35 protein-coding genes (1 of these 35 cut by a window edge) are annotated in these 57,671 nt (G+C 71.4%); 7 read left to right on the top strand and 28 right to left on the bottom strand.

The window, feature by feature from the left end; all coding sequences use genetic code 11:
- Both ACH5AO_RS04965 and ACH5AO_RS04960 read left to right on the top strand, forming a co-directional pair.
- Positions 1-798: the 3' portion of a polysaccharide pyruvyl transferase family protein gene (locus tag ACH5AO_RS04965; RefSeq protein WP_398921826.1), read on the top strand. It extends 642 nt beyond the left edge of the window; 798 of the gene's 1,440 nt are visible here — the last part of the coding sequence; the start codon falls outside the window, past its left edge; its stop codon occupies positions 796-798.
- 102 nt (positions 799-900) lie between these two features.
- Entirely contained in the window at positions 901-2,973 is a 2,073-nt protein-coding gene (locus tag ACH5AO_RS04960) for a hypothetical protein (RefSeq protein ID WP_398921824.1), read from the top strand.
- Positions 2,974-3,096: 123 nt separating this feature from the next.
- On the opposite strand, the gene ACH5AO_RS04955 is transcribed toward ACH5AO_RS04960, so the two are convergent.
- The 9 genes from ACH5AO_RS04955 to rplU all read right to left on the bottom strand — a co-directional run bounded on the left by ACH5AO_RS04955 (position 3,097) and on the right by rplU (position 15,404).
- Positions 3,097-4,293 carry a glycosyltransferase family 2 protein gene (locus ACH5AO_RS04955; protein ID WP_398921822.1) on the bottom strand — a complete coding sequence of 399 codons (1,197 nt, stop codon included), beginning with the start codon at positions 4,291-4,293 and terminating at the stop codon, positions 3,097-3,099.
- A 205-nt stretch (positions 4,294-4,498) separates the two neighbouring features.
- Positions 4,499-6,574 (bottom strand): hypothetical protein, encoded by a 2,076-nt coding sequence (locus tag ACH5AO_RS04950; RefSeq protein WP_398922011.1) that lies wholly within the window; start codon positions 6,572-6,574, stop codon positions 4,499-4,501.
- A gap of 180 nt (positions 6,575-6,754) precedes the next feature.
- Complete coding sequence (locus ACH5AO_RS04945; RefSeq protein ID WP_398921821.1) at positions 6,755-8,251, bottom strand: D-ribitol-5-phosphate cytidylyltransferase; 1,497 nt, start codon at positions 8,249-8,251, stop codon at positions 6,755-6,757.
- 227 nt (positions 8,252-8,478) lie between these two features.
- Complete coding sequence (locus ACH5AO_RS04940) at positions 8,479-9,669, bottom strand: hypothetical protein (protein WP_398921819.1); 1,191 nt, start codon at positions 9,667-9,669, stop codon at positions 8,479-8,481.
- A gap of 183 nt (positions 9,670-9,852) precedes the next feature.
- Positions 9,853-11,403: an alkaline phosphatase D family protein gene (locus ACH5AO_RS04935; RefSeq protein ID WP_398921817.1), complete on the bottom strand. Its 1,551-nt coding sequence runs from the start codon at positions 11,401-11,403 to the stop codon at positions 9,853-9,855.
- 229 nt (positions 11,404-11,632) lie between these two features.
- Positions 11,633-13,147 (bottom strand): FG-GAP-like repeat-containing protein, encoded by a 1,515-nt coding sequence (locus ACH5AO_RS04930; protein WP_398921815.1) that lies wholly within the window; start codon positions 13,145-13,147, stop codon positions 11,633-11,635.
- Positions 13,148-13,258: 111 nt separating this feature from the next.
- On the bottom strand, positions 13,259-14,704 hold the full coding sequence (obgE, locus tag ACH5AO_RS04925) for a GTPase ObgE (RefSeq protein ID WP_398921813.1): 1,446 nt from the start codon (positions 14,702-14,704) through the stop codon (positions 13,259-13,261).
- A gap of 110 nt (positions 14,705-14,814) precedes the next feature.
- A complete protein-coding gene (rpmA, locus tag ACH5AO_RS04920) occupies positions 14,815-15,069 on the bottom strand; it encodes a 50S ribosomal protein L27 (RefSeq protein WP_003976205.1) in 255 nt (84 codons plus the stop codon).
- Positions 15,070-15,083: 14 nt separating this feature from the next.
- Complete coding sequence (rplU, locus tag ACH5AO_RS04915; protein ID WP_004931419.1) at positions 15,084-15,404, bottom strand: 50S ribosomal protein L21; 321 nt, start codon at positions 15,402-15,404, stop codon at positions 15,084-15,086.
- Positions 15,405-15,617: 213 nt separating this feature from the next.
- Between rplU and ACH5AO_RS04910 the strand changes: the two genes are divergently transcribed.
- Positions 15,618-15,869, top strand: a complete 252-nt coding sequence (locus tag ACH5AO_RS04910) for a hypothetical protein (protein WP_398921811.1) — start codon at positions 15,618-15,620, stop codon at positions 15,867-15,869.
- Positions 15,870-16,030: 161 nt separating this feature from the next.
- Here the strand turns inward: ACH5AO_RS04910 and ACH5AO_RS04905 are convergent, their stop codons facing one another.
- The 4 genes from ACH5AO_RS04905 to ACH5AO_RS04890 form a co-directional block, all read right to left on the bottom strand.
- Positions 16,031-22,942: an RHS repeat-associated core domain-containing protein gene (locus ACH5AO_RS04905; protein WP_398921810.1), complete on the bottom strand. Its 6,912-nt coding sequence runs from the start codon at positions 22,940-22,942 to the stop codon at positions 16,031-16,033.
- 142 nt (positions 22,943-23,084) lie between these two features.
- The gene (locus ACH5AO_RS04900; RefSeq protein ID WP_398921808.1) at positions 23,085-26,723 is read right to left on the bottom strand and encodes a LamG domain-containing protein; all 3,639 of its coding nucleotides are present in this window, start codon (positions 26,721-26,723) and stop codon (positions 23,085-23,087) included.
- Positions 26,724-26,797: 74 nt separating this feature from the next.
- Positions 26,798-28,393: an FG-GAP repeat protein gene (locus tag ACH5AO_RS04895; RefSeq protein WP_398921806.1), complete on the bottom strand. Its 1,596-nt coding sequence runs from the start codon at positions 28,391-28,393 to the stop codon at positions 26,798-26,800.
- A 79-nt stretch (positions 28,394-28,472) separates the two neighbouring features.
- Positions 28,473-29,960 (bottom strand): FG-GAP repeat domain-containing protein, encoded by a 1,488-nt coding sequence (locus ACH5AO_RS04890; protein ID WP_398921804.1) that lies wholly within the window; start codon positions 29,958-29,960, stop codon positions 28,473-28,475.
- A gap of 760 nt (positions 29,961-30,720) precedes the next feature.
- Between ACH5AO_RS04890 and ACH5AO_RS04885 the strand changes: the two genes are divergently transcribed.
- From ACH5AO_RS04885 to wecB, 3 genes are read left to right on the top strand one after another with little or no spacing between them, the layout of a single operon-like run.
- Complete coding sequence (locus tag ACH5AO_RS04885) at positions 30,721-31,323, top strand: acyltransferase (RefSeq protein ID WP_398921802.1); 603 nt, start codon at positions 30,721-30,723, stop codon at positions 31,321-31,323.
- A 42-nt stretch (positions 31,324-31,365) separates the two neighbouring features.
- The gene (locus tag ACH5AO_RS04880) at positions 31,366-32,508 is read left to right on the top strand and encodes an acyltransferase family protein (protein ID WP_398921800.1); all 1,143 of its coding nucleotides are present in this window, start codon (positions 31,366-31,368) and stop codon (positions 32,506-32,508) included.
- Positions 32,509-32,567: 59 nt separating this feature from the next.
- Entirely contained in the window at positions 32,568-33,668 is a 1,101-nt protein-coding gene (gene wecB, locus ACH5AO_RS04875) for a non-hydrolyzing UDP-N-acetylglucosamine 2-epimerase (protein WP_398921798.1), read from the top strand.
- Between the two features lie 87 nt (positions 33,669-33,755).
- On the opposite strand, the gene ACH5AO_RS04870 is transcribed toward wecB, so the two are convergent.
- The 13 genes from ACH5AO_RS04870 to ACH5AO_RS04810 form a co-directional block, all read right to left on the bottom strand.
- A complete protein-coding gene (locus tag ACH5AO_RS04870) occupies positions 33,756-35,303 on the bottom strand; it encodes a glycosyltransferase (RefSeq protein ID WP_398921796.1) in 1,548 nt (515 codons plus the stop codon).
- Positions 35,304-35,332: 29 nt separating this feature from the next.
- A complete protein-coding gene (locus ACH5AO_RS04865) occupies positions 35,333-36,616 on the bottom strand; it encodes a nucleotide sugar dehydrogenase (protein ID WP_398921794.1) in 1,284 nt (427 codons plus the stop codon).
- Positions 36,617-36,625: 9 nt separating this feature from the next.
- A complete protein-coding gene (locus ACH5AO_RS04860) occupies positions 36,626-38,254 on the bottom strand; it encodes a glycosyltransferase family 2 protein (protein ID WP_398921791.1) in 1,629 nt (542 codons plus the stop codon).
- The gene (locus ACH5AO_RS04855; protein ID WP_398921789.1) at positions 38,251-39,822 is read right to left on the bottom strand and encodes a glycosyltransferase family 4 protein; all 1,572 of its coding nucleotides are present in this window, start codon (positions 39,820-39,822) and stop codon (positions 38,251-38,253) included. Before ACH5AO_RS04855 ends, ACH5AO_RS04860 begins: the two co-directional genes overlap by 4 nt.
- Positions 39,812-40,837, bottom strand: a complete 1,026-nt coding sequence (locus ACH5AO_RS04850; protein WP_398921787.1) for a Gfo/Idh/MocA family protein — start codon at positions 40,835-40,837, stop codon at positions 39,812-39,814. Before ACH5AO_RS04850 ends, ACH5AO_RS04855 begins: the two co-directional genes overlap by 11 nt.
- On the bottom strand, positions 40,834-41,949 hold the full coding sequence (locus ACH5AO_RS04845) for a DegT/DnrJ/EryC1/StrS family aminotransferase (RefSeq protein ID WP_398921785.1): 1,116 nt from the start codon (positions 41,947-41,949) through the stop codon (positions 40,834-40,836). The genes ACH5AO_RS04850 and ACH5AO_RS04845 overlap by 4 nt, the downstream gene beginning before the upstream one ends.
- A 510-nt stretch (positions 41,950-42,459) precedes the next feature.
- Positions 42,460-43,047, bottom strand: a complete 588-nt coding sequence (gene rfbC / locus ACH5AO_RS04840) for a dTDP-4-dehydrorhamnose 3,5-epimerase (RefSeq protein WP_398921784.1) — start codon at positions 43,045-43,047, stop codon at positions 42,460-42,462.
- Positions 43,048-43,186: 139 nt separating this feature from the next.
- On the bottom strand, positions 43,187-44,086 hold the full coding sequence (gene rfbD / locus ACH5AO_RS04835) for a dTDP-4-dehydrorhamnose reductase (RefSeq protein ID WP_398921782.1): 900 nt from the start codon (positions 44,084-44,086) through the stop codon (positions 43,187-43,189).
- Positions 44,083-45,069 carry a dTDP-glucose 4,6-dehydratase gene (rfbB, locus tag ACH5AO_RS04830; RefSeq protein WP_398921780.1) on the bottom strand — a complete coding sequence of 329 codons (987 nt, stop codon included), beginning with the start codon at positions 45,067-45,069 and terminating at the stop codon, positions 44,083-44,085. Before rfbB ends, rfbD begins: the two co-directional genes overlap by 4 nt.
- Positions 45,066-46,133: a glucose-1-phosphate thymidylyltransferase gene (locus ACH5AO_RS04825; RefSeq protein WP_398921778.1), complete on the bottom strand. Its 1,068-nt coding sequence runs from the start codon at positions 46,131-46,133 to the stop codon at positions 45,066-45,068. The genes rfbB and ACH5AO_RS04825 overlap by 4 nt, the downstream gene beginning before the upstream one ends.
- 218 nt (positions 46,134-46,351) lie before the next feature.
- Positions 46,352-50,539, bottom strand: coding sequence for an Rne/Rng family ribonuclease (locus ACH5AO_RS04820; RefSeq protein ID WP_398921777.1), 4,188 nt, complete (start codon positions 50,537-50,539; stop codon positions 46,352-46,354).
- Positions 50,540-50,800: 261 nt separating this feature from the next.
- Positions 50,801-51,577 (bottom strand): TIGR03936 family radical SAM-associated protein, encoded by a 777-nt coding sequence (locus tag ACH5AO_RS04815; RefSeq protein WP_398921775.1) that lies wholly within the window; start codon positions 51,575-51,577, stop codon positions 50,801-50,803.
- 48 nt (positions 51,578-51,625) lie between these two features.
- Positions 51,626-52,693 (bottom strand): hypothetical protein, encoded by a 1,068-nt coding sequence (locus ACH5AO_RS04810; RefSeq protein ID WP_398921774.1) that lies wholly within the window; start codon positions 52,691-52,693, stop codon positions 51,626-51,628.
- A gap of 272 nt (positions 52,694-52,965) precedes the next feature.
- Here ACH5AO_RS04810 and ACH5AO_RS04805 point away from each other — a divergent pair, with 272 nt between their 5' ends.
- Positions 52,966-53,793, top strand: a complete 828-nt coding sequence (locus ACH5AO_RS04805) for a DUF2637 domain-containing protein (RefSeq protein ID WP_398921773.1) — start codon at positions 52,966-52,968, stop codon at positions 53,791-53,793.
- Positions 53,794-53,901: 108 nt separating this feature from the next.
- Here ACH5AO_RS04805 and ACH5AO_RS04800 read toward each other — a convergent pair whose 3' ends face one another.
- Positions 53,902-55,866 (bottom strand): TIGR03960 family B12-binding radical SAM protein, encoded by a 1,965-nt coding sequence (locus tag ACH5AO_RS04800; protein ID WP_398921770.1) that lies wholly within the window; start codon positions 55,864-55,866, stop codon positions 53,902-53,904.
- A gap of 64 nt (positions 55,867-55,930) precedes the next feature.
- A complete protein-coding gene (locus ACH5AO_RS04795) occupies positions 55,931-57,502 on the bottom strand; it encodes a CHAD domain-containing protein (protein ID WP_398921768.1) in 1,572 nt (523 codons plus the stop codon).
- Positions 57,503-57,671: the final 169 nt, after the last annotated feature.

Below are 57,671 nucleotides of genomic sequence, written 5' to 3'. Positions count from 1 at the left end.
CGCTACCCGAACCTGCGCTACATCGGCCAGAACCTCACCGACGCCAAGCAGCTGCACTGGCGGGACGTGAACTCCCCGGCCGGCCGGATCACCCTGATGCCGACCCACCCGGACCACCCGATGTACCAGGAGGACAAGGTCCGCGTGTACATCGACCCGCAGACCTGGTTCGACGACCTGCGGGACTTCGACTACTCCTTCGGCTCGCGCATCCACGGCAACATCGCCGCGCTGCTGGCGGGCACGCCCGCGACGGTGCTGGCCTTCGACTCGCGCACGCTGGAGCTGTGCCGCTACTTCGAGATACCGCACCAGCAGCTCGACCGGACAGCCCCCGACACCGACCCCGCCGAGCTGTACGAGAAGGCCGACTTCAGCGCGTTGACCGGCAACCACCGCGAGCGGTTCGACCGGTTCACCGCGTTCCTCGACAAGAACGGCCTGCAGAACACCTTCACGCACGGCGACGGCGGAGCGGCGTTCGACGAGAAGCTCCGGTCCCTGTCCTTCCCCGCGGGCATCCGCCCCTGGCTCGACAACGACCCCGCCTCGCTCACCGCGCGGTTCAGCTGGATGTACGGCCGGGTCGCCGAGCTCACCGCGGACAACGCCAAGCTGAAGCGTGACCTGGCGAAGGCCAAGTCCGGGGCGAAGAACACGGCCAAGGCGGCCAAGCCCGCCGCGGCCACCGTGAAGCCCTCGGTCTACCGCCGCGCGCGGCGCGTGGTGGTCCGCCCCCTGCGGCGCGCGCTGCAGCCGGGGCGGCAGATCGCGCCGAAGGGCAGCGGGACCGCGTAGCACGGTCAGGTCACTCCAGGGTTCCGGACACCCGCGTGTCGTCCGGAGGTCGACGGGCGTTAACCCGGGCGCCCGTTCTGCGTCGACCCTGGAGTGACCGCAGTGCCCGAACCCTCGTCCCCCCGGCGGCGGACCGCCGCCCAGCTGCTCGTCCTCGCCGCCGTGTCGGCCGCCTTCGTCGCGCAGGCCGTCGCCGCGCTGCGCCCCCATGTGCCGCTGCTGCTCGTCTCGACCGCCGTGTCCCTGGCGGTCGAGGGCGTGCTGTACCGGTGGCAGCCCGGCATGGTGGCGCTGTTCGCCAAGTCGCACGCGGACGTCACCGTCCGCCATGTGCTGCGCGATCTGCTGCTGGTGGCGGCTCTGCTGCGGCTCGGCGAGCAGCACCGGGAGACGCAGTACGCCCCGCTGGTCGCCGGGCTGCTCGCCTTCTACGCGCTGCACTGCACGGTCCAGGTGGTGTCCGTGCTGGTCCGCCGCACCCGCACGCTGCCGGTGCTGACCCGCAACATCGACGCCTCGGCGCTGCGCCTGTCCCCCGCCCCGCACGTGCTGCTGCGCCGCCCCGGCCACCGGCTGCTGGTGTTCGGCCTGCCCGCCACGGCCGGGCTGACGGCGACGGCGGTCACCGACGACACCCGGTACGCGGCGGCCGGTGTCGCGCTGGCGCTGCTGCTCACGTCCGCCGGCCTGGGCGCGCTGCTGCTGCGGCTGCTGCCGGGGCGGCGTCCGGCGGGCGAGCAGGAGGTGCTCGACTGGTTCGACGCGTGGCTGGCCGAGTACCGGCCGACGGTCGGCCTGTACTTCTCCGGCGGCCCGTCCTCCGCCTACCAGGCCAACATGTGGCTGGAGCCGCTGGCCGGGCTCGGCGGGCGGCCGGTGATCGTGCTGCGGGAGCGGTTCATGGTGCCGAGGATCGCGGCGACCGACATCCCGGTCGTGTGCCTGCCGAAGGTGTCCACGCTGATGCGTCTGGAGCAGTCCACGCTCCAGGTGCTCATCCACCCGTCGAACTCCGGCAAGACCTCCCAGGTGCTGCGGATCCCCACGATCCTGCACACCTTCGTCAACCACGGCGAGAGCGACAAGCTGTCGTCCTGCAACCCGTACGCGAAGGCGTACGACGAGGTGTGGGTGGCCGGTCCGGCGGCGCGCGAGCGGTACGCGCTGGCCGACGTGGGGGTCGAGGACAAGGACGTGGTGGAGATCGGCCGCCCGCAGCTGGACGCCGTACGCCCGTACGCGGGGCCGCCCGCCGGTTCCCACGTGACGGTGCTGTACGCGCCGACCTGGGAGGGCTGGGACGGCAACCCGGGCAACACGTCGGTGGTCGCGGCCGGCGAGAACCTGGTGCGGGCGCTGCTCGCCGATCCGGGGGTGCGGCTGCTGTACAAGCCGCACCCGCTGACCGGCTCGGTGGACCCGCGGGCGGGCGCCGCCGACCGGCGGGTGCGGGAGCTGATCCGGGCGGCGAACCGGGAGCGGTCCGGGGCGCGCCCCGCGCCGTCGGAGGAGCTGGCCCGGCGCGCCGCGGAGCTGGACCGGCTCACCGCGGCCGCCTTCCGGGCGGGCGCCGATCAGGTCGAGCGGATGCTGGCGCAGTCCGCGCCGGAGCCGGGGCGGGCGCAGGCGGTGGCGCGGGCGACGGCGGCCTGGGAGGAGGCGTACTGGGCGTCGCTGCCGGAGTGGGAGCACCAGGTCGTCACGGACGTCCGGCCCGGGCTGTACGCCTGCTTCAACGTCGCCGACCTGCTGATCAGTGATGTGTCGAGCGTGATCAGCGACTTCCTGGCGAGCGGGAAGCCGTACGCGGTGGCGAACACCGGCGGGCTGACCGAGGAGGCGTTCCGCGCGGCGTTCCCGACGGTGGCGGCGGCGACGGTGCTGACGCCGGACGCCTCCGGGGTGCCGGCCCTGCTGGAGTCGGTGCGTGACCCGGGGAAGGACGAACTGGCTTCGGCGCGGGCGGAGTTGAAGCTCCGTCTGCTGGGGCCGGCCGACCCGCCGTCCCAGCGGCGCTTCGCCGCGGCCGTGCGGGCCCTGTGCGCGGAGTCCCAGGCCCGCCGGAACCGCACCACGCACCGCCTCTCCGCGGAGCTCCCCGGTCAGCGTCACCAGACCGCCGGCACGCCGGCATCCGTCACGCTCGTTTCGCAACGGCCGTCCCGCCCCGCGTGACGGCCCGGCCGGGCGGGCGCGCCGCACGGGAGTGTTGCTCGCCCCCGCCGCCCCTTCCCGTTCCCGTCCCCCGGGGGCTCCGCCCCCCGGACCCCCGCTCCTCGAACGCCGGAGGGGCTGGATTCAGGCCGCCGAGGGGGTCAGCAGGCGGCGGGCCCTGCGGGCGGTGCGGCGCAGCAGGGAGTCCGTGCCGTCCGCGCGGTGGCCGGGTATCGCGCGGGCCTCGCGCGGGGAGGCCAGGTACACGGAGTCGGGGATGCCGGCCGCGCGGTCACGGAAGTGCGGGTAGGCGAGGTAGGCGCGGCGGCCCCGCCGCTCCAGCAGGACCTGCGGCTTCTCCTTCTTGCGGAGGAACCGCAGGACGTCCGTGAGGAGTTCCGGCCGCTGCTCGGCCACCAGGTGCAGCCGCAGCCGCTCCTCGGTCTTCAGCAGCCGGGCGACGCCCTCGGTCCAGTGGGCGTCCATCAGCGGCCGCGCCAGCTCCAGTTTGTGCCGCCGGACGTCGTCGGTGTCCTTGAGGAACCGGGGGCCGAACTGGGGCAGCAGGGTGACGGTGAAGGGCCGCACCATGAGCAGGTCGCGGCGGGGTCCCTCGGGGACGAGGCGGGCGATCAGGTCCATCAGGGCGCGGGCGGAGTCGAACCGCAGGGCGTAGCCGCCGCTCTTGGTGACGTGCTTGCCGTCGTCGCGGCCCACCAGGTAGTAGCAGGTGTGGTCGGCGATCACGGAGACGCCGTCGGCCCGCAGATAGGCCTCCATGGTGAACAGCGCGTCCTCGCCGGTGAACAGGGACTCGTCGAACCGTATGCCGTGCCGGTCGAGCAGGGCGCGACGGAACAGCTTCTGCGCGCTGAGCGTGAACTTGATGTTGGACGAGTAGACGTCGGTCCGCTCCAGTGTCTTCTTCCACATGGACTTCGGCGCGCCCCGGTTGACGCCCTCGATCCGGCCCAGGACGACATCGGTGCCGGCCCGGTCGGCCATGTCGACCATCCGCTCCAGGGCCTCGGGGCCCAGCCGGTCGTCGGCGTCCAGGAAGAAGACGTAGCGTCCGGCGGCCTTGTCCAGGCCCACGTTGCGCGGTCCGCTGGGGCCGCCGGAGTTCTCCTGCCGGAGCACGGTGACCGGCATGGGGGCGCGGGCCGCGAACTCCTCCAGGTACTCCCCCGTGCCGTCGGTCGAGCCGTCGTCGACCGCGATGACCTCGACGCGCTCCGGGGCGATGGTCTGCGCCTCCACGGAGGCGAGGCACTCGACCAGATACGGCATCGCCTCGTACGCCCCGATGACCACGGTGACATCAGGCTGCGCCACGGTCACTTCTCCCCCTCGTCACGGGATGTTTCCCCCGTATCGCCTCATTCTTTATTTGTTAGACGGGTGTTCGAGGAAGAGGGTTGCGTCGAGCACCCGTTTCAGTGGTCCACATCACAGATTTGCCGACGGCCTCTCGGGGACGGGAAAGGGCTCGGCCCCCGAGGAATCGATCCTCGGGGGCCGAGCCCCGTCGAGCCCACCGGACCGGTCAGCCGGCGTCGACACCGCCCGTCTCACCGGCCGCCGACGTCCGCGGTACGGGCACCGCGTCCGCCAGCTCCACGTCGGGGCCGCCGGTGGTGATCCGGGACTCCTGGCCGAGGTTGCGCGTCTCGGCCTTCAGCGCGAGCTGCCGGACCGCGGTGTTGAACTGGTCGATGGACTTCGGCTCGTCCGGGCCGAGCAGATAGCGCTTGAGCTCCCCCCGGTCCCCGGCCAGCGGGTCGGCGGACGGGTCGCGGACCGCGTCGAGCAGCCCGTCGAGTTCCTTCGCGCTGTTGGACAGGATCACCGCGGCCCGCACCGCCGTGTTCTGCCGCTTGAACTCCTCCACACCCAGTTCGGCGGAGTCCGTGACGGCGTACGGCTTGCCGCTGGCGATGAAGTCGGAGACGACGCTGGAGATGTCGGAGACCATCGCGTCGGAGACGTTGAAGCAGTCGTACAGCCGCGGCTCGGCGCCCGTGATGACGCGGTGCTCCCAGTCGGGGAAGGAGCGCCAGTACGCGGCGTTCCACTCGGCGCGCAGCCGGGCGGCCTCCTCGTGCCGGACCACATCGACGAGCCCGTCGCGGGTGGCCTCGGCCTCGTCGCCGTTGTCGGTGCCGACGGCCAGCTCGGCCAGCCGGGCCTCGATGCGCGCCAGCTCGGCCGCGGCCTTGCCCTGGGCGGCGGTGTCGGCGGTGAACCGCGGGTCGGCGGCGCGCGCGGCGGCGGCCTTCTCGACCAGCGCGATGATCCGCTGGTGGGCGGCCTTGGCCTGGGCGCTGCGGGTGCCGGTGAAGGGGTGCGGCTTGTACAGGACCCGCACCGCCGGGTCGGCCTCGACCAGCTTCTTCACGATGTTCTCGCCGGCCAGCAGGATCGAGGTGTTGCCGGGGTTGTCGTCCCAGCCCTCCCAGGTGGGCGCGTACAGGACCGTCGGCATGCGGTCGCCGGGGACGCCCCGCCAGGTCTGGATCGGGGCCAGCTGCGGGCGCCCGACCTCGACGATGTCGGCGTCGCGGACACCGACGTCGGCGATGGCGTAGCGGTCCCGGCCCGCGCGGCCGGCCGTCCACACCTCGTCGTAGACCTTGCTGTACGGGTTGACGCTGGCGAGCTTGTCGCTGTCGCCGTGGCCGATGAAGACGTGCTTCATGGTGGGCACGCGCAGCATGTGGATGTTCTTGCCGACGTTCGCCGCGTACAGCGCGACCCGCACCGTGGACAGGTCCATGTTCATCAGGTGCACCCCTCCGGGCACGCAGACGACGGGGACCGTGGTGGGCGCCAGGTTCTGCAGGATGACCCGCTCGCGCAGGATGACCAGCGGACGGGTGTCCAGCTGCTCCATGGTCTCCAGCCACATGTTGACCTGGTAGGCGGAGTCCTTGGAGCCGGAGAAGTACAGCACGGTCTCCGGGCGGTACTCGCGCAGCCAGCCGTCGACCGCCTCCAGCACCTTCTCCGGGTTCGGCGGGATCTTCCGGCCGCGCACGTAGGGCAGCAGGGCGAGGACGTACAGGGCGCCCGCGGCGACCGTGACGCCGATGCCGGCGTAGCCGACGGCGGCCGACTCCAGGGAGGCGCCGACGAGTATGCCGACGACCGCCGCGAGGTCGAGGTGGAGCATCTTCTCCGCGGCGCGGTTCAGCAGCGCGTGCGGCGGCGCGTCCGGGATGCGGATGCGGGAGGCCAGGTCGACGTTGCGGGTGGCGACCGGCATCCGGCGGCGGTTGCGGATCAGCGTGGTGAGCGCGCCGTGCGGGGCCTGCAGGCCGTAGAAGAGGATGAAGCAGGCGATCGCCCCGTAGTAGATCAGGTCGTCCGCGAGGGACATGCGGGCCAGCAGCAGGATCAGCAGCAGCTCCCGGATCAGGAAGCGGATCGACAGGCCGGCCCGCACCTTGCTGAGGCGGTTGACCAGATAGCTGCCCTTGCGGTGCAGATAGTGGTCCGCCAGGTACGTCACGGCAGCCGCTGCCGCGAAGGCGGGGACGCTCGGGACGAGCGCGGCCAGCATGAGGCAGGGGTAGCCCAGCATCATGAGGACCGCCGCGGCCAGCTCGGCCGCGCTGCCCACCCGGGCGACGCGAATAGCGGTGGATATCACGAATAACCTGCTCTTGGAGGGGGAGTGCCGGTTTGTGCCTGTGCGCAATGAGGAGGTAAGGATTCAGGCCCCCGCGAACTCCCGTCGACTGACTACGTGAACAGGAGGCCGTGGAGGCCTGAATTACGGAAGACTATTTGGCGGCAATTATTACACGCCGTCCTGACGGTCCAGCACCGCGGCCAGCGCCTGCTCGAACCCGGTGGCCCGTGCCGCGCCCGCCGTCGGGTCCTGCTGCCGTACGTCGATGACATGGCCGGTGAGCTCGGACAACAGCACGTCCAGCGAGGTCCGGGCCACCGCCTCGGAGGACAGCAGGCTGCCCGCCGGCTCCTGCCCGAAGGCCTTGGTGCGCATCGGCGTGGCGGTGCGCTCCGGGTTGATGCAGTTCACCCGGACGCCGTCACCGGCCCACTCGTCGGACAGGGCCTGGGTGAGGTTCACCATGGCGGCCTTGGTCGAGGAGTACAGGCTGTACTCGGCGCGTCCGCGGGTGTAGCTGCTGGAGGTGTACAGCAGCAGCTGTCCCTTGGTCTCCGCCAGGTACTTGTAGGCGGAGCGGGCGATCTGCACCGGGGCCAGGTAGTTGACCTTCAGCGCCTCCTCGATGGTGGCGTTGTCGGTCTCGGCGAGCTTGCCGATGCGCAGCACGCCCGCGGTGTTGACGACGTAGTCGATGCGGCCGGTCTCGCCGTACGCCTTGGACAGCGCGTCGTCGACCTCCTCCGGGTTCTCCACGTGGGTGCCGGTGGTGGAGCGGCCCAGCGCGTAGACGGTGGCGCCGTAGGACTCGGCGAGCTCGGCGATGTCCTTGCCGATGCCGTACGAACCGCCGAAGACCACCATCGTCCTGCCGGTGAGCAGCTCGCGGTAGGCCTCCTCGGAGACCTGCTCGGGCGCGGCGGTGGAGGCGAGCTGGAAGAGCTTGTCGGCGATGAAGACGTCGACCGGCTGGGTGACCTTCATGTTGTACTCGTCACCCGCCACGACGTGGATCGGCACGTCCGGCAGGTACTTGAGCACGACCGAGCAGTCGTCCGTGGCCTGGAAGTTGGGGTCGCCGGCGGCGACCTCGTAGGCGCGGCGGATGGTGGACAGCTTGAAGGCCTGCGGGGTCTGGCCGCGGCGCAGCCGGGAGCGGTCCGGGATCTCCGTGATGAACTCGCCGTCCTCGCCGTGCGTGCGCGTGACGATGATGGTGTCGGCGGACGGGATGGCCACGTCGACGGCCTGGTAGCGCTCCAGCGCGCTCACGCAGTCGTCGATGACGCGCCGCGACAGCAGGGGGCGCACGGCGTCGTGGAAGAGGACGTTGCGGTCCTCGCCCTCGGCCAGGCCCTCGCCGAGCGCGGCGATGGCCCGCTCGGTGGTCTCGTTCCGGGTCGCGCCGCCCTCGATGACCTTGGTGACCTTCGTCAGCCCGGCCTTGGCGACGATCTTCTCGATGTCGGGCACGTATCCCGGCGCCATCAGCACGATGATGTCGTCGATGGAGTCGGCCTTCTCGAAGGTGGTCAGGGTGTGCTCGATGACTGCCTTGCCGGCGATCTTCAGCAACTGCTTGGGGATCGACAGACCCACCCGCTGACCGGTACCGCCGGCCAGGATCACTGCGGTGGTACGGGGCTTGGCTATGTGCTGGGACACAGGTGACCTACCTTGGGGCGACAGGGAACTTCGAAATGGTCCCACTTGGGGTTACCGCAGTGCAAGGTGAGCGACCTCCGCCGCATATGTGCGCGCAACCTGTCATTCACCTAGGACTCCTGGCGCCCCCGCGGGAGTTCCCGGGGGCGCCTCACGAATTGTTGTGAGTAACCGCACAGGAGTTATGTCATTGCCGTGCGTGACAGGCGTGACACCACCCGGTCGGCTCAGCGCAGACGCAGCCGTTTCAGGCAGCGGTGACCGAGGACCTTCACGAGTTCCTTCGACGGTGTCCGGTGAACGGTACGCCCTTTGCCGCCTCCGTTCGCCGCGGCGACCGCGGTGAGCATCCCGAACAGGGCCTGCGCGGCCGCCTCGGGAGCGAGCCGCGGCTCCCCCGCGGGCTCCCCGGACGCCGGCACGCGGGACAGCGACTCCGGGTCGCCGAGGACCCGCACGCCCATGGAGCCGATCCGCGCGGCCGCCTCGGCTCCGATCCCGGCGGCGGCCTCCAGGGCCCATCGCGGGGTACGGATCTTCACGTCCTGCGGGGTGGGACTGCACGCGTTCTTCATATGCGCGACCGCGCCGTGCCGCACCAGCCTCGAATACAGCTCTTCCGGAATGCCATTGCCGCGGAATTCCTTGTTGAGGTTCCGCAGCATTTCGGTCTCGGCGAGGGTGAGGGAACGGTTCGCCGTCTCCGGGGCCGGCCTCAGCAGTCCCTCGGGCAGCCCCAGCAGCGCCTCGAAGGTGCGCATCAGCGCGCCCCGGTCGCGGTCGTCGACCACGACGACGGTCACCCGGTCGGGCCCGGTCACCGCGGCCCACCGCTCGACCAGCCGGTCGTGCCGGTGCCGGCGCCAGAAGCTGGGGGTGGGCCTGTCGTACGGGGGCCGGCGGAGCATGTGCTCCAGCCACGGCTCGTAGCCCAGCCGCAGCCCGTTCTGCACGTACTGCTGCCATTGCGAGGGCATGATCCGCGCCAAGGGCCGCAGGGTGACCAGGACGTGCACCCGGTCACCACCGAGCTGCTCGACGATCCGGGTGATCGTCGCGTCGCCCTCGGCGTCGTCCTCGGCGTCGGCGAAGAACTCGCTGCTGATCACGGAGGTGCGCTCCCCGGTGGCCCGCACCTGGTCCAGCAGCCGCCGCCAGTGCCTCTCGGTGGGGACGGGGTCCCCCATCATCGCGGGCCGGGCGCAGGCGGCGAGGACGGCCTCGATCGGGTGCCTGCTGTGCGCCGGGAAGTCGACGCCGTGCCGCGCCATCTCCTCCTTCGCGGCGAACAGCGCGCCCTGGAGGGCGGTGGTGCCGGTTTTGTGCGGACCGATGTGCAGCAGGCGGGTGCCGGCGGGCAGCGGGGGGATCGCGGTGCCGGCGGCCGAGAGTTCTTCTCTCGTACAGTCGGTGTCCATGCCGAGGCACGGTAGGGCGGCTCACTGAGGATGCCGTGAGAGCAGCCTGGGACCCGCCTGAGTGCCCGCCCCGCCCGACCGCGCCCACCCGCAAGCGCCGGGCCGCGCGACCCGCCCCGGCCCGCACCGGCACCGGGGCACCCCGCGGACGCGCCGGGCCGCGCGACCCGCCCTCCTGTCCGCTCAGGCCAGGTGCACGCCCGGCCGTCCGGCCTCGACCCGCAGACTGGCCAGCGTGCTCGGCACGGCCTTCGGCTTCACCACGGTGTCCACCACCCGTACGCGCGCGTCGATGCCGTCCCGGCCGATGTCGAACAGGTGGTACCCCCGGTGGGCGTCGAGCAGCTTCCAGTGCGGGTTGTCCGCGCGCCGCGGGTCCCACTGCGCGCGGAACGCGGCCTGGTCCTGGTCGCCGTTGCTGGAGATGGACGTGCCGACGAACTCGGCGCCCACGACCGCCGACTTCGGGTCGGCGAAGTCCGCCTTGAGGTCGCTGATCATCGTCAGATGGCGGTCGCCGGTGAGCACGACGGGGTTGTCGACCCGCCGGAACTCCTGGAGCAGCGCGTTGCGTTCGGCCTGGTAGCCGTCCCAGGCGTCGTAGTACCAGAGCTTGCCCTCGCCGACCTGGAGGTCGGTCTCGGCCATCATGATCTGGGAGGCGATCAGGTTCCAGCGGGCGGGCGAGTCGCGCAGCCCGTCGACCAGCCAGCGCTTCTGCGCGGCCCCGAGCATGGTCAGCGACGGGTCCTGGGCGCCTTCCTGGCTGGTGGCCTGGTCGCTGCGGTACTGGCGGGTGTCCAGCACGTTGAGCCGGGCGAGGCGGCCGAACTCCAGCCGGCGGTACATGCGGATGTGCGGGCCGTTCGGGACGGCGGTGGCGCGGACCGGCATGTGCTCGTAGTACGCCTGGTAGGCGGCCGTCAGCCGGGCGACGAACGGGTCGTGCGCCTGCTTGTCGGGGTCCTGCGGGATCTCGCCGGCGAAGTCGTTGTCGACCTCGTGGTCGTCGAAGGTGACCACGAAGGGCGCGTTGGCGTGCATCTCCGCGAGGTCCGGGTCGGAGCGGTACTGGGCGTACCGGTTGCGGTACTGGGTGAGGCCGTACGGCTCACCGGTGCCCTCGTGGCGGCGCACGCCGGTCGCCGAGGGGGCGGACTCGTAGATGTAGTCGCCGACGAACACCACGACGTCCGGGTCCTGGTCCAGCATGTCGGCGTACGGGGTGAAGTAGCCGTGCTGCCAGTTCTGGCAGGAGGCGAGGGCGACCTTCAGGTTTCCGCCGGAGCTGTCCGCGGCGGGCGCGGTCCGGGTGCGGCCGACGCGCGAGAGCTGCCCGCCGGCGCGGAAGCGGAACCAGTACGTGGTGTCCGGGCGCAGCCCGCGTACGTCCACGTGGACGCTGTGCCCGTACGCGCTCCGGGCCGGGGCGACGCCCCGGCGGACGACCTTCTTGAAGCGGGCGTCCTGGGCGACCTGCCACTCCACGGCCACGGTGCGCTTGGGCATGCCGCCGCCGTTCAGCGGGTCGGGGGCGAGCCGGGTCCACAGGACGACCCCGTCCGGGAGCGGGTCGCCGGAGGCCACCCCCAGGCTGAACACCCCGTCGGGCAGCTTCACTCCGGCCGCGTGCGCGGTGGCCGGCAGCCACAGCTGGGCGGAGGCGGCGGCGCCGAGCACGGCGGCACCGGCGGTCAGAACACGGCGGCGGTCGGGCTGAACTGCTCCGGTCATCGGCGGACTCCCCTGCCTCGTGTGACGCTTGGACACGGGGAAGCTCGCGGTCCGGTCGGTCCGTCCGCTGAACACCATGGTTCGCGTGCATGACAAGCAGGGGGACATCGGAAAACCCGTCGCGGCACGGGAACGTCCCGTGGCCGTGACGGGTCCGTCGGGTGAGCGGCGGGCGAAGGCGGGCGCCGCCCGTTCCGTCAGTCGGTGAAGGCGGGCGCCGCTCCTTCCGTCAGTCGGTGAAGGCGGTGCCCAGTCCCGCTCCGGTCGCCACCGTGCCGAGGGTGCCCGCGCCGAAGGTCCCGGCGCCGCCCGCGACGGCCGTCGGGGAGGAGCGGAAGTACCACACCGACCCGGCGCCGGAGTTCTCCCCCGGCGCGCCGACGGCGAGGTCGGCGCGCCCGTCGCCGTCGGTGTCACCGAGGTGGGTGGCACCGCCGAACCTGTCGTTCCTCTCGGCGGTGCCCGGCACGCCCGCGGTGTCCTGGGTGACCGTCAGGCCACCGGCGCCGGTGAGCCCGTTCGCGGTGCCGCGCAGCACGACGACGGCGCCGGCCGCGGACACGCCGCCGAGGTCCTCGCCGGGCACTCCGGTGACGACGTCCTGGTAGCCGTCGCCGTCGACGTCGCCGATGTGGACGTCGGTGCCGAAGGCGTCGTCGTCCTCGGCGGTGCCGGGCACGCCGGGGCGGTCCTGGTTGAGGAAGACGGCCTTCACCCCGTCGGGGCCCTCAGGGGTGCCGGGGATCCAGGTGACCCGGCCGCCCTTGACGTACGGGTTGTCGAGGTCGCTGTCGTAGCCGTCCACGGCCCGGCCGACCACGATGTCGTCGTACCCGTCGGCGTTCACGTCCCCGACGTCGAGGTTCTCGCCGCCCTGGAGGCCCGCGCCGTCGATGTCGTAGACGAGGGTGAAGGGGTTGAGCGCGGTGCGGTCGCCCAGCCAGTACACGACCCGGCGGGCGTCGTACTCGTCGCCGTCGTTCTCGGTGGCGACGACGTCGGTGAGGCCGTCGCCGTTGACGTCGCCGGCGGCGAGGTCGAGGACCCGGCTGTCGTACACGTCCCTCACCACCTGCTCGCCGCCCGCACCGGCACCGTCCCGGCCGAAGGGGCCCCTGAGGATCCGCAGGTCGTGCAGGTTCTCGACGGTCACCACGTCCGGGCTGCCGTCGCCGTTGACGTCCCCGCTGGTCAGGTGGCCGAAGGCGCCGAGCGCGTCATGGGCGTCGTGCCCCGAGGCGAGCGCGGTGCCGCCGGACAGTCCCTGGGGCCCGCCCCACAGCACCTCGACCAGTCCGGCGTCGGTTCCCCCGTCCTCGGTGTCCTCGCGGGCGACGCCGACGACGAGGTCGGCGTAGCCGTCCTGGTCGACGTCGGCGGTGGTGAGCGCGCTGCCGAACTCGTCGTCCGTCTCCGCGCTGCCGGGGACACCGGCGGTGTTCTGGTGGAACACCTGCCTGGTCGCGGGACGCGGCCCGGTCGCCGACCCGTACACCACGGCGACGTAGCCGGCGCCTTTCCTGCCGGCGACGGTCGCGGCGGGCGCGGCGACGGCGAGGTCGGCGTAGCCGTCGCCGTTGAAGTCGTCGCGCGGCTGGGCGGCGTCGGCCGCCGGCCCCCGGGCGGGCGCGGCGTGGGCGCCGGGCACCGCGAGGGCCCCGGCGACGACGAGGGCCGCACCGGTCGCGAGCGCGATCCGTGCGGGGCGGGTGAGGTTCCTGCGGCGTGGGGAAGGCACGGCCATGGCGGGCGTCCTGTCGTAGAACCGGTCGGGTTGCCGCTCAGTACGACCGGCCGGAACACCCGTTGGTTGCCCGGGTGTTCACCACGACCTCACCCGCCGTCACCCCACCGGTCAGAACGGCTCGAAGTCGTCGTACTCCCGCTCGACGTCGTCCCGCTCGGCCTCCCGGTCGCGTCGCCGCTGGGCGGCCGGGCGGGGTGCCTCGAAGCGGTGGTCCTCGCCGCGCCGGCCGAGCATCTCCGCGCCGGCCGTGACGGTCGGCTCCCAGTCGAAGACGACCGCGTTCTCCTCGGGACCGATGGCGACGCCGTCGCCGGAGCGGGCACCGGCCTTCATCAACTCCGCCTCGACACCGAGGCGGTTGAGCCGGTCGGCGAGGTAGCCGACGGCCTCGTCGTTGTTGAAGTCGGTCTGGCGGACCCAGCGTTCGGGCTTCTCGCCGCGCACGCGGAACAGCAGCTCCCCGTCGACCTCCTCGCGGGTGACGGTGAAGCCGGCGTCGTCCACGGCCTTGGGCCGGATGACGATGCGGGTCGCCTCCTCCTTGGGCTTGGCGGCCCGCGCCCCGGCCACCAGCTCGGCGAGCGCGAACGACAGCTCCTTCAGCCCCATGTGGGCGACGGCCGACACCTCGAAGACGCGGTAGCCGCGCGCCTCCAGGTCGGGGCGCACCATCTCGGCGAGGTCCTTGCCGTCGGGGACGTCGATCTTGTTGAGGACGACGACGCGGGGACGGTCGCCGAGACCGCCGTACTGCCGCAGCTCCTCCTCGATGATGTCGAGGTCGGAGACGGGGTCGCGCTCGGACTCCAGCGTGGCGGTGTCCAGCACGTGCACGAGCACGCTGCACCGCTCGACGTGCCGCAGGAACTCCAGGCCGAGCCCCTTGCCCTGGCTGGCGCCGGGGATGAGGCCGGGCACGTCGGCGATGGTGTAGACGGTCGACCCGGCGGTGACGACACCGAGGTTCGGGACGAGGGTGGTGAAGGGGTAGTCGGCGATCTTCGGCTTGGCGGCGCTGAGCACGGAGATGAGGGAGGACTTGCCGGCACTGGGGTACCCCACCAGGGCCACGTCGGCGACGGTCTTGAGCTCCAGGACGATGTCCCCCAGGTCCCCCGGCTCGCCGAGCAGCGCGAACCCGGGCGCCTTGCGCCGCGCGGAGGCGAGGGCGGCGTTGCCGAGCCCGCCGCGTCCGCCCTGGGCGGCGACGTACGACGTCCCGTGCCCGACCAGGTCCGCGAGCACGTTGCCCGCCTTGTCCAGGACGACGGTCCCGTCCGGCACGGGGAGGACCAGGTCCTGCCCGTCCTTCCCGGACCGGTTGCCGCCCTCACCGGGCTTGCCGTTGGTGGCCTTGCGGTGCGGGGAGTGGTGGTAGTCGAGGAGGGTCGTCACGGACTGGTCGACGGTGAGGATCACGTCGCCGCCGCGTCCGCCGTTGCCGCCGTCGGGTCCACCGAGCGGCTTGAACTTCTCACGGTGGACGGAGGCACAGCCGTGACCTCCGCTACCCGCGGCGACGTGCAGTTCGACGCGGTCCACGAAGGTGGTCATGGGATGTGCCTCCAGTTACTACTTACTGCGGGGATGTCTCTTGGCCAACACGCGAAAGGCGGACCCGCTTCCCGTGGGGGAAGTGAGGTCCGCCTCGCGAAAGTGTCCGGTCAGGCGACCGGAACGATGTTCACGACCTTGCGGCCACGGTGGGTGCCGAACTGCACCGCACCGGCCTGCAGGGCGAACAGCGTGTCGTCGCCGCCACGGCCGACGCCGGCGCCCGGGTGGAAGTGGGTGCCGCGCTGGCGGACCAGGATCTCACCCGCGTTGACGGCCTGACCGCCGAAGCGCTTCACACCGAGCCGCTGGGCGTTCGAGTCGCGACCGTTCCGGGTGGACGATGCGCCCTTCTTGTGTGCCATGTCTCCTCAGTCCCTTACTTCGCAGCCGCGGGGATCTCAGTGACCTTGATCGCCGTGTACTGCTGGCGGTGGCCCTGACGACGGCGGTAGCCGGTCTTGTTCTTGTAGCGCAGAATGTCGATCTTCTGGCCCTTGTGGTGGTCCACGACCTCGGCCTGGACCTTGATGCCGGCCAGGACCCACGGGTCGCTGGTCACGGCGTCGCCGTCGACCACGAGCAGGGTCGAGAGCTCGACCGTGTCGCCGACCTTGGCGGTGGAAATCTTGTCAACCTCAACGATGTCGCCGACAGCAACCTTGTGCTGGCGACCACCGCTGCGCACGATGGCGTACACGCGGATCTCACTCTCACTCGAAGAACGGCATCCCCGCAGGCCAGCCGCCCGGCGATGATCACGAACGACCTCTCCCGGGCACCGCGGCACCCGGAAGGAAGAGGTTTACGGGGATGTGGCGGCCCCGATGGACACGCCGACGGTCAAGGTTACGGGGCCCGGCTTGAGGGGTCAAACCGGGCCCCGCGCGCCTGCGGCTCGCCATCGGCAGCTATGCCGGCATCAGCACACTTCCAGATCTTCCGCCTGCTTCGGCTTGATCCCGAAGCACGCAACGACCGATCTCATTGGGGGGGCAAGGAAAAGCTGGAAGTAAAAACCGCCTCGCCTGCGGTCGTCGATGAACCCCAGAGCCAGCTCGGCACCCTCGAACAAACGCAGCTCTTCAAGCGCACGTTGAAATCCGATGGACGGCTGACCGGATCGCTGCGCAACACGCCGGCGCCTTGCATAGATGCTCACTAGGCGACCCACTGGTATGACTTCACTTTCCACCTGGTACCCAGCCCCCTCGGCCAGAGCAGACCGCGCGAGAAGCCGCACTTCATCATCTCCGGCCAGAAGCTCCGCAAGGCGATTTCCTGCGTCGCGGCCACTCGCGGGGATACCGTGCCCCTCACTTGAACTCATCCACCACCTCCCGGCTTATACCAAGGGCCTCTATCAATGCTGATTTCAGCACCTTCGATGACACCACGCAACGCATGCTCCATTTCTTCATAGACTTCGTAGTCGGTGTCATGTATTTGAACATCTCTACCAGCCGGGACGCTGGATCTGGGAATCCTCATCACGATCCCCCCAGGACCCAACTCTTCGGCAGCGTCAAGAGCAACGTCTTCGTAATCGTGTGTCCACGAAGTGAATTCGCTGTCTGTATTCCCACCCGCATGCCGACCCGGATCGGAATGGCCTCCGAGTGGCACTGCGCGCCCCTCCAACGCGTCATCGTACTTGTAATGCCCGTTGGGCACTCCGCGGTACAAGTAGTCACCACCCTCATCGCAATTGTGAACAAGGAGCGGTGTCTCGTCGGCCAGGACGTAGTAGGCGTGGATGCCCGTGACGGTGAGGTCGTGCGTACGCTGGCGCTTCTCGAAATGACGGTTGGCCTCGACCTCGACCGTGTCACCCGACGGCGTGTGCAGCGTCATGCCGGGCTTGAGATCGCCCGCCTTGATCCAGGCACGCTCCGACGTCACCCAGAACGGGTGAGTGGTTGTGGCGACCAGGGCCTGGGATTTACCCGAGGCGGTCTTCACCGTGAGGTCGGAGAAGGATTTGTCGTCCTCGGTGACAATGGTGCCCGCGACCTCGCGAACCTTCTTCTCGCCGCTCTTCGTGTCGGTGGTGACGACCTTGTCGCCCAGCTCCACCTTCTCGATCGGCTTGGTCTTGCCGTTGGCGAGCAGGACCCTCGTGCCGGGCAGGAAGCTGTGGCACTCGGGTTTTTTCCTCTTGAGTGCGGCTGCCGCCTTCTTCCTGGCGTCCTTCAGTTTCTCCCCGGCCTTGGCCATGCCGGCTCTCGCCTTGCCGACCGCCTTGTTGGCCTTCCACAGGTCCTTGACGCCGCCGATCAGGTCCCCGACCAGGCCCGTGATCCGCTTGGCGAGGCGGTAGCCCTTGGCCCAGTTCCACGGGGCACCGTACTTGGCCAGGACCTTGCCCGCCAGGCCGCCCGCGAAGCTGCCGGCGACGTTCAGCAGGGTCTCGCCGCAGGCTCCGACGTCGCCGCTGGAGATGCAGTCCAGGGCCGCGTCCACGCCGAGGATGTCCCGGGCGATCTTGACCAGGGCCTTGCCCGCGGACTTGATCCGCTGCTTGGCCGCGGCCTGCTGGCCCTGTGCCTGGGTGACCTTCCAGGACGCCAGGTCGTAGTCGGACTGCGCCTTCTCGACCTTCGTCTTCGGGTAGTACGGCTGGCCGCCGCGGCACTCGATCAGACCCTCCCGGCACTCCGGGATGATCATGCCGCTGGGGTCGGCGTGCGTGACCGGCGAGTTGTTCGCGTACGCGTAGCCGTTGATCTGCTGCGGCTGCGTGTGGTCGATGATCGGGTCGACGGAGATGAACTTGCCGATCACCGGGTCGTACTCGCGCGCCCCCAGATGCGTCAGGCCGGTCGAGGCGTCGATGGTGCCGCCGACGTAGCCCTTCTCCCCCGGCCAGGTGCCGGTCTTCTCCCCGCGGTCCACGCCGTAGGGGTCGAAGCGGCGCTGGCTGATCGCGCCGGTCGCGGCGTCGATCGCCACCTCGCCCGTGCCGTGGTGGTCGGAGGCGATGAAGGACACCTTGCCCGCGGTGCGGACCGCGACCGACTGGCCGGCGTACTCGTAGTAGCGGGTCGCCGACTTCTTCGTGCCGTCGGCCGACAGCTTCAGCTCCGTGCCGGGCAGGTAGACGGTCGTCCCCGAGGGGTCCTTGCGCAGAAGCCGGTTGCCGGAGCCGTCGTAGAGGTAGCTGGTCCTCGCTCCGTTCGCCTCGGTGGCCTCGCTCAGCTTGCCCTCGTCGGTCCAGGCCAGGGTCTGGGCGTTGCCGCCGATGGTGCGCTTGGTGGTGTTGCCCGCGTCGTCGTACTCGTACGTGGACTGCCGGTCGCCCGTCGGGGTCTGCTCGACGATCTTGGTGACCTGGTGCGGGCCGTCGCCCTGGGCGCCCGCGCCGCCGTACTCGTAGCTGCGGGTGATGTTCTTCGCCGCGTCGAGCCCGGTGTCGTGGATCGTCTCCGAGACGCGGTTGCCGATGGCGTCGGTCTCGTAGGACTTCCAGTACGGGGCCGGACCACCCAGCGCGCTCGAACCGGCCGCGGAGTCACAGGCCGTCGGGCCGCTGCCGTCCACCGGGGTGGTGGAGCCGCGCGTACCCATGCCGGCCACGCTCGCCGCGGTGGCCTTCGGGGTCCAGGCGTCCTTCAGCCGCTGCCGGGTGTCGTAGGCGAAGCACTGCATGTCCGGCGAGGCGGAGTTCGCGGTGTCCGCGATGGACAGGACGTTGCCGGCCTGGTCGTAGGAGTACCGCGAGTCCTTCGCCGGGGCGGTCGCGCCGTAGACGTCGACCACCGAGCGGGTGAGCCGGTCGGTTCCCTTCTCGTAGCTGTAGGTCTGCCAGACCTTCTTGCCGCTGCCGGTGGAGAGCTCCAGCTGCTGCAGCAGGCTCTTGCCGGAGTAGACCGTGTTGGTGACGTACGGGGTGGAGCCCGTCATCGTCATCGGGCGCTGCAGGTCGTCGTAGGTGTAGGTGAGCGCCTCCGCCGGGAGGTCGCCGATGGCCGGCAGCCCGGTGCTCTGGAGCGTGCCGTCCCGGTTGTAGGTGGAGGTGAAGACGTAGGTGCCGGCCAGATCGCCCTGTGAGGCGGGGACCTGGTAAGCCGTCTTCAGCGGACGGTAGAACTCGTCCATCGACTGGACGGCCGTGGCGAAGTACTCGGTCGACGAGGTGTAGCTGAGGAAGCCGTAGGCGTGGCCCAGCCAGCCCGCCTTGTCGTACCGGGTCTCGGTGAGCTTGGTGCCGGTGGTGGCGTCGCCCCGCCAGGTGGTCAGGACGCGGCCGAGGCTGTCGTAGACCGTGGAGCTCTTCTTGTTCCGGCCGTCGTACGTCGCGACCGGGCGGTCCAGCGCGTCGTACTCCGTGCGCGAGGTGCCCGCGTCCGGGTCGACCGACTTGGTCTTGCGGCCCAGCTGGTCGTACTCGTACCGCCACACGTTGCCCTCGGCGTCCGTGACGGTCTCCAGCTGGCCCGCCACGGTGTACGTGTACTTGGTGGAGTCGTACGGGACGCCCGCGGCCGGTGAGGCGCCGCGGTAGTGGCGGATCTCCGAGACGTTGCCCTGACCGTCGGTGACCGTCGTCGTCGGCACACCGCCGGCCGGCGGGTCGACGTGGGTCAGCTCGCCCTCGTACGAGGTCGTGGTGCGCCACTGCTCGGCGCCACCGACCGCGTGGATCTGCGCGGTGGGCCGACCCAGCCCGTCGTACTTCATCAGGCTCTGCTGGCCGACCTCGCCGTCGACGACGGTCAGCAGCTCGGCCGAGGGCGTGCCCGCCGCGTTGTAGGTGGCGTTGGTCTTCTTGACGTTGCCCGTGCCGTCGTACCAGGTGTCGGCGACCATGCGGGTGCCGTCCAGGCCCTCGGTCTGGATCTGACGCGGCCTGAGCAGGGCGTCGTAGAGCTGGTACTCGCTGCCGTAGGAACCGTCGTTCTCGATCTTCTGGGTCCTGATCGAGGTGACCTTGTCCTTGCGGACGTCGTACGAGTACTTGATGCTCGGCGTCTGGCTGGACGTCCGGTCCGCCAGCCACACCGAGGTCAGACGGCCGAGCGCGTCGTACGCGAGGTCGGTCCGCTTGCCGTTGGGGTCGGTCTGGCCCCTGGACATGCCCCAGGCGGGCTCGTAGTCGGTGGTGGTGACGTGGCCGGCGGCGTTGGTGACGACCGTCTTCGTCAGCAGGCCGTTGGTCTCGTCGTACTCGGTCTTCGTCTCGTTCTGTCCGGCGTCCTTCTGGGACGTCGGACGGCCGAAGGCGTCGTAGGTCGTGGTACCGGTGACCTGGTACGTCGCCGTGGTGCCGTTGTGCGACGTCATCCGCTCGGTCTTCGTCGCGTCGCCCTTGGTGGGGGCCGCTCCGAAGGCTCCGCCGTCGTAGGAGGTGCGCTCGTCGGCCAGGACCTGTGTCTTGCGGTCGGGGGTGGCAGAGCACCTCACCGAGACGGACTCGCTGCGCGCGGGCAGCGACAGGATGTTCTTCGCCGTGTTGTCCGCGTAGGTGGTGCGGGTGCAGGAGTCGTCCCTGGTGGTGGAGACGTCGCCCTGGTCGTCGACCGTCAGCACCCGGCCGGTGCCGTTCGACGTGTCGTACGTGGTGGTGGACTTGGTCTCCTGCCAGGTCCCGTCCGCCTTCAGGTTGAAGCCGCGGCCGGTCTGGGTGCGCACGATCGCCGCGCGGGTGGTGCCCCAGTCGCGGGTCTGGGTCGCGGAGTAGTGCTTCCAGGGCGTGTTGATGGTCTTGGCGACCAGTTTGGAGCCGTCGTAGGTGGCGACCTCCAGCTCGTGACCGGTGAACTCCTCCTCGTCCTTGTAGGACGCCCCGGTCGAGTCCTTGACCGTCACCGAGCGGGTGCCCCCGGACGGGTCCTTGTCGCCGTCCATGCCCTGGAGGAACGTGTACTCGACGCGGGTCTTCTGCTCGTCGGCGGTGCCGCTGGTGACCTTGACCTTGCCGTAACCCTGCCAGCCGCCCCAGGTGAGGTACTTCTCGTCGGTGATGCCGTCCGGCTTCGCCTTACGCCAGGCGGCGTCGCCCTGGTAGTCGTAGCGGGTGACCATGCCGTCGCTGCCGCCGGTGCGGTCGGTCTCGATGACCGCGGAGACGACGTACTTGTGGAACCAGTCGGTGATCGGGTCCAGGTAGCCCGGCGGGGCCCACTTCACCGGGTAGCAGCGCTTGGTCGACTCGCCCGGCTTGGGCAGCGCCGACTTGGTGCAGTCGGCGGGCGCGTAGTTGACGTCGAGCTGGGCGCCGGTCTCGCTGAGGACCGTCGACAGGCGGAAGCGGTGGAACGGCGCGATGTTGTCGCCGACCGCGTCGACGCGGTTGGCGAGCTGCTCGCCGAAGAGGTCCACGGACGGCAGCTTCACCGCGGTGGTGCCGGCGCGGCCCTCGTGCTCGATCTTCGACAGCCACAGGGTCTTGGAGTCGTCGCCGTTGTCGGTGAACAGGTGCGTCAGGAGCCAGGCGTCGACGTCCTGGTAGGACGTGGCGTCCTTGCGCATCTGCGTGACGACCGAGGTCAGCCGCTTGGTGGTGAAGAACGTCTGCACCGGGGAGGTGCACTTCGTGCTCGCCTTGCACTCCTGGTCGACCGGGACGTCCGGCCAGTGGGCGGCGTTGGCCTTGGTGCGCTTGCTCTCCGCGCAGTCGAAGGCGTCGGTGCGCAGGCAGCGTTCGGCCGTGTTGAACAAGATCCGGGCCGGGGCCTTCGCCTCGTAGACCTGGCCGTCGCGCTGGCCGTAGTCGATGCGCTCGAGCCAGCCGCCGCGGTGGTACGCGGTGCCGTTGACGTCCGTCTTGCCGTTGAGCGCGTAGTGGTTGGTCTCGCGCTCGTAGTAGTAGGACATCACGTTGCCGTGGGTGTCCTTGACGTAGTCCAGGCTCCAGCGCCATGCCTGCTCGCAGTGGGCGCTGGTGAAGGTGCTGTTGTAGCAGGGTTCGCCGGAGTCGTCGCCGAAGACGGGGGCCGTCCAGACCGACTCGGTCTCCTCGTCGCCCGTGGTCCAGCCCGGCAGGTGGTTCAGGCCGAAGTAGTACTCCGTGCCGTCCGAGGTGGTGATCCGCCAGTACTCGCCCTTGTCACCGCTGCCGCCCTCGTCACCGTTGGTGGCGCCGGTCAGTCGCTCGACCTTGCTGCCTTCGTCGGACGACATGTGCCACTTGCCGGTGGTGTCGTCCTTGACCAGCTCGCCGGAGGAACCGTTGAGCATGACCGTGGCGTTCTCGAACGCCCAGCACTGCTCGCCGGAACCGGAGTGCCCGTCCTCCGAGCAGGGCTTGTAGCGGCGCTCTATGTAGCCGGGGTCGTAGGAGAAGCCCTCGCCGATCCAGGAACCCTGGTTGTTGGTGGCCGAGGTACGGCCGTCCGCCGACTGGGAGGAGTAGCCGAGGCCGACGGTCGGGGTCAGACCGCCCGGGGTCGGAACGGAGCGGAAGGGGTAGTTCCAGGTGAATGCGCCGGAGGAGGTGGCGACGCTCCAGCTCGCGGACGGTGCCAGGGCCGTCGCCTTGTAGGTGCCCTGCGCGCCCGACGGCCCCGCCGCGACCGCGACCAGGGAGGTCGCGTCGGCGGCCATGGTGGAGGCGCCCTCCGCGGGGGCGGGGGCGGCCGTGACGTCGGCGGAGACCGTGCCCTTGCGCACGTCGTTCACCGTGGGCAGCACCTTGGGCTGCTCGGGGCAGGCCTTGCTGCCCGGCACGGCGACGGTGGCGCAGGCGGGGAGCCGCACCAGCTGGAGGCGGGAGGCGTAGGAGCCGCCGAAGCCCTCGGCGAACTCCGAGTAGTCCACGGTCAGGCGGACCTTCGCGGCCGCCTCGCCCTCGCCGTCGGCGCGCTCGACGCCCAGCAGGACGCCCGCGCCGAGCCGCGCGGCACGCGCGGGGTCGAGGACGTCCACGCGGACCTTGTCGGCTGGCTGCGCCGACCGCGCGGCCTTCGCCTTGCCCTTGGCCGCGGACTTCGCCTCGCCGATCCTGACCGGCAGTCCGCCGACCTCGGTCGGGCGGGCGGCGCCGACGGTCACCTCGGCGCCGCCCTGCCGGGGCCACGCCGCCTTGTCGAGGCCCTTGACCGCGGCCTCGCGGGCCGGGTCGGAGGGGCGGGGCTTCGCTTTCGCCGGGGTTCCCTTGGCGGGATCCCCGTCGTCCTGGACCCCGGGGCGGCTGGTGCGGCCCCGGTTCCCGTCGTCGAGCGCCACTGCCTGGACCGACGAGGCGGACAGCGCGAGCGCGAGCCCGAGCGCTGTCGCGGCGACCGCCGGTCTGGGCATGCGGCGGCTCAGTGAGCTGCCACGGAAGAACATCCGTCAACTTCCTGATCGTAGGGATGGGAGAGGAGGAGGGAGGAGGGCAGGCAGGACAGGTGTGCCGGGCCCTTTCCCGGACCCGGCACACCTCGTCCGTGACGGCGTGTCACATGTCGGGGAGCGCCGTCAGCGCGGCCATCTGCTGCACCGCGACCTGGTCGGCGGCGCCGTTGTACGCCCGCACCTCGTCGATCGCGCCGGCGAAGTACTCGCTGTCGCCGCGCAGCGAACGGCCCACCTGAAGGCCGCCGGTGGCGGGCCACAGGGTGGCGTCCTCACCGTGCGCGCCGGCGACGAGCTGGCCGTCGACGTAGAGCCGGATCGAGTTGGCGAAGGCGTCGTAGACGACCGCCAGGTGCTGGCCGGAGCCGCCGGTGTCGGGCAGCGCCTGGTCGTCGGTGAAGGTGACGACCTCGGGGGCGGCCGCGTCGGTCTTGGCCACCGCCAGCTCCCACTGCTGCGTCGCGGCCTGGTAGCGGACCTGGACGCGGTTGGCGTTGGCGCCCGGCAGGGACAGCACCGTCTGCGACTTCTCCGGGTCCAGCGAGGTGAGCTGGGCGCGGGCGGTCACGGTGAAGCTGCTGTTGCCGGTGACGGGGGCGGTGGCGGTGGACGCGTAGTCGCCGTCGCCGTCCAGGACCAGGTTGCCGTCGCCGACCAGGGCCGCGATGTCGAACAGCGGGTCGGCCGGGCGGTAGATCGAGGCGTTGCCCGCGAGGGTCAGCGCCTGTCCGCCGCCGGTCTCCACCGACGCGCCGCCCGTGGCCTCGTCGAGCTGCCAGTAGCCCTTGCGCTCCGGCTTGACGGTCATCAGCTCGGCGACCTGGGTCGCCGGCAGGACGCGGTCGAAGACGCGGACCTCGGCGAGGTCACCGGTGAAGTTGTCCCGGTAGCCGCTCTTGGCCGTGGACCGGCCGATCTGCAGCGGTCCGTACGACTTCCAGGTGGAGCGGCGCTGCGCGGCCCACTTCGACTCCTTGTTGATGTAGAGCCTCAGCTCCGGACCGCCGGACTTCTGGGCGTCGTACACGCCGGTCAGCAGCACCCACTGGTCCTTGACCACCGAGGTGCCGGTGGCGACGGCCTTCCACTCGCCCAGCGAGTCCACGTCGTTGACCGGGACGGAGAACTTCCAGGCCCGCGCGGTGGCGTCGTAGCCGAGGGTGAAGCCGGGCTCGCCGGTGCCGTCCTGGCTGACGACCGCCATGTCCCGGTCGAGCGCGGTGGGCCGTACCCAGGCGCTGACGCTGAAGCTCTTGGCGGTGTCCAGCACGGTCTCGCTGACGTCGAGGTACGCCTCGGCGCTGCCGTCGAAGTGGGCGGCCTGGTCCGCCTTGCCGCCGGGGCCGGCCGCGCCGAAGCCGACGGCGGTGCCGGCGGTCGCCGAGAACTCGCCGCTCTCGTCGTGGGCCTCGGTGCCGTCGGCCGGGTCGGCGAGGTTCCACTGGGCGACGACCGGGGTGCCCTCGCTCACCAGGAAGTCGTACAGGGTGCTGCTGGCGTGACCCGCCTTGTCGACGGCGACCACCTCCAGCACCTGGCGTCCGGAGCGGGACGGCATCCACTGCGTCGAGACCGAGCCGCCGGCCTTGGCCGGGGTCAGCGTGGCGAGCGCGGCGCCGTTGAAGGAGTACTGGTACTTGACGACGTCGGTGTCCGGGATGGTGTCGTTCGGGTTGGGCGAGAAGGAGAAGGTGCCGTAGGTGCCCACGCCGTCGTGGTAGACGGTGTCGGACGGGTACTCCTTGGACAGCACCAGCGGCTTGCCCGGCCAGGTCCTGTCGTAGACGAACTCGCAGCGCTGGGCGGTGTCGCCGTCCCAGCTCCACGGGCCGTAGCCGTCGCCGTCGGTCGCCCGTGCGCTCCAGTAGATGACGGTGTTCTGCGGGATCGTCGACTTGACGGTGTGCTCGAACCTGGTGGCGGTGGTCGGCGAGAGCCAGTCACGGCTCAGGTACGTGTAGGACTTCGCCTCCTTCGTGGTGGGGTCGGTCCACTCCACCTTGAACTCGACCTTGACCTTGTCGGTCTTGCCGTTGCCGTGGTCCGGGTCGCTCGCGATGGCCTTCAGCGTCGGCGGCTTGTCGGTGGTCGGGCGGGCCGCGCCCCACTTGCACAGACCGCCCGGGTCCGTGGACATGTCCGCGGTCCTGATCTGCCGGGGCAGGTTGTTGTACTTGATCGACAGGTAGGCGTTGCCGCAGATCCGCTTCCACTCGGCGAAGCGGGACTCGTCGGCCGCGCGCAGGCCCAGCGTCATCGAGCTCCAGCCGTCCGCGGCGGCCGTCTTGACCTCGCTGGTCAGCTCACCGCTCGCGCCGCCCTCGAAGTGCAGGTTGGCCTGGCTGGAACAGGAGGTCGGGGAGATCGCCTTGTCGACCGTCCCGATGTGGTCGTCCCAGTCGTCCACGGTGTTGGACCAGTTGCTGGACGAGGTGATCGAGTAGTTCTTGCCGCCGACCCGGTAGAGCCGGATGGGCTCCGCGGTCGGTGTCGCGCTGTAGATGTGCTCCACCCGGGCGGAGAAGGTGGCGCCCAGGATCTGCTTCCCCTTGTAGAAGGAGAGGGGCATGGTGAACAGCAGGCGGCGGGAGCCGACACCGTTGCAGGAGACGGGGTTGTAGTCGGTGGGGCACTTGCCGACGCCGGCGCTGCCGGAGTACTTCCAGTCCTGCTCCGAGGGGATGCCGGACATGACGCCGGTCCAGGCGGTCCGCGAGGCGGTCCGCTCGAGGGGGTCGATGACGACGGGGAAGACGGTGTCCTCGTCCGTGAGCAGCTTCCGGTCGGGGATGAGACTGAGCTTGTCCTTGCCCACCTCGACGTCCAGCGGGGTGACGCGGCCACCGCCGCCCGGCCCCTCGAGGGCGGGCTCGGGCGCGGCCTGCGGGCCGACGGTTGTCTCCTCGGCGCCGGCCGCCGCGGTTTTCAGCGCCTTCGCGACGGCCTTCGGACCCTGCTTCGCCACTGCCGTCTCCTGGACGGCGGCCGAGTCCCACATGGCCGGCCTGCCCGCCTGGAAGACGGTGCCGCCGACGACGGCGTCCTCCGCGACGATCGCCCCGGTGGCGTCCTCGGCGACCTTCAGACCGTCGGTCGTCATGCCCAGGTCGAGGCGGGCGAGGCGCGGATCGGCCGCCGCCTCGGGCGTCTTGACGACGAGCAGGTGGCCGAAGCCGTCGGTCTCGGCCCGCACGGTCAGGTCCACGCCGGGCAGCACCTCGGCGTAGGTGGCGGTGTCGCCGTCGACGCTCGGCGCGGGCAGCTTGCCGTACGGCCACGACAGGGCGAACTCACGGCCCGCCCGCTGCATCGTCACGAACGGCTTTCCCGCCTGTCCGGCGGAGAAGGCCAGGTCGACGGTGGCGGCCTTCGGACCCCAGGTGCCGTCGGCCCGCTTCACGAGCGTCGCGTCGACCTCGACCCACTCGCCGTTCTGCACGGTGCGGACGGGCTCGGTGTACTCGCGGGCGGTGAAGCTGCCGTCGGGCTCGGCGAAGATCTCCCGGCGCTCGGAGCGCAGTCCGACGACCTCGGTCTGCTTGCCGCTCCTGCGCGCCTCGGCGAGGGCCTGCTGCTCGGTCACCATCGGCTGGTCGGCCGCGACCGGCGCCTGGCGCTCCGGGCCGCCGCCGCCCGGAAGGGCTGCCACCACTCCCGCCACCACCGCGCCGGCGACGGCGGCCGCCACGGCGGCACGCAGCGCGACGGCACGCCGTACGGATCTGTGTCTGTCTGCGGACACGCGTCCACTCTCCAGTCGGTTCATGTCTGTCCCACCCCTGCGGCCACCGACCGCGTCGTTTCCTCGGGACACCGTCATCGGACCGTCGCGCCGAAGGCGGTGCCACCTGCGGCAATGCCGCCCTCACCGGGCTTCCACGTCTGCGTCGGGGCGCTTCCCGAAGCCGCGTTCCACGGGAAACCGTGGACCGCCCGGCCCTCGGTCGGCCCATAGGGGACGCCGAGATACAGCAGCGACGGGCTGCTGCCGAGGCTGATGCCCGCGTAGGTGCGGGGTGCCGGGCCGGAGGGGATCCCGTTGCCGGGCTCCAACCAGGCGTCGGAGGCTCCGGGTGCCCCGATCGCCGGGAGGATCTGCACGCCGCCCGCCTCGGGAGTGTCCCCTGCGGCCTCCTCGCCGGGCGCGCCGACGGCCAGGCGCATGGTGGCCGCCGTACTGACCACGTTGGTGGCGGTGTTCACCGCCGTGAGCCGCTGACCGAAGAAGTCACCGGCTTCTGCCTCCCCCTCGACGCCGTCCGTGTTCTGGTCGATCCAGTTGAGCAGCGCCACCGTGCCGTCCGCCTTGATGTGATAGACGTGCACGGCTCCGGCGTCGACGGTGGTGCCGAGGTCCTCTCCGGGGACGCCCACGGCCAGGATCGCGTCAGTGATGGTGGGCGCTCCCGCGGGACGGTAGGGGGCCATGGCGAGCGCGGCTCCGTAGCGGTCGTCGGTCTGGGCCGCAATGTCCGGTCCAGGGGTACGGCCCTGTCCCATGCCGAAGAGCGGTTCGGGTATGCCGATCTCGTTGATCGACGGCCGGAACGCCACCACGCCGCCCGCGAAGGCGACCGCGCCGATGCTCTCGCCGGGAGCGGAGACCACGAAGTAGCGGTCGGTGGCGGCGATCGCCGCCCCGAAACGGTCGTACGGCTCCGCTTCCTCCCACACCCCGGTGGTGTCCTGGCTGACGGAGACTGCCTGGTAGTCGGTTCCCCAGACATAGCCGATCAGGCCCATGTCCACGCCGCCGCCACCGTCCTCTCCCGGAACTCCGATGGCCAGGAAGGGATAACCGGTCGGCGAGGTACCAGCCGCAACCGCGTAGCCGAGCCAGTCTTCGGGCTCGGGACCTCCGCCCAAGGGCTGGTTCTCCCCCTGGATGAAGCCCCTGCTGGGGAACTCCTGCCCGACTGCGGTGGTCGAGCCGTAGATGACCTGCACGTACCCCGCGTCGCGGACTGTTCCCACGTCCTCGTACGGGATGCCGACGGCCAGATCGCTGCAGCCGTCCTTGTTCGCGTCGTACACCGCGAGCGAGAAGCCGAAGCGGTCCCCCGCTTCCGGGGCGTCGGCCACGTTCGGGGTGTCCTGGGAGATCTCGACGACTCCCTTGTCACCGCCGAGCACGACGTGGATCATTCCGGCCCGTTCGTTGCCCGAGACCGTGGCATCGGGGTCGGCGATCACCGTGTCCCGTATGCCGTCCCCATTGAAGTCGGACTGGGTGTCGGCGCAGGCGGAGGCCGCCGTGGCGGGGTTTCCCCCCGTGAGCGGTCCGAAGCCCAGCAGCGCTGTCGCCAGAGCGGCGGTCGCGGTGCGCCGTAGCCACGGTCTCCTCCCACGCGATGACCACCCGGTGGCCGGCGCGGGCCGGTGCCGGACCGCGCCGTGTCCGGATGCGGACATGAGTTCCCTTCCTGGTACTGGTATTGGTCTGGTCACGCCATTGCCGACCGGTTCCGGGGCGGTGACGGCGTGGAGGCCGTCATCGGACCGTCGCGCCGAAGGCTGTGCCGGTCGCCGGGATCCCGCCCTCGCCGGGCTTGAGCGTCACGGTCGGCGCTCCGCCGGAGGCCACGTTCCACGGGAAGCCGTGGACCGCCCGGCCCTCGGCGGGGCCGTAGGGCATTCCGACGTACAGCAGCGAGGGGGTCGCGGCCAGGGAGAGGCCGGCGAGCTGGCGCGGGGCGGGGATGCCCGGGACGCCGTAGCCGGGGTCGATCCACTCGTCGGAGGCGCCGGGCGCCCCGACCAGCGGGACGATCTGGACGCCGCCCTTCTCCGCGTGCTCCTCGGACGACTCCTCACCGGGCACGCCGATGGCGAGGCGGGTGGTGGCGGCCGTGGAGGTGGCGTTCGGGGAGGTGTTGACGGCTGCGAGCCGCTTGCCGAAGAAGTCGCCGGCCTCGGACTCCTGGTCGACGTCGGCGGTGTTCTGGTCGATCCACATGATCTCGGAGTGGGCGCCGGCCGCCGTCAGGCGGAAGACCTGCACCGCGCCCGCGTCGGTGGTCGTCGACAGGTCCTCGCCGGGGGTGCCGACCGCGAGCAGGGACTCGGTGGTGGAGGTGGCGCCGGAGGCCCGGTACGGGACCATGGCGAGCGCGGCACCGAACTGGTCGCCGACCTCCTCGGCCCCTCCGATCGTGTCCTGGTCCTGGCCGAGTCCACCGGTCGGCTTGGGGTAGCCGGAGGTGAGCGTGTGGGTGAAGAGGCCCACGCCGCCGGCGAAGGGGGCGGTGCCGAGGGCTTCGCCCGGGGTGCCGACCGCGAAATGGGTCGGGGTCGCGGCGAGGGTGGAGCCGAAACGGTCGTCCACTTCCGCCACGCCGGTGACGGCGCCGCCGATCTCGGTGTCCTGGTGGGTCATGGTGGCCGTCTGCGCGGTGCCCGCCACGTAGTGGATGGCACCGGCGTCCTCGACGGTTCCGACGGATTCGCCCGGAACGCCGATCAGCAGGTACGGCTGGCCGGCCGAGGTCTTCCCGGCGGCGACCGCGTACCCCAGCCAGTCCTCGGCCTCGGGACCGCCGTTGAGCGCTTGGTCGGCGCCCTGGTAGAACTCCTTCACCGCCTTGGAGCCGGCGTTGAGACCGGCCGTCGAACCGTAGAAGAGCTGCACGACACCGGCGTCGGGCACCGTGCCGAGATCCTCGTACGGCGTGCCGATCACCAGGTCGCTGCACCCGTCGAGGTCGGCGTCGTAGACGGCCAGCGAGGAGCCGAACCGGTCGTTGACCTCCGGTCCGCCCGGCACGTTGTCGAGTGCCTGCGACAGGGTGACCGTGCCCTTGCCGCCGCCGTAGACGACGTGCACCTCACCTCCCCTCGCGACCCCGCCGACGGTCGCCTCCGGGTCGGCGACGACCGTGTCCCTGGCACCGTCGCCGTTGAAGTCCGACTCGACTCCCGACGGGCACGCGACGGCGGCCGCGGCGGGCGTACCGCCGGTTCCCAGCCCGAACGTCAGCAACGCTCCCGCGAAGACGGCGACAGAGCCGCGCCTCCATGTTTTCCCCACCCTTGACACAGGCGCCCCGCAAATAAGGAGGAATTAAAAAGTCGGAAGATCATTGCTTCGTGTGAAGCCGGCCTGCAATACCCGTTCACCTCTCGATGGACATGACATAAATCACAGGAAGCGCACAGGCCCTTCAAGGGTCGGGCACAGGGCGGCATCATTCCCCCCTTCTTTCTCCACACGCACCTCCATCGTGAATCCGGCGAAAAGTCACCAGGTCGACAATCCCTCCTCGACGGCGGCTTGGAACACCCCGTCGATCACCCCCCTCTTGCCCCTGTATGCACCCATTGTCTTCACCGGCACTTCACCCGGACTCCCCCTCCCGTCGACGCGGCCCGCCACGCACATCCGGACCACCGCATCGCCACCACGGACGAGCCGACGGCCATTTCGAGACGCGGGCCAAGGAATGACCGAAAAGAGACGTGCCGGATTCCGGCTCGGCCGGATATGGCGAACGGGCCGAATCGGCCATCGCTTCCCCACCAAGTACGGAAATGTTCGCCATGCGGGACATCCGAGCGATAAACGCACCCCGGAGGAATTGCCGGACGGAACACCGTGCGCACCGGTTCTGGGTCGCCGAGGCGGGGGGCCGGTACCGGGTCCGCCGGCGGAAGCGTCCCCGTCGTCGTACGGACGCCGGTCCCCGGTCTCGGCCACGTATGCTCACCGGGCGTAGCAGCTACCCCGGAAGCGAGAAGAAGAAGTGAACTACAGGGTTCAGCCCAGCGCCCAGGTGGACGAGAGCGCCGAGATAGGCGCCGGGAGCAGCGTCTGGGACCTCGCTCAGGTCCGCGAGGGGGCCAGGCTCGGCGAGGGCTGTGTGATCGGGCGCGGCGCGTACGTCGGTTCGGGCGTGCGCATGGGCGACAACTGCAAGCTGCAGAACTACGCGCTCGTGTACGAGCCGGCCGAACTCGGCGACGGTGTCTTCATCGGCCCCGCCGTGGTCCTCACCAACGACCACAACCCGCGCTCCGTCGACCCTGAGGGCAAGCAGAAGCGCGGCGGTGACTGGGAAGCCGTCGGCGTGAGGATCGCCGACGGGGCGTCGATCGGGGCGCGTGCCGTGTGCGTCGCGCCGATCACCATCGGACGCTGGGCCATGGTCGCCGCGGGCGCCGTCGTCACCAAGGACGTGCCGGACTTCGCCCTGGTGGTGGGCGTCCCCGCCCGGCAGGTCGGATGGGTCGGTCGCGCCGGTGTCCGTCTGGTCGAGCGTGACGGGACGAACGGTGTGTGGGAGTGCCCCCGGACCGGCGCTCTCTACCACGAGAAGGACGGAAGGCTGGCGGAGCGGGACGCCTGACCGCTCCCGGCACACCCGTCCCGTGAGGAACATCGGAGTGATGTGGACATAGCCCGTCCGGCCGACGGAGTCGGCCGGCACAGACGTTTGCCCTCGTTGACCGGGCTGCGCTTCTGGGCCGCTTTGACAGTGGTCCTCTACCATCTCTCACGCCAAGCGGGGCCTCTGCCCGTCGTGAGCGACCTGGCCTGGTACGGACGCAGCGGGGTCACGTTCTTCTTCGTACTGTCCGGTTTCGTCCTGGCCTGGACCTACGAGGGCATCCGCGTGCCCGCCAGGGTGTTCCTGTGGCGTCGCTTCGCCCGGATCTGGCCGATGCTCGCCGTGTCCGTGGTCGCCTCCGTCGCCGTCTGGTACGTCGTGGAGACGCCGGTCTCCCTCAGGGGCGTCGCGGCCACCCTGCTCATGCTCAACGCCTGGGTGCCGGACCGTCAGATCCTGTCCGGAGGGAACCCCGCGGCCTGGTCGCTGTCCGACGAGGCCTGGTTCTACGCCCTTTTCCCGCTGTTGCTCACGCTGCCCTTCCTGCGGACCGCGCGACGACGGACGGTGACGGCGATCGTGGTCTGCCTCGCCTCGGCCGGCGTGTGGCTGGCCGGTTCGGTGATGACCGACTCCCTCGTGCGACTGTGGGCGCTGGACTACTTCCCGCCGACCCGCACGCTTCAGTTCGTCCTCGGAGTCGCCGCCGGGATCGCCGTCAAGCGCGGCTGGCGGCCGCCGGTCCCCCTGTCCGTCGCCGTGGTCCTCGTGCTGGCCTGGCAGGCCGTACTGGTCCCGTGGTCGCACGCCGTCCCCGACTCCCTCTGGTACAGCCCCTACAGCGCCTCGCAACTGCTCTCGGCCCCGCTGTTCGCCGCCCTGGTCGCGGCGGCCGCGTACAGCGACCTCGAACGACGCGGAACCGGCCTCGCCGCTCCGTGGATGATCCGGCTCGGCAACTGGTCGTTCGCCTGGTACCTGCTCCACGAGATCGTGCTGCGTCTCCTGCTGGACATGACCGGCAGTCCGCAGACCACGGCCGGTCTGGCGGCCTTCTGGGCCGCCGTGCTGGCGGTGAGCCTGGCCCTCTCCGGCGTTGCCTACCATTGCGTCGAACATCCGTTGGAGCGCCTGCTGCGACGGGTCGGCCCTCAGACACCCGAGCGACGTCACGGCCCGGCCGAGTCCGTGACGTCCACCTGACGAGGCGTCCACCCGAGCCGTCTCCGCCTGTCGGACCGACCAAGAATGAAGAGTGCCCCATGAAAGTCATCAGCATCGTCGGTGCCCGTCCGCAACTGGTGAAGCTCGCGCCCGTCGCGGCCGCTTTCGCCCGGACGGAACACGAGCACGTCATCGTCCACACCGGCCAGCACTACGACGCCGACCTGTCGGACGTCTTCTTCTCCGGGCTGGGTATCCCCGACCCGGACGTGCACCTCGGGGTGGGCTCGGGCAGTCATGGCGTGCAGACGGGTGCCGTGCTCTCCGCGCTCGATCCGGTCCTCGCCGAGCACCGGCCGGACTGGGTGCTGGTCTACGGGGACACGAACTCCACGATCGCCGGCGCCCTGTCAGCGGTGAAGCAGCACCTGCCGGTGGCTCACCTGGAGGCGGGCCTGCGGTCGTTCAACCGCCGGATGCCCGAGGAGCACAACCGGGTCCTCACCGACCACTGCGCCGACCTGCTGCTGGCCCCCACCGAGGAGGCCATGCGCCACCTGGCCAACGAGGGTCTGGGCCACCGCGCCCGCCTGGCCGGGGATGTCATGGTGGACATCTGTCTGCGCATCCGGGACGCCGTCCTCGCGGGCGAACACCCGGCTCCGGCTCTGCCGGAGGGCATCGACCCGAAGCAGCCGTTCCTGCTGGCGACGCTCCACCGGCCGGACAACACGGACGACGCCGCCCGGCTGAGCGCCGTCGTCGAGTCGCTGGCGCGGCTCCCGCTGCCCGTGGCGCTGCTGGCGCACCCGCGCCTGGTCGCGCGGGCCGAGCAGCACGGCATCCGGTTGGACCAGGGCTCGGTGCGGGTGGGCCGACCGCTTCCGTACGCCGGTCTGGTGGCCGCGGTACTGGCCTCCGCGGGCGTGGTGACCGACTCCGGCGGGCTGCAGAAGGAGGCGTACCTGCTGGACCGCGTGTGCACCACCATCCGTCCCGAGACGGAATGGGTGGAGACCCTGGAGGGCGACTGGAACCGCCTCGTGCCCGACCCGCACGACCTGGCTCCCGCCGACTGGTCCGATCTGGCGACCCGCCCGGCGCCGACCGCGCCGCACGGCGCACCCTACGGCGACGGGACCGCCGCCCAGCGGGTGGTCAAGCTGATGGAAGAGGCCGCCTCCCAGCAGCGCCCGTAACACCACTCGGGCAGAACAAGAAGGGCTTCCCGCGCCATGGCGCGGGAAGCCCTTCTCCCTGACCGGGTCCACCTGGGACCGCGGTCATCAGCCCAGATGCTCGAGCAGCCTCTCGTACAGCGCGACGTACTTCTCCGTCTGCGCCTCCCAGCTCCACTCGTCCAGCACACCCGGACGGTCGTACACCGCGGTGTAGCGCGCACGGTCGTTCAGGACGACGCCGATCGCGCGGGCCAGGTCCTTGCCGTCCTCGGAGCGGAAGACCTCGCCGTTCCCGACCCGGGTGATCTCGTCGGACATGGCCTTCACATCGCTGACGACCACCGGCAGCCGGGCGTGCATGAACTCGAAGAACTTCGTGCTCAGCGCGACCTCGTGGTTGATCGGCCCCTTGATCAGCGGATGGATGCCCACGTCGGCTGTGGAGAGGAAGCCGACGAGCACGTCGTAGGGCACGTACGGCATGAAGTGCACACGGTCCGCCGCGCCCAGCCGCTCCGCCAGTTCCTTCAGGGAACTCACGTACTGGCCGTCCAGGTTGTTGATCACGAAGGCCGCGTGGACACCCTCGGCGAACTCCAAGGACTCCACGATGGTGTGCAGACAGCGCTGCGGGGCCGCTCCACCGCAATACACGACCAGAGGGGTGTCGGGACCCAGCCCACACGCCTCACGCACGTCGCGAGCGCCCGACTCGGTCCGCCAGTCCGTGCGCTGCGCACCCGGCTCGGGCTTGGGCGGGGCGTTGAGTGTGATGATCGGGGGCTCGGTCAGGCCGTGTTCCCTGACCAGCAGATCGGCCAGTGCGGGAGACACCGTGGCCACGGCGTCGGCGAAACCGATGTGCTCACGCTCGTACGCTATCTGGGAGGTCAACCACTTGGGGTGACGGCCGCTCAGACCCGGCACGTACTCGTGAGCGTCGTAGATCATCCGCACGTCGCGTCCCGCCTCACGGGCACGCACCACGGCGCGAGCCGCCACACCCACCATCCGGAAGTCGTGCGCGTGGATGAGGTCCGGCTCGAGTTCATCGATCTTCTTGCGGTAGCTGAGGTCGTAACGCAGCGGCAGGGGGTCGAGATGGCGCCAGGCACGGTCACCGACGGCGAACGTCCAGAAGCGAGCCTCGACACTTTCGGGCAGGCCGTCCTTCTTCTCCCAGACCGCTGCGGCTGCCTTCGTCTGCCTGACCCGGATGCCGATGGCCGCACGGCGGGCCTTGCCCGTCGCGCGGCGAGCGATGAGGGGGAGCCCCGGGGTGCGCGGCTCACGCGTCACAAGACCGGAGCGTTCCTGCTTCCCGGACCTCAAGTACGCCAGTTCGGCCCAGTTCAACTTGACCTGGCGCGACTTGAGCATGGCCTGTTCCTGGGATTCGTAGGCCAGCGGGTAACGCACCTTCGTCAACCGTCGGCGCAGGGGCTTCCGGCCGGGAAGCCGGAGCAGGGGCAGCCGGTGGACATGCGCGTCTCCCAGCATGTACTCGTCCCCGCCGGTACGGGGAGCACGCCCTATGAGGTGCACCTCCCACCCCGCGTCGGCCATGGAGCGCGCACTCTTCTGGACCCGCGAATCACCGTCGATCGTGTTGTCGACGAGCATGACCACGCGCCCCGGGCGCCGCTTCTGCATCTTTCCCTCTTCCGTGACCACGCTGTCCGTCAACCGCCGATGACGACTCGTCGGACGCCCTTCCAGGCCTCCGGGTCGGTGGTGCGACGGCCGTCGACCAGGACCGTGACGTCCGGCAGGTCGGCCGGGGTCAGGGTGCGGTACTCGGCGTGGTCGGCCTGGAGGATCGCGGCGGTGACCTTCTCCCCGTCGTGCGGGGTGAGGCCGTGCGCCGCCAGCTCCTCGGCGGTGTACATCGGGTCGGAGACGTACGGCACGGCGCCGCGCGCCGTGAGCGCCTCGACGGTCGGGAAGACGCCGGAGAACGCGGTCTCCTTGACGCCACCGCGGTAGGCGGCGCCCAGCACCAGCACGTTGACGCCGGTCAGGTCGCCGTAGGCGGCGGCGAGCAGGTCGACGGCGTACTCGGGCATCGCGGCGTTCGCCTCACGGGCGGAGCGCACAACGGTCGCGGACGGGTCGTTCCACAGGTACATCCGCGGGTAGATCGGGATGCAGTGGCCGCCGACCGCGATGCCCGGCTGGTGGATGTGGCTGTAGGGCTGCGAGTTGCAGGCCTCGATGACCTTCTTGACGTCGATGCCGTTGCTGTCGGCGAACCGCGCGAACTGGTTGGCCAGGCCGATGTTGACGTCGCGGTAGGTGGTCTCGGCGAGCTTGGCGAGCTCGGAGGCCTCCGCCGTGCCCAGGTCCCAGACCCCGTTGGGGCGGGGCAGGTCGTCGCGGGCGTCGAAGTCGAGGACCGCCTCGTAGAAGGCGACGCCGCGCGCCGTCGACGCCTCGTCGACGCCGCCGACCAGCTTCGGGTAGCGGCGCAGGTCGGCGAAGACCCGGCCGGTGAGCACGCGCTCGGGCGAGAAGACCAGGTGGAAGTCCTCACCCGCGGTCAGGCCCGAGCCCTCGGCGAGCATCGGCGCCCAGCGGGTGCGGGTGGTGCCGACCGGCAGGGTGGTCTCGTAGGAGACGAGGGTGCCGGGCTTGAGGCCCCGCGCGATCGCCTTCGTGGCGGAGTCCATCCAGCCGAAGTCCGGCACGCCCTCGGCGTCGACGAACAGCGGGACGACCACGACGACCGCCTCGGACTCGGCCACCGCGGCGGCCGTGTCCGTCGTCGCGCTCAGCAGGCCGGCCTCGACGGCCTGCTTCAGCTTCACGTCCAGGTCGTGCTCACCGGGAAAGGGCTCGACGCCGGCGTTGACCAGCTCGACGACCTTCTCGTTGACGTCCGCGCCGATGACCCGGTGGCCCTTGGACGCGAACTGCACGGCGAGCGGAAGCCCGATCTTGCCGAGCGCTACTACACAGATGTTCATGATCGGTCGTTACTTCCTCTTGGAACCGCGGACGAGAGTGGCCTTCATCCGGGAGGCCAGTGACTTCTTCGGCGGGAACATCCGCGCCGTGGCGATCACCACGCGGCCCTTGTCGTTGACCAGGGCGGCGGCGCGGTAGGGGTCCTCGTGGCGGCCCCAGCGGCGCGACAACGGCATGGGCTTGCCCTCGCCGCGCACGGGTATCTCGTACGTGGCCCCGGCGACGTCCAGGTAGACCCGTACGCCGAGTTTGACCGCGCGCCGCTCCAGCGGGACGCGGGCGTGCAGTACGGTGGCGGCGCCGTCCTCGGCGGGCCGCGTGGTGAAGTGACCCACCGGTGCCGGGAGGGAGTGTCCACCCGGGAGCTTCCTGGCCCCGGGCTTGTCCGCCTTCTGGGGCATGGCCCCGTGCACCAGCCGGAGGACGGCGCCGTCCACGTCGCCCAGGACGGGGATCCTGACCGACGCCGTGTAGGCGATCCCCTCGCCCTCCTGTTCCCAGGCGGAGGCGAGCAGTTCGGTGCCCTTGGCGAGCCGGCCGGGGACCGCCTCGCGGACGAGTTCGTAGCACCGGTCGGGCAGGCCGATCCGGGGATCGCGGAAGCCGGGATAGCGGGCGTAGGCGCGGTCGCCCTCGACGACGAAGGGCGGCGCCCCGTGCCGCTTCTCGGAGGTGATCGCCTCGCACAGCTCGTCGACCGCGCCCGCCCGGGCCAGGCAGATGCGCACCCGGCGCTTGACGTCCATCGCGTCCCGGATGCCGTCCGTGAAGTAGGCGTCGGCGAGCCGGGCGATGCCCGCGCAGATGTCGCGCTGGAGATCACGGTCCAGGGTGGGGAAGTCGCCCTGGACGAGCTTGGCCAGTTCCCAGGTGAAGTGCCGGCGCAGGACGGCGTCGCGCTCCGGGCCCGCCTCCAGGAGACCGGCGGTGAAGTCCATGATCTCCGCGGTGCACCGCAGCCGGGCCAGGTGGTCGGCGCGGTAGGTGATGTTGCTGGCGTCGCCCCGCTTCACCGCGTAGTAGCAGGTGTAGTCGGCCACCACCGAGATCTTCCGCGCGCGCACGCACGCCTCGATGGTGAACGGCTGGTCGCTGCCCACGGGCAGGTGCTCGGGGAAGCGCAGCTTGTGCCGCTCGACGAGGTCGCGCCGGAACAGCTTGGTGTTGGCCAGGGTCCAGGGCAGGGCGGACCCGGTGAGACCGATGTCCGGGTCGCTCTTCTTGTACAGCGCCTGGTGGACGTACCGGCCGTTGGTGCCGACCATCTTGCCGACGACGACGTCGGAGCCGTTGTCGTCGGCGCACTTCACCATGCGCTCCAGGGCTTCCTCGCCGAGGTGGTCGTCGGAGCCGATGAAGTAGACGTACCGCCCGGTGGCGACGTCCAGCGCCCGGTTGCTGGGCGCCGCCGGGCCGCCGGAGTTCTCCTGGTGGATCACCTTGACGGTGCCCGGGTACCGCTCGGCGAAGCGGTCGAGCTCGGCGCCGCTGTCGTCGGTGGACCCGTCGTCGACCGCGACGATCTCCAGCCGGTCCCGCCCGATGCTCTGGCCCAGCAGGGAGTTCAGGCACTCCGTCAGATAGGGCATCGTGTTGTAGACGGCGACGATCACACTGACGTCGGGTATGCCGCTCATGCCTGTGCCTCCACCCCTCCGCGTCCGGTCGCGGCCCGGCCCGTCAGCCGTGTGTAGACCGCGTCCAGCCGCTCGGCCTGCGCTTCCCAGGTCCACTGGTCGAGCAGCCCGGGCGCGTCGTACACGGCACGGTACCGCTCGGCGTCACCCAGCACCGACTTCAGCGCGCGGGCGTAGTCCTCCAGGTCCTCGGCCCGGAACACCTCGCCCTGGCCTGTCTGTTCGACCATCGCGCCCATCGTCTTCACGTCGCTGACGACCAGCGGGAGCCGGGCGTGGGAGTACTCGAAGAACTTGGTGATGAGGGCGATCTCGTGGTTCGGCCAGTGGTGGATCGGGATGACGCCCGCGTCGGCCGCCGCGAGGAAGCGCGTCACCTGGTAGTGCGGCACGTACGGCAGGATGTGCAGCCGGTCGCCGACGCCCAGTTCCTCCGCGCGCGCCCGCAGGGACTTCATGTAGTCGGAGTTGGTGTTGAGCACGACGAAAGCCGTGTGCACCTCCGGCAGGAGCGGCAGCGACTCGACCATGATGTCCAGACCGCGCTGCGGCGCGGCGGTACCGCTGTACACGGCGAGCGGGACGTCGTCCGCGACACCGCACAGCTCCCGCAGGTCCGGTACGGGCTCGGCGGCCTGCTCGGGCGAGATCTCCCCGTCGGGGGCGTTGAGCACGACGTCGGGCCGCTCCGCCAGCCGGTGCCGCTCCTGCAGCATTCCGGCCAGGGTGTCCGACACGGTCGTCACCGCGTCGGCGTGGCGGGAGTACTCCTTCTCGTGCGCGCACTGGGCGATGTGCCAGCGCGGGTGCGGGTTCCAGGGCCTGATGCCGGGCAGGAACTCGTGGGCGTCCCAGACGAGTTTGACGTCCCGTCCCGCGGCGCGGGCGCGCAGCGTGGCGCGGGCGCCGACCCCGAGCATCCGGAAGTCGTTGGCGTGGACGAGGTCCGGCTTCAGCTCGTCGATGACCTTGCCGTACGCCAGCTCGAAGTCCCACAGGTGCGGATCGAGCCTGCGCCAGGCGCGGTCGCCCATGGTCTTGCGCCAGAAGGCGGTGGTGAAGCGGTCCAGCGCCGAGTCCATGGCCTTGCGCCGCTTCTCGAGCTCCTGGGTCTTGCGGTACCTGAGGTTCACCCACGAGTGCGCCAGCCGGGACAGGAGCCGGGGCGCCAGCAGCCTCAGCCGGCCGAACACCGAGCCCCGCTGCCGGGCGACGATCATCCGGATGTTGAGGTCGGCCCGCCAGGCCTTGACCTTCTGGCGGCGGTACGACGCCAGCGGCCCGGGCCGGTAGGCCAGCGGGGAGCGCAGCACCGCCCGCCGGTACTCGTGGCGCCGGCGGGACATCGGCCCGGGCACGGGAAGCAGCCGGACCTCGGCGTCCCCGATCCGCCAGCTCTGTTCCTTCTTGCTCCCGGACTTGCCCAGCAGGACGACGTCCCAGCCCGCCTCGGCGGCGGAGCGGGCCTCCTTCTGCACCCGCGAGTCACCGTTGACGCCGTTGTCCACGAGCATCACGACCCGGCCGCGGGTGGGCCGCCCCGTCACCGTGTGGTTCTCAGCTGCCATGGGCCGTCAGGTCCTTCGGGTCGAGCGAAACACTGCGGTTGTCCTCCGCCGATTCCAGCACCGCCGCCGCGACCTCCACGGTCCGCAGGCCCTGGCGCAGGGTGCAGATGTCCGCGGGCCGGCCGAGGACCGCGTCGCGGAACAGTTCGTGTTCGACGAGGAGCGGCTCGCGCTTGGGAATGGCGTAACGGATCATGTCACCCTCGGCGACGCCCCGGAACGCCTGGAGGGCCTCCCACTCGGTGGCCACGGCCGAGTTGGAGTGGAAGGTCAGGTCCGCGGTGAGGGTGTCGGCGATGAAGCAGCCGCGCTCGCCGGTGACCGAGGTGAAGCGCTCCTTGAGCGGGCTCAGCCAGTTGACCAGGTGGTTGACCATCGTGCCGTCGTCGAGGCGGCCGACCGCCGAGACCATGTCCTCGTGCGGACGGCCGCTCTTGGAGACGGTGTGCGCGGCGATGGAGACGTACTCGCGGCCGGTGACCCAGCCGGTGAGGTCGATGTCGTGGGTGGCCAGGTCCTTGACCACACCGACGTCGGCTATCCGGTGCGGGAACGGCCCCTGACGCCGGGTGACGACCTGGTACACGTCGCCGAGTTCACCGGCCTCCAGCCGGGCCCGCAGCGAACGCAGCGCGGGGTTGCACCGCTCGATGTGTCCGACGCCGGCCACCAGACCGCGCGACTCGAAGGCCTCCACCAGGCGGCGCGCCCCGTCCACCGTGTCGGCGACCGGCTTCTCGATCAGCGCGCAGACGCCGGCCGCGGCGAACCGCAGGCCGACCTCCTCGTGCAGGGCGGTGGGGCAGGCCACCACGGCGTAGTCGACGCCCAGGTCGATGAGTTCCTCGACGGTGGCCAGGACGGGCGCGCCCTGCGCGGCGCCGTGCTTGTCGCCCATCGGGTCGACGACGCCGACGAAGTCGACGCCCTCCAGGCCGGCCAGGACGCGGGCGTGGTGGCGCCCCATGGAGCCGAGGCCGACGAGTCCGGCCCGCAGCCGCCTTCCGCTGCTCACTTCTGCTCCCCCAGCGCGTTCACGGCGGACACGATGCGCTCCAGGTCGCCCGCGGACAGGCCCGGGTGGACGGGCAGCGAGACGACCTCGGCCGCCGCGCGCTCCGTCTCGGGCAGGTCCCAGCTCCGGCCGGCCTTCTGGTCCGGCTCCCAGTACGGCTTGAGGCGGTGGATGGGCGTCGGGTAGTACACCGCGTTGCCGACACCGGCCTCGGTGAGGCGGGCCATGGCGGCGTCGCGGTCCCCCCGGACGCGCACGGTGTACTGGTGGAAGACGTGCCGGGCGCCGGCGGCGACCTCCGGCGTGACCACGTTCGGCGCGGTGATGTGCTCGGAGAGGTACGCGGCGTTGGCGATGCGCTGCTCGGTCCAGCCGGCCAGCTTGGCGCGCTGGACCCGGCCGATCGCGGCGGAGACGTCGGTCATGCGGACGTTGGCGCCGACGATCTCGTTGGCATAGCGCTGCTCCATGCCCTGGTTGCGCAGCAGGCGCAGGGTGCGGGCGAGTGCGGCGTCGGCGGTGCTGACCATGCCGCCCTCGAGGCTGTGCATGTTCTTGGTCGGGTAGAAGCTGAACGTTCCGGCGTTGCCGAACGCGCCGACCGGGGTGCCGTGCAGCGCCGCCGCGTGGGCCTGGCAGGCGTCCTCGACGACGGCCAGCCCGTGCCGGTCCGCGATGGCCATGATCCGGTCCATGGCGGCCGGGTGACCGTACAGGTGGACGGGCATGACCGCGGCGGTGCGCGGGGTGAGGGCCGCCTCGACGGCCGCGGGGTCCAGGCAGAAGCTGCCGGGCTCGATGTCGGCGAAGACCACGTCGGCGCCGACCAGCCGTACGGCGTTGGCGGAGGCGGCGAAGGAGAACGACGGCACGACGACCTCGTCCCCCGGGCCGATCCCCAGGGCGAGCAGTGCCAGGTGCAGCGCGGAGGTGCCGGAGTTGACCGCGACGCAGTGCCGTCCGGCGACGAGCCCGGCGAACTCCTCCTCGAAGGCGGCCACCTCGGGGCCCTGCACGACCCGGCCGCTGCGCAGCACGCGCACCGCGGCCTCGATCTCTTCCTCGTCGATGACGGGCCTGGCGGCCGGTATCGACTCATGGGCGTCGGTCATCGACGTTCCCCCTCATCCTTCGGTGGCCCGGTGGCCGCACCACGGCGTGGACCGGGAAGGGGCCGCCCGGGTGGAGGCGGTCCGCATCCGTGTGTTCGGAAATTCGGCAGGCTGCTGTCGACGGCGAACGGTTTCCGCGTGGGCTCCGCCCCCCTGGGGAGCCGATGGCGGAAGGCGGTCGCCGTCCGCGTGGGAAGAAGGTCCGGTCGCAGCAGTCGCCGCGGTCCGCGGCGCCACGAGACCAGCGGCCGAGACCGCGATTACGTTACCAGCAGATGTGCAGGGCTTATCCGTAGAGTTACCACAGAGAAATCTCCGGTCGGTCGAGGAACGGGCACATGCGGTACACAGGGTGACCAGCCGCGGGTGATCCGTGACGCGCCCGGGCCGGGGCGCGGCGAGGCGCGGGACGCCGGTGGTCTCCGGTGTCCCGCGCCCGCGGGGCGGGCCCGGTCAGGGTGCGGCTCACCGCCCAGGGGGTTCGGCGGGGGGCCGGCGCCTCCGGTGTCCTCAGAGTTCCGCGCGATAGGCGGTGCAGTCCTCGTAACGGGGGAGCAGTCCCTGTGCCGCCGCGTCCGCCAGCGTCGGGGCGGCGGCGTCCTTGTCCGACAGCAACGGCTCCACGTCCGTCGGCCAGGCGATGCCCAGCCCGGGATCGAGGGGGTGGACGCCGTGCTCCCGCTGCGGCGCGTACCCCTCGGAACAGAGGTAGACGACGGTCGCGTCGTCGGTCAGCGCCAGGAAGGCGTGCCCGAGGCCCTCGGACAGGTAGACCGAGGCGTGTGTCTCGTCGTCGAGCCGGACCAGTTCCCACTGCCCGTAGGTGGGGGAGCCGACCCGGATGTCGACGACGGCGTCGAGCACGGCGCCGCGCACGCACTTCACGTACTTGGCCTGGCTCGGCGGCACGTCGGCGAAGTGGACGCCGCGGAGGGTGCCGCGGCGGGAGACCGAGCAGTTCGCCTGGGCCAGGGAGAAGTCGTGCCCGGTGCTCGCGCGGAAATCCGCTCCGCGGAACCACTCGTGGAAGCTGCCGCGCTCGTCCGGGAAGACGTCGGGCCGGTGGAGCCAGGCGCCTTCGATCGACAGGGGCTTCATGATGGGGCGGGACCTCCGGTTCGGGATGTGAGAACTCGTCCGGCCTTCCCGGCGGCTTTCCGCCGGCAGGGCCGAATCGGCCGGGCGCTCCTCGCGGACCCCGCGCCGCGGACCGGTACGACGACGCCGGCCCGCACGGTCACGGGTCCTCCTCCCGGAACTCCGCGAGCAGGACGGGCATCGCGGAGCCGAGCGCCTCGGACCAGTGGCGTACGGGTTCGATTCCGGCCCGCTGCCAGCGGTCGTGCCCCAGCACGCTGTACGCGGGCCGGGGCGCGGGGCGGGCGAACGCCGCGCTGGTGGTCGGCCGGACCCGCTCCGGATCGGCGCCCAGCAGCCGGAAGATCTCCCGGGTGAACCCGAACCACGTCGTCTCGCCGGCGCTGGTGCCGTGGTACACGCCCGCGGGAGCGGTCCCCGCGAGGGCCGCCTGTCCGAGGCGCACCAGGCGGTCGGCCAGGTCGACGGTCCAGGTGGGCTGGCCACGCTGGTCGTCGACGACGTCGAGGGTGTCCTTGACGGACTCCAGCTCGATCATCGTACGGACGAAGTTGCCGCCGCCCGCCCCGTACAGCCATGCCGTGCGGACCACGAACCCGCGGTCGGGGAGCGTGGTCAGGACGGCCTGTTCCCCGGCCAGTTTGGTGCGGCCGTACGCGCTGCGCGGGCCCGTCGGGGCGTCCTCCGCGTACGGCTCGTCCGCGTCGCCGGGGAAGACGTAGTCCGTCGAGACGTGCAGGAGCACGGCGTCGAGCTCGCGGCAGGCCTCGGCGAGGTGGCGCGGGCCGTCGCCGTTGACGCGCAGGGCGTCGTCCTCGCGGGTCTCGGCGTCGTCGACGGCGGTCCAGGCGGCGCAGTTGACCACGGCCGCGGGCCGGTGCCCGGCGAGGACCTCGCGCACCGCCGCGGGGTCGGTGATGTCCAGCTCGGCGCGGGTGACGGCGGCCGCGGGGATCCCGGCGGCCGCGAGCCGGGCCAGGACGTCCCGCGCGAGCATCCCCCCAGCGCCGGTCACCAGCCAGCCTCGTCCGCCGCTCACAGCGCCGCACGCTCCTTCAGCGGCTCCCACCAGGCACGGTTGTCGCGGTACCACTGGACGGTCTCGGCCAGGCCCTGCTCGAAGCCCTTGCGGGGCTCGTAGCCCAGTTCCTCGCGGATCTTGGTGCAGTCGACGGAGTAGCGGCGGTCGTGGCCCTTGCGGTCCTCGACGTACTCGACGCTGGTCTCCCAGTCGGCGCCGCACGCCTTCAGGAGCAGCTCGGTGAGCTCCTTGTTGGAGAGTTCGGTGCCGCCGCCGATGTTGTAGATCTCGCCCGCGCGGCCTTTGGTGCGGACCAGTTCGATGCCCTGGACGTGGTCGTCGATGTGCAGCCAGTCGCGGACGTTGCCGCCGTCGCCGTACAGCGGGACCTTCTTGCCGTCGAGGAGGTTGGTGACGAAGAGGGGGATGACCTTCTCGGGGAAGTGGTGGTGCCCGTAGTTGTTGGAGCAGCGGGTGACGCGGACGTCCAGGCCGTGGGTGCGGTGGTAGGACAGCGCGATCAGGTCGCTGGACGCCTTCGCCGAGGAGTAGGGCGAGTTGGGTTCCAGCGGGTGGGTCTCGGGCCAGGAGCCCTCGTCGATCGAGCCGTAGACCTCGTCGGTGGAGATGTGCACGAAGGTCTCGACGCCGGCCCGGTGCGCGGCGTCGACGAGCGTGTGGGTGCCCACCACGTTGGTGCGGACGAACTCCGCGCCGCCGTCGATGGACCGGTCGACGTGGGACTCGGCGGCGAAGTGCACCACCTGGTCGTGTTCCGCCATCAGCTCGCCGACGAGTTCCGGGTCGCAGATGTCGCCCCGCACGAACGCGAACCCGGGGTGCTCGCGCACCTCGTCGAGGTTGGCCGGGTTGCCCGCGTACGTCAGCTTGTCCAGGACGGTGACCGCGACGTCACCGGGGCCCTGGGGGCCGAGCACCGTACGGACGTAGTGCGAACCGATGAATCCGGCACCGCCGGTCACCAGGATCCTGGTCGTCATGAGGAGATCTGCACCTTGCTGTGATCACCGAGCACGAGCCGGTGGGCCTTGGGGTTACGGGGGGCGGGCGTGACCTCGACGTCGCGCCCGATGAGCGAGGCCTCCACCCGGCGCACGCCGGTCACGGACGCGCCCCGCAGGACGATGGAGTACTCGATTTCACTGTCCTCGATCCGGCAGTCCTCGGACACCGAGGTGAAGGGGCCGATGTACGCGTTGTCCACCACCGTACCGGCGCCGATGACCGCGGGCCCGACGATCCGGCTGCCGCGGACCAGGGCGCCCTCCTCTATGCGCACCCGGCCGATGATCTCGCTGGCCCCGTCCACCGTGCCCGCCTGCCGGGGCTCCAGGGTCTCCAGGACGGACCGGTTGACCTCCAGCATGTCGGTGACGTTACCGGTGTCCTTCCAGTAGCCGGAGATCGTGGTGGAGCGGACGTCCCGCTTCTGGTCGATCAGCCACTGGATGGCGTGCGTGATCTCCAACTCGCCGCGCCGGGACGGCTCGATGGAGCGAACGGCCTCGTGCACGGCCGGGGTGAACAGGTAGACGCCGACGAGGGCCAGGTCGCTCTTCGGCCGCTCCGGCTTCTCCTCCAGGCCCACCACGCGGCCGTCGGCGTCGAGTTCGGCGACACCGAAGGAGGTGGGGTCGGGGACCTTGGTCAGCAGGATCCGCGCGTCGGGCCGCTCGGTGCGGAACTCCTCCACCAGGCCGGTGATGCCACCGACGATGAAGTTGTCGCCGAGGTACATGACGAAGTCGTCGTCGCCGAGGAAGTCCCGGGCGACGAGCACGGCGTGCGCGAGCCCCAGGGGTGCTTCCTGCGGGAGGTAGGTGACCTCGATGCCGAACCGGGAACCGTCGCCCACCGCCTGGCGGATCTCGTCCGCGGTGTCGCCGACGATGATCCCGACCTCGGTGATCCCGGCGTCGGCGATCGCTTCCAGGCCGTAGAAGAGCACGGGTTTGTTGGCGACCGGCACGAGCTGTTTGGCGGAGGTGTGGGTGATCGGACGGAGGCGGGTCCCCGCTCCTCCGGAAAGCACGAGAGCCTTCACGTGTGACGCCCCAATACTATGAACCTCGACAGGGACGGAAAGTCCCTGTTCGCCTGATTTCTCAGTGGACCTTCGGGCACATCGTCATCGCGTGACAGTAACAACGATTCGCCCGCCCTTCACGTGTCCGCTCCCCGACGACCGTCTCGTGGCAGGAAAAGAATGATCCGCCCCCGGTGGAACCGGGGGCGGATCACGTTCACCGAACGCTCCGGAGGTCAGTCCTCCGTCGAGGCGGTCACCGACGACGGCTGCTGGGCCGCCGCCGCGGTCTTCTTCGACGCCGTCTTCTTCGCGGTCGTCTTGGCGGCGGTCGACTTGGTGGCGGTCGACTTGGTGGTCTTCGCCGCCGCCTTCTTGGCCGTCGTCTTCTTGGCCGCCGTCTTCTCGGCCGCTGTCTTCTTGGCCGCGGTCTTCTTCGTGGCGGCCGTCTTGGTGGCGGCCTTCTTCGCCGTGGCCTTCTTGACCGCCTTGCGGGCGGTCTTCTTGGCCGGTGCGGCCTCGGCCTCGGCTTCTCCGACGGGCGCCTCGGCGGGCTCCTCGACAGGCGTCTCGGCGGGCGCCGCCTCCGTCGCCGCCGACGGGACGACCACGACGGCCGTCTCCTCGGACGCGGTCGGCGTGCTCGGCTTGCGCACCGCGCGGCGGCGCGGACGGGCCGGGGCCTGCGCCTCGGCGGACTCACCGGCGGGCGCCTCGGACGGAACCTCCGCGGGCTTCGGCTCGGGCGCCTCGGCCACCGGGGCCGCGGGCTCCGTGACCGTCACCACCGCGACCTCCGCTCCCGCCGGGGAACCGGCCGGCGCGGACACCTTGCGGGTGGCCCGGCGACGTGTACGCCCCTTGGGCGCGGCCTCCTCGGCGACCGGAGCCCCGGTCTCCCGGGCCTCGGTCTCCGACGCCCCGGTCTCCGGCACCTCGGCCTCCGGCTCGGGGACCACCGCGTCCTCGACGGCCGCGGGCTCGGCCAGCGCCTCGGCGGCCGGCTCCGGCCGCACCGGACGCGCGATCTCCTCGGCGACCGTCACGTCCTGCGCCGTCGGGGCCTCGACCTCGGCCTCGGCCTCCTCGGCCTTGCGCCGCTCGGCCCTGGCCGACCGCTTCGGCGCGCCCGCCGGGGCCGACACCCGCCGGCTCGCCCGGCGGCGCGTACGCCCACGGGTGGCCGCGGCCTCCGCCTCGGCGGCGCTGCTGTACAGCTCCTCGTCGGGGACGAACTCGGGTGCGGGGAGCGCGACCGGCTCGGCGGCCTCCGCGGCGACCTCGGCCGCCGTCTCCGTCTCCGCCTCCTCCTCGGCCGTCTCCACGCCCACGATCACCTCGTGCTCGTGCTCGTGCGGCTGGTCCGCCGCGCCGGCCCGCGCCCGCTTCCGGCGCTTGCCGCCACCACCGCCGGCGACGGCGGGCTGGTCCAGGTGCACGATGACACCGCGCCCGTTGCAGTGGACGCAGGTCTCCGAGAACGACTCCAGCAGGCCCTGGCCGACCCGCTTGCGGGTCATCTGCACCAGGCCCAGCGAGGTCACCTCGGCGACCTGGTGCTTCGTACGGTCCCGGCCCAGGCACTCCAGCAGGCGCCGCAGCACCAGGTCCCGGTTGGACTCCAGCACCATGTCGATGAAGTCGATGACGATGATGCCGCCGAGGTCGCGCAGCCGCAGCTGGCGCACGATCTCCTCGGCCGCCTCCAGGTTGTTCCTGGTGACCGTCTCCTCGAGGTTGCCGCCCTGGCCGGTGAACTTGCCGGTGTTGACGTCGACGACGACCATCGCCTCGGTCCGGTCGATCACCAGCGAACCGCCGCTGGGCAGCCACACCTTGCGGTCCAGCGCCTTGGCGAGCTGCTCGTCGATCCGGTACGTGGCGAAGACGTCGACCTCGCTGGTCCACCTGGACAGCCGCCCGGCCAGGTCCGGCGCCACGTGCGACACGTACCCGTGGATGGTCTCCCAGGCGTCGTCACCGCTGACGACGACCTTGGAGAAGTCCTCGTTGAAGATGTCCCGCACGACCCGGACGGTCATGTCCGGCTCGCCGTACAGCAGCGTCGGCGCGCTGCCGGCGCCGTTCTTGGACTTCTTCTTGATCTCCTCCCACTGCGCCTGCAGCCGCTCGACGTCCCGGCGCAGCTCGTCCTCGCTCGCGCCCTCGGCGGCGGTGCGCACGATGACGCCCGCGTCCTCGGGGACGACCTTCTTGAGGATGGTCTTCAGCCGGGCCCGCTCGGTGTCGGGCAGCTTGCGGCTGATGCCGGTCATCGAGCCCTCGGGGACGTACACGAGGTAGCGGCCCGGGAGGGAGACCTGGCTGGTGAGGCGGGCGCCCTTGTGGCCGATCGGGTCCTTGGTGACCTGCACCAGGACCGACTGGCCGGACTTCAGCGCGGACTCGATGCGGCGCGGACCGCCCGACATGCCGAGCGCCTCGAAGTTGACCTCGCCGGCGTACAGCACGGCGTTGCGGCCCTTGCCGATGTCGATGAAGGCGGCCTCCATCGACGGCAGCACGTTCTGCACCTTGCCGAGGTAGACGTTGCCGACGTACGAGGTCGCCTGCTCCTTGTTGACGTAGTGCTCGACGAGCACGCCGTCCTCCAGGACGCCGATCTGCGTACGGTCGCCGTGCTGGCGCACCACCATGACGCGCTCGACGGCCTCGCGGCGGGCCAGGAACTCGGCCTCGGTGATGATCGGCACCCGGCGGCGGCCCTGCTCGCGGCCCTCGCGGCGGCGCTGCTTCTTCGCCTCCAGACGCGTGGAGCCCTTGATGGACTGCACCTCGTCCGACGGCTCGGCCTTCGGGCGGGGCTCGCGGACCTTGACGACGGTGCGCTCGGGGTCGTCGGTGGCCGCCTCGGGCTCACCGCCGCCGTCACCGGCGCGACGACGACGCCGACGGCGGCGCCGGCTGCTGGTGGACCCGGAGTCCTCCCGGCCCTCGGCAGGCTCGGCGTCGTCCTCGGCGTCCTCCTCGATCTGCTCGGCGGTGTCCTCGGCGTCCTGGGCGGCCTGCTCGGCGGAGACCCGCTCGGCGTCGGCCTCCGCGGGCTCGCCGCCCTCGGCGTCGGTCTCGGCCAGGTCGCCGCGCCGGCGGCGACGTCCGCCACGGCGACGGCGACGGCGTGAACCGGCGGCCTCGCTGTCGTCCTGGTCGTCGGCCTCGGCCTGGTCCTCGGGCTGCTCCTCGGCCTCCTCCGCCTCGTCTTCGGCGTGGGTCACGGGAGCGGTCTCGGGCTCCTCGTCCGCGCCCCGGCGCCGGCGACGGCGGCGGGAGGCGGCGGGCTGCTCCTCCGGGAACTCCTCGGTCCGCTCCGGCTCCGCCACCGGTTCGGCGGCCTCGGCGGCCGCTTCGGCGGCGGCCCGCTCCGGGGTCTGGAAGCGGGGCTCGGTGAACACCGGCGGCTGGAACACGGCGACGGCCGGACGCGCGGGGCGTCGCGGTGCCGTCTCCGCCTCACCGGACCCGGCGGGCTCGGCGAAGCCGGCGGCGGCCTTGCGGACCACCCGGCGCCGGCGCCGCGGAGCGGCCTCGTCGGCCACGGGCTCGGGGGTACGTACGGGCTCGGGGGGCTGCACGGCCTCAGGGGCCTGTACGGGCTCGGAGGCCTGCACCGGCTCAGAGGCCTGTACGGGCTCAGGGGTCCCGGTCACCGGGGCCGCCTCGGCGGCGGGCGCCTCGGCACGGCGTGTGGCGCGACGCCGGGTACGGCGCGGAGCGGCCTCCTCGGCCGTGCCGGCGGCGGGCTCCGCCGTCCCGGCGGCCTGGGGTGCCTCGGCGATCTCGGTGGCCTCGTCGGTCCCGGCGGTCTCGGTGGACGCCTCCGGGGAGGTCACGCTGCGCGTGGCCCGACGCCGGGTGCGGCGCGGGGCCGCCTCCTCGGTGGTGGTTCCCGCGACCTCGGGGGCGGCCTCCGGGGCTTCGGCGGCGGCCTCCTGGGTTCCGGCGCTCACCGTCGGCGAGGTCACGCTCCGGGTCGCGCGACGCCGGGTGCGGCGCGGGGCCGCCTCCTCGGTCGTGTCCGCGGCGACGGCGGGCCGCTCGGGAGCCGGAGCGGCCCCGGACGCGGCGGGCGCCGCCGGTACGACGGTCTCCGCGGCCTCCGCCGACTCCGGTGCCCCGGCCGGCGCGACCGCCCGGCGGACGACACGGCGACGCCGGGGCGCGGCGACCGGAGCCTCGACGGGCTCGGCCTCCTTCTCCGCCTCGGCCTCGGCGCCTTCCTGCTCCACGGGCTCATCGGGCTCGGGGGCCTGTGCGGCCGGCGTGACGGCCTCGGCCGTCGTGTCGGCCGCCCCGGCGGGCGGACCCGCCGGGCGGGAGGCGGCACGGCGCCGCCGCCTCGGCGGCAGGGTGTCGCTGGGGGTGTTCAGTTCGGAGCCCTTCACGGGCTCGATCGGTTCGAGCATGCGGGCGTTTCTCCCGTCAGGCCCCCGGGCGCCGCGCCTGGTCCGGCGATGCCGGTGACGTCCGCGGCTCGCGCGGTGCGCGATCGCCGCCGTCCGGGGCGCGGGCGCCGCACGGGAGCACTCTGTGTCCTGTCTCGCCGGTTCCGTACGCCGAATGCGTACGGCCTGGCGAAAGTCTTCTGGTCGGTGCGCTGCCCGACCCAGGTGGCTCCCGAGTTCGAGGGCGGCGCTTACGACGTCCGTCCCTTCGCGGGACCTTCCTTACGCCGACGCCGTCGCGGTGGCAGTGGCGCCGGCCGGTTGCGGCTCGGTCGCTGCTGCCTCGCGGTCGGGCGCGAGCGGGTCGGTCACCGTGCCGGTCTCTTCATCGAGCAGCCCCTGCGCCAGCCTGGTCACCGCTGCGGGGACCGGCGGCGCCAGGTCGGCCACGGCGCGGAGACCGGACAGGACGTCGTCGGGTCGTACGGCAGGCGTCACGTGCCGAACAACCAGCCGCAGTATCGCACAGGGCCGGCCGGTCGGCCTATCAGCCGGTGACAAGTCGGTTTCCGCGGCCTCCAGCCCGACCACCGCGGAGCGGGCGTCGAAGGTGCGGACGCCGTTCTTGGTCCGGCGCTGGACCTCGACGGTCCCGGCCGCGTTGAAGGCGTCCACCGCGCGGCGGGCCTCCTCCGGGCCGACTCCGTCCAGCCGCAGCTCCCACACGGAAGCCGTCAGCCGGTCGGCGAGTCCCGAGGTGCGGGCCTCGACCGCCTCGATGATGTCGAGCCCGGCGGGCATCGACTCGTCGAGCAGGCCCCGGAGCCGCTCCGGGTCACGCGGCTCGGTGAGCGCGATCTCCAGGTACTCCGCCTCACTGCCCGTGCCGGTGGGTGCGGCATTGGCGTACGACACCTTCGGGTGCGGTGTGAACCCCGCCGAGTACGCCATCGGCACCTCGGCGCGGCGCAGCGCACGCTCGAAGGCGCGCTGGAAGTCACGGTGGCTGGTGAACCGGAGGCGGCCGCGCTTGGTGTAGCGCAGTCGAATGCGCTGCACCGCGGGTGCGGGCGGCGGGCCTTCGGGCTGTCGCTTGCCCAGTGTCGTTCAGTCCTTCGTGAGAGCGGTTTTACTGCCACCAAGAGTACGTGTCTCCGGGCCGATGGGTTCCCGCCGGTGCGTGAGCTGCGGTTTCCCGCCCGCACCGGCCGGTTCGCCGAACAGCGCCCGCCGGAGGTCGGCGCGTGTCCGCCGTACCGACGAGCGGGCGGCGTCAAGGGCCTGCCGGCCGGCCCGGCCCACCGCGCGGGCGGCGCCCCCGAGAGGCCGCAGCACCGCGTCGCGCACCACGTACCCCACCGGGGTCAGCACATTCCGGTACACCCACCGCACCGGCTCCACGAACACCCACCGGAAGACCGCTGCGAGGAACCGTCCGACGGCGAGCGAGATGTACCCGGCGACGCGCCAGGCATGCCCCAGGGCGTCCCCGAACTCCCGCGCGACGACCGCGAGCACACGGCCGACGGGCACCAGCACCCGGCGCCACACCGCGAGCGCGGGCAGCACCAGCAGGATCCGGGTGATCCAGTACAGCCCCGTGCCGATCCCGGTGACGACCGTCGCCACCAGCCGTACCAGCCCCTGCGCGCACCAGGCGACCGCCCGCCCCGCCGGCGCCAGGACCCACCGGTACAGCCACGCCGAGGGCACGACGACGAGACACCGCCCCAGCCACACCGCACCCGCCCACACCCCGGCCCCGATCGCGGCGAGCACATGACCGAGCGACGTCAGCACGCGCGCGTACAGCCACACGACCCCATGACCGAAGGGAGTCAGCACATGGCGGTGGAACGCGACGGCCGGAAGGACCACCAGCACCTTCCCGAGCCACGCCAGCCCCTTGCCGAACGGCACGAGGACGTACCGCCACAGCCCCACCAACGGCCACACGAACACCGCTCGCCCCACCCACAGCAGCGCCCGCCCGAGCGGCCGCAGCAGCGTGTCGTTCAGGAACCGCCCGGCGACGACCAGCGCGTCCCACACCATCCGCACCGGCACGACCAGCACCAGCACCACGATCCGCACGGGAACGCGGATCGCCACGACGAGACACCCCTCACCCGCGGGCGCGGCGGCCGGCGGCCGGGCCAGCTTCTCGAGATCCATGCCTACGGAGACGCAGGCGCGGCCCGCCCGGATCCCACGCTCATCATGCTGTCCACTTCATATGCTGAACACCGATCGGACATAAGAATTCCGCGACTTATGTAAAGCGATTTTCCCTACGGCCGTTCACTCATTCGCCACGCATCCAAGCGAAACGGATGCCGTTAGTCGCTATATGACGAAGGCAAGCATGTCAGGGCTCATCAAGTCCGACGGGGGGAATTCGTGGAAATCCGACCGCGCCGGCCGCTGGATCGGCGAGGCCGGCTGACATGAATGACGAACGCTACGACCCTCTCGTCTACGCGGAGCCCATGGAACCGCCCGTACCGCACTGGGACCCGGCCGAGGAACTCGCCTACCTCCTCCAGGAAGCCCGCGGCGAGGAACCCTCCGGGGCCGCCATGCCGCAGCCCCGCGAGGAGGCCTCGGCCACCACTCCCCCGGCCGGCAGCCCCCTGGACAACCTGCAGGAGATCACAGCCGAACTGCCACCCCTGCGCGCGGCACCGCGCGGCCACCGCAGGCCTCCGCGCAAACCCCCACGCAGGCGTCCCGACGCACTGCGCCTCGCCAGTTACGCCATCGCCGCCCTGGCGGCGGTCACCGTGTCGATGGTGAGCGTCTTCAGCGGCGTCGTCACCTACGAACCCCTCCTCCTCGTCACCACGGCCCACAGCAAGGGAAGTTCCTCGGCCTGGTGGCCCGTACTGGTCTACGGCCCCTGGCTGGCGGGCTCGTTGTCCATCCTCCGCGCGGCACTGCACCAACGGCGCGCCCTGCACTCGTGGTTCGTCGTCCTGCTCTTCTCGTCCGTCGCCATCATGCTCTGCGTGGCCCAGGCCCCCCGGACGATCACCGACACCGCCGCCGCGGCCCTCCCGGGCGTGGCCGCCCTGGCCTGTTTCCAGCAACTCGTCCGCCAGATCACCCTCACCCGCCCGCCCCGCCGCACCTCGCCCCGCCACCGGCTGCAGTCCACCATGGACCACCCCGCACCACTCACCGATCCCGGCAAACAGGAACGTTTCCGGACCCCGCCCCACCCCTACCGGCGTGACACGCCGTCCACCCGGCGCTCCGGACAGCACACACCGTGAGCCCCTTCACCGCCGGCGGCACATCGGACCGCCGACGGCGAAGGACCCTCTCAACGGCCCCCGCCGACGGCGGGGGCCGCTCCGCGCCGCCCGGGCGCCCCGCTCATGTCAGTGGGCGTGACCGCTCGGCGCCGGCGCGGCGTTCTTGACCGTCAGCGGCAGCAGTTTCTTGCCCGTCGGTCCGATCTGGATGGACGTGTCCATCTGCGGGCACACGCCGCAGTCGAAGCACGGGGTCCAGCGGCAGTCCTCGACCTCCGTCTCGTCGAGGGCGTCCTGCCAGTCCTCCCAGAGCCAGTCCTTGTCGAGGCCGGAGTCGAGGTGGTCCCAGGGGAGGACCTCCTCGTAAGTGCGCTCGCGGGTGGTGTACCAGTCGACGTCGACGCCGAAGGGGGCCAGCGCCTTGTCGGCGCAGTTCATCCATCGGTCGTACGAGAAGTGCTCGCGCCAGCCGTCGAAGCGGCCGCCGTCGTCGTAGACCGCGCGGATGACCGCGCCGATGCGGCGGTCGCCGCGCGAGAGCAGGCCCTCGACGATGCCGGGCTTGCCGTCGTGGTAGCGGAAGCCGATCGAACGGCCGTACTTCTTGTCGCCGCGGATCTTGTCGCGGAGCTTGGCCAGGCGCTCGTCCGTCTGCTCGGCGGAGAGCTGCGGGGCCCACTGGAAGGGGGTGTGCGGCTTGGGCACGAAGCCGCCGATGGAGACCGTGCAGCGGATGTCGTTGGAGCCGGAGACCTCGCGGCCCTTGGCGATCACGCGGGTGGCCATGTCGGCGATCTGGAGGACGTCGTCGTCGGTCTCGGTGGGCAGGCCGCACATGAAGTACAGCTTCACCTGGCGCCAGCCGTTGCCGTAGGCGGTGGCGACGGTCCGGATGAGGTCGTCCTCGGAGACCATCTTGTTGATGACCTTGCGGATGCGCTCCGAGCCGCCCTCGGGGGCGAAGGTGAGGCCGGAGCGGCGGCCGTTGCGGGTCAGCTCGTTCGCCAGGTCGATGTTGAAGGCGTCGACGCGGGTGGAGGGGAGGGAGAGGCCTACCTTGTCCTCCTCGTAGCGGTCGGCGAGACCCTTGGCGATGTCGCCGATCTCCGAGTGGTCGGCGCTCGACAGCGACAGCAGGCCGACCTCCTCGAAGCCGGTCGCCTTCAGGCCCTTGTCGACCATCTCGCCGATGCCGGTGATCGAACGCTCGCGGACCGGGCGGGTGATCATGCCGGCCTGGCAGAAGCGGCAGCCTCGGGTGCAGCCGCGGAAGATCTCCACGGACATGCGCTCGTGGACGGTCTCGGCGAGCGGGACGAGGGGCTGCTTGGGGTAGGGCCACTCGTCAAGGTCCATGACCGTGTGCTTGGAGACGCGCCACGGGACGCCCGACCGGTTCGGTACGACGCGGGCGATGCGGCCGTCGGGGAGGTACTCGACGTCGTAGAAGCCGGGGACGTACACCCCGCCGGTCTTCGCCAGGCGGAGGAGGAGTTCCTCGCGGCCGCCGGGGCGGCCCTCCTCCTTCCAGGCGCGGATGATCCGCGTGACCTCCAGGACGGCCTGCTCGCCGTCGCCGATGACCGCGCAGTCGATGAAGTCGGCGATCGGCTCGGGGTTGAAGGCGGCGTGGCCGCCGGCCATGACGATCGGGTCGTCCAGCGTCCGGTCCCTGGCCTCCAGGGGAATGCCGGCCAGGTCGAGGGCGGTGAGCATGTTGGTGTAGCCGAGCTCGGTGGAGAAGCTCAGGCCGAACACGTCGAAGGCCTTCACCGGGCGGTGGCTGTCGACGGTGAACTGGGGGACGTCGTGTTCCCGCATCAGCGCCTCGAGGTCCGGCCAGACGCTGTAGGTGCGCTCGGCGAGGACGCCGTCCTGTTCGTTGAGGACCTCGTAGAGGATCATGACGCCCTGGTTGGGCAGTCCGACCTCGTAGGCGTCGGGGTACATGAGCGCCCAGCGGACGTCGCAGCTCTCCCACGGCTTGACCGTGGAGTTGAGCTCTCCGCCGACGTACTGGATCGGCTTCTGCACATGCGGGAGCAGAGCTTCGAGCTGCGGGAACACAGACTCGGCGGCTTCGGCAGGCATCTCGCGAACCTTTGTGTGCTGAGTGGGGTGACCATTCAGCGTAACGCGGCCGGAGGGGTACTCCCTACGTTGTCCAGGGCCGGAGGTCCTCGGTGATGGAGGTCCAGGCTTCGGGGAGGGCGGCCTCGGCGCGCTGCGCGCGGTGTTCCTCGTGGGCGTGGAGGACGCCGTAGGTGAAGGCGCTCTCGCCGGCCGCGTGGGCGACGGCGGCGAGCTCGCGGAGGGTCCGGCGGGCCATGACGCTGTCCTGGTGGTCGCCGAGCAGGCCCTGGAGCGACTTCATGGCCTTGACGAGGTCGTTCGCCGGCCCGCCGAGTGCGGGGGCGGCGGCCTCGGCGGCGTAGCGGGCGCGCTTGGTCTTCTTGCGGGCCTCGTGCAGGGCGACGTCGCGGTCGGTGCCGGGCGGGAGGTCCAGGGCGCGGGTGACGAGGCCGGTGAGCTTGTCGAGGTCCTTGCGCACGGCCTTGGTGAGGACCTTCTCCGGTGCGGCTCCGGCCTTCTTGCGCAGGGGCGGGTCGGTGAGCAGGGCGTCCAGGGTGTCGAGGAGGGTGAGGTGGCGGCGGGAGTCGAGGATGCCGGTGAGGCGGCCGTGGGCTCCGGCGTGGCGGGCCTCGGCCCAGCTGGTGAGCCGGTGGCCGACGGGGCCGGTGACGAGGGTGCCGGGCAGGCCGGCGAGGGAGGAGCGGAGGCGTTCGGCGAGCACCTCCTGGTCGCGGTCCAGGCCCAGCTCGGCGGCGAGCCACTTCAGGTCGTCGCCGAGGGGGTCGGTCGCCTCGCGGTCGAGGACGGTGCGGAAGGTGCGGAAGGTGCTGCGCAGGCGGCGGGTGGCGACTCTCATGCGGTGCACGGAGTCGGGGACGTCCTGGCGCACGGCGGGGTCGAGATCGACCAGGGCGTCGCGCTGGGCGCGGACGTAGGCGAGGACGTGGTCGCCGGCGGTGACGGGTTTCCCGGCCGGCCGTGACCTGTGCTTCCGCTTCGGGGCGGCCTCGGGTGCCGTGGCGGGTGTGCGCGTGGCCGTCGCGGCCGTGGTGCCGTCCGGTGCCGTGGCGGCCAGTGCTCTGGCCAGTTTCGAGGCCGAGGCCGAAGGGCGTACGCCGGCCTTGCGCAGGCGTTTCTCCACCTTGTCGAGGAAGGCGGGGTCGCCGTCGTCGGCGAGTTCGACCTCGATCTCGGTCCACCGGGCGGTGCCGCCGTCGCCGGTGAGGCGTTCGGCGTGGACGGTGTCGACGCTGACCTCGGCGAGCAGCCGGCCGTCGGCGTCGACCAGGTGGCGTACGTCGCGGTCGGAGCGGAGCCGGACGACGGGCAGCAGTGCGTGGTCGCGGACGCGGGAGCGGACGAGGGCGGCGAGTTCGTCCGGGAGGGTGTCGGAGAGCGGGGCGCGGATCTCGTCGCGCGCTCCGGGGGCGACGGGGAACTTCAGGTGCCAGCCGGCGTCGGAGCCGCCGGTGCGGCGGCGCAGGGTGACGGAGGAGGCGGCGAGGCGTTCGTCGGCGGTGTCGTGGTAGGTGGCGTCGAGGTGGGTGACGCCCTTGTCGAGGACGGTCGCCACGCCGGGGACGCGGGTCAGGTCGGGCAGCCCGCCGTCGTCGGTTTCGTACTTTCGCTCGATCTCACGCTTGGTGTCCGCCATGAGGTCCGTCTATCCGCCGTGAGGTGGGTCTATCCGCCGTGGGGCGAATCCGGTCGTGGGGGGGGGGGGGGGGGCGCCGCGCCCCCCCGCCCCCCCCCCCCCCCCCCCCCCCCACCACCCCCCCCACGCCCCCCCCCCCCCCGGGGGGGGGGGGCCCCCCCCCCCCCCC

This window comes from Streptomyces sp. NPDC018964 (assembly GCF_044390325.1).
Lineage (GTDB): Bacteria > Actinomycetota > Actinomycetes > Streptomycetales > Streptomycetaceae > Streptomyces.
The sequence above is the reverse complement of the archived record's forward strand: the minus strand, read 5'-3'. Positions and strand labels throughout refer to the sequence as shown.

Coding starts and splice junctions, on each gene's coding strand:
- ACH5AO_RS04940 (WP_398921819.1), bottom strand. CDS start 9,669: ATGGACACCGACTGTACGAGAGAAGAACTCTCGGCCGCCGGCACCGCG.
- ACH5AO_RS04935 (WP_398921817.1), bottom strand. CDS start 11,403: ATGACCGGAGCAGTTCAGCCCGACCGCCGCCGTGTTCTGACCGCCGGT.
- ACH5AO_RS04930 (WP_398921815.1), bottom strand. CDS start 13,147: ATGGCCGTGCCTTCCCCACGCCGCAGGAACCTCACCCGCCCCGCACGG.
- obgE (WP_398921813.1), bottom strand. CDS start 14,704: ATGACCACCTTCGTGGACCGCGTCGAACTGCACGTCGCCGCGGGTAGC.
- rpmA (WP_003976205.1), bottom strand. CDS start 15,069: ATGGCACACAAGAAGGGCGCATCGTCCACCCGGAACGGTCGCGACTCG.
- ACH5AO_RS04910 (WP_398921811.1), top strand. CDS start 15,618: ATGCCGGCATCAGCACACTTCCAGATCTTCCGCCTGCTTCGGCTTGAT.
- ACH5AO_RS04905 (WP_398921810.1), bottom strand. CDS start 22,942: ATGCCCAGACCGGCGGTCGCCGCGACAGCGCTCGGGCTCGCGCTCGCG.
- ACH5AO_RS04895 (WP_398921806.1), bottom strand. CDS start 28,393: ATGTCCGCATCCGGACACGGCGCGGTCCGGCACCGGCCCGCGCCGGCC.
- wecB (WP_398921798.1), top strand. CDS start 32,568: ATGAAAGTCATCAGCATCGTCGGTGCCCGTCCGCAACTGGTGAAGCTC.
- ACH5AO_RS04870 (WP_398921796.1), bottom strand. CDS start 35,303: ATGCAGAAGCGGCGCCCGGGGCGCGTGGTCATGCTCGTCGACAACACG.
- ACH5AO_RS04865 (WP_398921794.1), bottom strand. CDS start 36,616: ATGAACATCTGTGTAGTAGCGCTCGGCAAGATCGGGCTTCCGCTCGCC.
- ACH5AO_RS04860 (WP_398921791.1), bottom strand. CDS start 38,254: ATGAGCGGCATACCCGACGTCAGTGTGATCGTCGCCGTCTACAACACG.
- ACH5AO_RS04855 (WP_398921789.1), bottom strand. CDS start 39,822: ATGGCAGCTGAGAACCACACGGTGACGGGGCGGCCCACCCGCGGCCGG.
- ACH5AO_RS04845 (WP_398921785.1), bottom strand. CDS start 41,949: ATGACCGACGCCCATGAGTCGATACCGGCCGCCAGGCCCGTCATCGAC.
- rfbC (WP_398921784.1), bottom strand. CDS start 43,047: ATGAAGCCCCTGTCGATCGAAGGCGCCTGGCTCCACCGGCCCGACGTC.
- rfbB (WP_398921780.1), bottom strand. CDS start 45,069: ATGACGACCAGGATCCTGGTGACCGGCGGTGCCGGATTCATCGGTTCG.
- ACH5AO_RS04820 (WP_398921777.1), bottom strand. CDS start 50,539: ATGCTCGAACCGATCGAGCCCGTGAAGGGCTCCGAACTGAACACCCCC.
- ACH5AO_RS04810 (WP_398921774.1), bottom strand. CDS start 52,693: ATGGATCTCGAGAAGCTGGCCCGGCCGCCGGCCGCCGCGCCCGCGGGT.
- ACH5AO_RS04805 (WP_398921773.1), top strand. CDS start 52,966: ATGAATGACGAACGCTACGACCCTCTCGTCTACGCGGAGCCCATGGAA.
- ACH5AO_RS04800 (WP_398921770.1), bottom strand. CDS start 55,866: ATGCCTGCCGAAGCCGCCGAGTCTGTGTTCCCGCAGCTCGAAGCTCTG.
- ACH5AO_RS04795 (WP_398921768.1), bottom strand. CDS start 57,502: ATGGCGGACACCAAGCGTGAGATCGAGCGAAAGTACGAAACCGACGAC.